This is a genomic window from Streptomyces sp. NRRL B-3229 (assembly GCF_000719505.1).
Lineage (GTDB): Bacteria > Actinomycetota > Actinomycetes > Streptomycetales > Streptomycetaceae > Streptomyces > Streptomyces griseorubiginosus.
Map to the genome: position 1 here is coordinate 165517 of NZ_JOGP01000012.1, position 57671 is coordinate 223187.

41 protein-coding genes and 1 other RNA gene (2 of these 42 only partly in view) are annotated in these 57671 nt (G+C 70.7%); 23 read left to right on the forward strand and 19 right to left on the reverse strand.

What is annotated here, in order from left to right:
• The 5 genes in view from IF54_RS0121650 to IF54_RS0121670 are tightly spaced (at most 13 nt apart) and all read left to right on the forward strand, a layout consistent with a single transcriptional unit that may run on beyond the window.
• Positions 1-759 carry the 3' portion of an ABC transporter substrate-binding protein gene (locus IF54_RS0121650; RefSeq protein WP_030321155.1) on the forward strand. It extends 534 nt beyond the left edge of the window, so the window shows 759 of its 1293 coding nt (coding positions 535-1293); its start codon lies off the left edge, out of view; it ends in the stop codon at positions 757-759.
• On the forward strand, positions 756-1700 hold the full coding sequence (locus IF54_RS0121655) for a carbohydrate ABC transporter permease (protein ID WP_030321156.1): 945 nt from the start codon (positions 756-758) through the stop codon (positions 1698-1700). The genes IF54_RS0121650 and IF54_RS0121655 overlap by 4 nt, the downstream gene beginning before the upstream one ends.
• Positions 1697-2521: a carbohydrate ABC transporter permease gene (locus IF54_RS0121660; RefSeq protein ID WP_030321157.1), complete on the forward strand. Its 825-nt coding sequence runs from the start codon at positions 1697-1699 to the stop codon at positions 2519-2521. Before IF54_RS0121655 ends, IF54_RS0121660 begins: the two co-directional genes overlap by 4 nt.
• A gap of 13 nt (positions 2522-2534) precedes the next feature.
• On the forward strand, positions 2535-4784 hold the full coding sequence (gene yicI, locus IF54_RS0121665) for an alpha-xylosidase (RefSeq protein WP_030321159.1): 2250 nt from the start codon (positions 2535-2537) through the stop codon (positions 4782-4784).
• Positions 4784-5788 carry a LacI family DNA-binding transcriptional regulator gene (locus tag IF54_RS0121670; protein ID WP_030321161.1) on the forward strand — a complete coding sequence of 335 codons (1005 nt, stop codon included), beginning with the start codon at positions 4784-4786 and terminating at the stop codon, positions 5786-5788. The genes yicI and IF54_RS0121670 overlap by 1 nt, the downstream gene beginning before the upstream one ends.
• A 129-nt stretch (positions 5789-5917) precedes the next feature.
• Here the strand turns inward: IF54_RS0121670 and IF54_RS0121675 are convergent, their stop codons facing one another.
• From IF54_RS0121675 to ftsE, 7 genes are all read right to left on the reverse strand, one after another.
• Positions 5918-6664: a hypothetical protein gene (locus tag IF54_RS0121675; protein ID WP_030321163.1), complete on the reverse strand. Its 747-nt coding sequence runs from the start codon at positions 6662-6664 to the stop codon at positions 5918-5920.
• On the reverse strand, positions 6661-11127 hold the full coding sequence (locus IF54_RS0121680) for an RICIN domain-containing protein (protein ID WP_030321165.1): 4467 nt from the start codon (positions 11125-11127) through the stop codon (positions 6661-6663). The genes IF54_RS0121675 and IF54_RS0121680 overlap by 4 nt, the downstream gene beginning before the upstream one ends.
• 257 nt (positions 11128-11384) lie before the next feature.
• Positions 11385-11771: a transfer-messenger RNA gene (gene ssrA, locus IF54_RS40775) on the reverse strand.
• Positions 11772-11872: 101 nt separating this feature from the next.
• Positions 11873-12415 carry an SsrA-binding protein SmpB gene (smpB, locus tag IF54_RS0121685; RefSeq protein ID WP_020139049.1) on the reverse strand — a complete coding sequence of 181 codons (543 nt, stop codon included), beginning with the start codon at positions 12413-12415 and terminating at the stop codon, positions 11873-11875.
• Between the two features lie 96 nt (positions 12416-12511).
• On the reverse strand, positions 12512-13684 hold the full coding sequence (locus tag IF54_RS0121690; protein WP_199821233.1) for a S41 family peptidase: 1173 nt from the start codon (positions 13682-13684) through the stop codon (positions 12512-12514).
• 68 nt (positions 13685-13752) lie between these two features.
• Entirely contained in the window at positions 13753-14670 is a 918-nt protein-coding gene (ftsX, locus tag IF54_RS0121695) for a permease-like cell division protein FtsX (protein ID WP_030321168.1), read from the reverse strand.
• A gap of 40 nt (positions 14671-14710) precedes the next feature.
• Positions 14711-15400, reverse strand: coding sequence for a cell division ATP-binding protein FtsE (gene ftsE, locus IF54_RS0121700; protein ID WP_007382424.1), 690 nt, complete (start codon positions 15398-15400; stop codon positions 14711-14713).
• A 236-nt stretch (positions 15401-15636) separates the two neighbouring features.
• On the opposite strand from ftsE, the gene IF54_RS0121705 reads away from it, so the two are divergent.
• Positions 15637-15828 (forward strand): hypothetical protein, encoded by a 192-nt coding sequence (locus IF54_RS0121705; RefSeq protein ID WP_028809874.1) that lies wholly within the window; start codon positions 15637-15639, stop codon positions 15826-15828.
• Positions 15829-15991: 163 nt separating this feature from the next.
• Here IF54_RS0121705 and IF54_RS0121710 read toward each other — a convergent pair whose 3' ends face one another.
• The 4 genes from IF54_RS0121710 to IF54_RS0121725 form a co-directional block, all read right to left on the reverse strand.
• Positions 15992-16648 carry a hypothetical protein gene (locus IF54_RS0121710; protein ID WP_030321171.1) on the reverse strand — a complete coding sequence of 219 codons (657 nt, stop codon included), beginning with the start codon at positions 16646-16648 and terminating at the stop codon, positions 15992-15994.
• Between the two features lie 292 nt (positions 16649-16940).
• Positions 16941-18044: a peptide chain release factor 2 gene (gene prfB / locus IF54_RS0121715; RefSeq protein WP_030321173.1), complete on the reverse strand. Its 1104-nt coding sequence runs from the start codon at positions 18042-18044 to the stop codon at positions 16941-16943.
• A gap of 135 nt (positions 18045-18179) precedes the next feature.
• Positions 18180-19436 carry a serine/threonine-protein kinase gene (locus IF54_RS0121720; protein ID WP_030321175.1) on the reverse strand — a complete coding sequence of 419 codons (1257 nt, stop codon included), beginning with the start codon at positions 19434-19436 and terminating at the stop codon, positions 18180-18182.
• Positions 19437-19541: 105 nt separating this feature from the next.
• Entirely contained in the window at positions 19542-21281 is a 1740-nt protein-coding gene (locus tag IF54_RS0121725; RefSeq protein ID WP_030321177.1) for a serine/threonine-protein kinase, read from the reverse strand.
• Positions 21282-21622: 341 nt separating this feature from the next.
• Between IF54_RS0121725 and IF54_RS0121730 the strand changes: the two genes are divergently transcribed.
• The 5 genes from IF54_RS0121730 to IF54_RS0121750 all read left to right on the forward strand — a co-directional run bounded on the left by IF54_RS0121730 (position 21623) and on the right by IF54_RS0121750 (position 31923).
• The gene (locus tag IF54_RS0121730) at positions 21623-25657 is read left to right on the forward strand and encodes an FHA domain-containing protein (RefSeq protein WP_030321179.1); all 4035 of its coding nucleotides are present in this window, start codon (positions 21623-21625) and stop codon (positions 25655-25657) included.
• Positions 25658-25832: 175 nt separating this feature from the next.
• Positions 25833-27212, forward strand: a complete 1380-nt coding sequence (locus tag IF54_RS0121735; RefSeq protein WP_030321182.1) for an ABC transporter substrate-binding protein — start codon at positions 25833-25835, stop codon at positions 27210-27212.
• A gap of 4 nt (positions 27213-27216) precedes the next feature.
• Positions 27217-28560 (forward strand): carbohydrate ABC transporter permease, encoded by a 1344-nt coding sequence (locus IF54_RS0121740; RefSeq protein WP_030321183.1) that lies wholly within the window; start codon positions 27217-27219, stop codon positions 28558-28560.
• Positions 28557-29465 (forward strand): carbohydrate ABC transporter permease, encoded by a 909-nt coding sequence (locus IF54_RS0121745; RefSeq protein ID WP_030321185.1) that lies wholly within the window; start codon positions 28557-28559, stop codon positions 29463-29465. The genes IF54_RS0121740 and IF54_RS0121745 overlap by 4 nt, the downstream gene beginning before the upstream one ends.
• A 139-nt stretch (positions 29466-29604) precedes the next feature.
• A complete protein-coding gene (locus IF54_RS0121750; protein ID WP_030321187.1) occupies positions 29605-31923 on the forward strand; it encodes a bifunctional glycosyltransferase/CDP-glycerol:glycerophosphate glycerophosphotransferase in 2319 nt (772 codons plus the stop codon).
• A 120-nt stretch (positions 31924-32043) separates the two neighbouring features.
• Here the strand turns inward: IF54_RS0121750 and IF54_RS0121755 are convergent, their stop codons facing one another.
• Positions 32044-32457, reverse strand: coding sequence for an organic hydroperoxide resistance protein (locus IF54_RS0121755; protein ID WP_030321191.1), 414 nt, complete (start codon positions 32455-32457; stop codon positions 32044-32046).
• A 102-nt stretch (positions 32458-32559) separates the two neighbouring features.
• Here IF54_RS0121755 and IF54_RS0121760 point away from each other — a divergent pair, with 102 nt between their 5' ends.
• The 3 genes from IF54_RS0121760 (at position 32560) to galE (ending at position 35368) form a co-directional block, all read left to right on the forward strand.
• Positions 32560-33030, forward strand: a complete 471-nt coding sequence (locus IF54_RS0121760; protein WP_030321193.1) for a MarR family winged helix-turn-helix transcriptional regulator — start codon at positions 32560-32562, stop codon at positions 33028-33030.
• Positions 33031-33112: 82 nt separating this feature from the next.
• The gene (locus tag IF54_RS0121765) at positions 33113-34324 is read left to right on the forward strand and encodes a glycosyltransferase 87 family protein (RefSeq protein WP_030321194.1); all 1212 of its coding nucleotides are present in this window, start codon (positions 33113-33115) and stop codon (positions 34322-34324) included.
• Positions 34325-34363: 39 nt separating this feature from the next.
• The gene (gene galE / locus IF54_RS0121770) at positions 34364-35368 is read left to right on the forward strand and encodes a UDP-glucose 4-epimerase GalE (protein WP_030321196.1); all 1005 of its coding nucleotides are present in this window, start codon (positions 34364-34366) and stop codon (positions 35366-35368) included.
• Here galE and IF54_RS0121775 read toward each other — a convergent pair.
• A complete protein-coding gene (locus IF54_RS0121775) occupies positions 35289-36452 on the reverse strand; it encodes a sensor histidine kinase (RefSeq protein ID WP_078852074.1) in 1164 nt (387 codons plus the stop codon). The genes galE and IF54_RS0121775 overlap by 80 nt on opposite strands.
• A gap of 120 nt (positions 36453-36572) precedes the next feature.
• Here IF54_RS0121775 and IF54_RS0121780 point away from each other — a divergent pair, with 120 nt between their 5' ends.
• Positions 36573-37745, forward strand: a complete 1173-nt coding sequence (locus IF54_RS0121780; RefSeq protein WP_234439027.1) for an endonuclease/exonuclease/phosphatase family protein — start codon at positions 36573-36575, stop codon at positions 37743-37745.
• Between the two features lie 168 nt (positions 37746-37913).
• A complete protein-coding gene (locus IF54_RS0121785) occupies positions 37914-39062 on the forward strand; it encodes a lipid II:glycine glycyltransferase FemX (RefSeq protein WP_030321202.1) in 1149 nt (382 codons plus the stop codon).
• Positions 39063-39091: 29 nt separating this feature from the next.
• On the opposite strand, the gene IF54_RS0121790 is transcribed toward IF54_RS0121785, so the two are convergent.
• Positions 39092-40435 carry a UDP-N-acetylmuramoyl-tripeptide--D-alanyl-D-alanine ligase gene (locus IF54_RS0121790; protein ID WP_030321203.1) on the reverse strand — a complete coding sequence of 448 codons (1344 nt, stop codon included), beginning with the start codon at positions 40433-40435 and terminating at the stop codon, positions 39092-39094.
• A 127-nt stretch (positions 40436-40562) separates the two neighbouring features.
• On the opposite strand from IF54_RS0121790, the gene IF54_RS0121795 reads away from it, so the two are divergent.
• Genes IF54_RS0121795 through vanX form a run of 3 tightly spaced genes read left to right on the forward strand, consistent with a single transcriptional unit; the run spans position 40563 to position 43217 of the window.
• Complete coding sequence (locus tag IF54_RS0121795) at positions 40563-41552, forward strand: NAD(P)-dependent oxidoreductase (protein WP_063754947.1); 990 nt, start codon at positions 40563-40565, stop codon at positions 41550-41552.
• Positions 41545-42594 carry a D-alanine--(R)-lactate ligase gene (gene vanA, locus IF54_RS0121800; RefSeq protein WP_030321209.1) on the forward strand — a complete coding sequence of 350 codons (1050 nt, stop codon included), beginning with the start codon at positions 41545-41547 and terminating at the stop codon, positions 42592-42594. The genes IF54_RS0121795 and vanA overlap by 8 nt, the downstream gene beginning before the upstream one ends.
• Positions 42591-43217 (forward strand): D-Ala-D-Ala dipeptidase VanX, encoded by a 627-nt coding sequence (gene vanX, locus IF54_RS0121805; protein WP_030321210.1) that lies wholly within the window; start codon positions 42591-42593, stop codon positions 43215-43217. Before vanA ends, vanX begins: the two co-directional genes overlap by 4 nt.
• Positions 43218-43242: 25 nt before the next feature.
• Here vanX and IF54_RS0121810 read toward each other — a convergent pair whose 3' ends face one another.
• Positions 43243-43881, reverse strand: a complete 639-nt coding sequence (locus tag IF54_RS0121810; protein ID WP_020139067.1) for a TetR/AcrR family transcriptional regulator — start codon at positions 43879-43881, stop codon at positions 43243-43245.
• A 258-nt stretch (positions 43882-44139) separates the two neighbouring features.
• Between IF54_RS0121810 and IF54_RS0121815 the strand changes: the two genes are divergently transcribed.
• Complete coding sequence (locus tag IF54_RS0121815; protein ID WP_030321211.1) at positions 44140-45057, forward strand: ABC transporter permease; 918 nt, start codon at positions 44140-44142, stop codon at positions 45055-45057.
• The gene (locus IF54_RS0121820; protein ID WP_030321212.1) at positions 45050-45877 is read left to right on the forward strand and encodes an ABC transporter ATP-binding protein; all 828 of its coding nucleotides are present in this window, start codon (positions 45050-45052) and stop codon (positions 45875-45877) included. The genes IF54_RS0121815 and IF54_RS0121820 overlap by 8 nt, the downstream gene beginning before the upstream one ends.
• Before the next feature lie 188 nt (positions 45878-46065).
• On the opposite strand, the gene IF54_RS0121825 is transcribed toward IF54_RS0121820, so the two are convergent.
• Complete coding sequence (locus IF54_RS0121825) at positions 46066-51021, reverse strand: NAD-glutamate dehydrogenase (protein ID WP_030321213.1); 4956 nt, start codon at positions 51019-51021, stop codon at positions 46066-46068.
• Between the two features lie 602 nt (positions 51022-51623).
• On the opposite strand from IF54_RS0121825, the gene IF54_RS0121830 reads away from it, so the two are divergent.
• A complete protein-coding gene (locus IF54_RS0121830; RefSeq protein ID WP_030321214.1) occupies positions 51624-52190 on the forward strand; it encodes a DJ-1/PfpI family protein in 567 nt (188 codons plus the stop codon).
• A gap of 75 nt (positions 52191-52265) precedes the next feature.
• Here IF54_RS0121830 and IF54_RS0121835 read toward each other — a convergent pair whose 3' ends face one another.
• Both IF54_RS0121835 and IF54_RS0121840 read right to left on the reverse strand, forming a co-directional pair.
• Positions 52266-52931: an HAD family hydrolase gene (locus IF54_RS0121835; protein WP_030321215.1), complete on the reverse strand. Its 666-nt coding sequence runs from the start codon at positions 52929-52931 to the stop codon at positions 52266-52268.
• A gap of 77 nt (positions 52932-53008) precedes the next feature.
• Positions 53009-53524 (reverse strand): DUF6912 family protein, encoded by a 516-nt coding sequence (locus tag IF54_RS0121840; protein WP_030321219.1) that lies wholly within the window; start codon positions 53522-53524, stop codon positions 53009-53011.
• 321 nt (positions 53525-53845) lie between these two features.
• Between IF54_RS0121840 and IF54_RS0121845 the strand changes: the two genes are divergently transcribed.
• The gene (locus IF54_RS0121845; protein WP_030321221.1) at positions 53846-54652 is read left to right on the forward strand and encodes an Rv3235 family protein; all 807 of its coding nucleotides are present in this window, start codon (positions 53846-53848) and stop codon (positions 54650-54652) included.
• 186 nt (positions 54653-54838) lie between these two features.
• Here the strand turns inward: IF54_RS0121845 and secA are convergent, their stop codons facing one another.
• Positions 54839-57671: the 3' portion of a preprotein translocase subunit SecA gene (secA, locus tag IF54_RS0121850; protein ID WP_030321224.1), read on the reverse strand. 8 nt of this gene lie beyond the right edge of the window; 2833 of the gene's 2841 nt are visible here — the last part of the coding sequence; the start codon falls outside the window, past its right edge — the gene reads right to left on this strand; the stop codon is at positions 54839-54841.

Here is a 57671-nt window from a genome sequence, read left to right on the forward strand (position 1 = left end):
AAGACGTTCGCCGAACTCACCGCCGCGATGGACGAGTTCGTCGACAAGGGGGTCACCCCGCTCGCCAACGGCGGCGCGGCCTACCCGGCCCAGCAGTACCTCTACCAGCTGGCCCTGACGAAGGCCGACCGCGCGTGGGTCGACGCCTACCAGCTCTACAAGGGCAGGACCGACTTCCACGACGCGGCCTGGACCTACGGCGCCGGCACCTTCGCCGACTGGGTCGAGAAGGGCTACTTCAGCAAGAGTTCCAGCGGCCAGAACGACGAGGCCGCCGGTGTCTCCTTCACCTCGGGCAAGGCGCCGATCCTGTTCTCCGGCAGCTGGTGGTACGGCCGCTTCACGGCGGAGAACAAGTTCGACTGGGGCACGTTCCTGTGGCCCGACTCGAAGCTCACCCTCGGTTCGGGCGGCAACCTCTGGGTCGTACCGCAGGGTTCGAAGAACAAGGACCTCGCCTACGACTTCATCGACATCACCATGTCGAAGAAGATCCAGAACCTGCTCGGGAACTCCGGCGGTGTCCCGGTCGCGGCCGACGCCTCCGCCATCACCGACCCGCGGTCCAAGGCCCTGATCGACGACTTCAACACCCTCTCCAGGAACGACGGCCTGGCCTTCTACCCGGACTGGCCGGTCCCCGGCTTCTACGACGTCCTCGTCTCCGCGACCCAGAAGCTGATCACCGGCAGCGACAAGCCGGACGGCTACCTCAGCGATCTCCAGGAGGCCTACGACAAGGGCGCGCCGAAGCAATGACGGTGACCGTCGAACGCGGGGCGCGGGCGGCCGGCAGCAGCAGGACGCCGAAGCCCCCGCGCCGCCCCCGCGACTCCTACGCCCTGTTCCTGCTGCCGGGCGCCCTCGCCTTCCTCGCGATCATCGTCCTGCCGTTCGCGATGAACACGTATGTGAGCTTCACGGACTGGCAGGGTGTGGGCTCGCCGACGTGGTCGGGGCTCGCCAACTACCGCGAGCTGATCGACGATTCCGAGTTCTGGGCGTCCTTCCGGCACAGCCTGTTCATGGTCGTGGCGATGGCGGCGGTCCCCACGGCGCTCGGGCTGGTCCTCGCCGCCGCTCTGTTCGACCACGTCGGCAAGCACTTCGGCCCCCGGATCGCCGCCGTCCTGCGGGCCTGCTTCTACCTCCCCCAGGTGCTGCCGATCGCGGTCGCCGGCATCGTCTGGAGCTGGATCCTCGCCCCGGACGACGGCTCCCTGAACGCCCTGCTCAAGGCGGTCGGCCTCGGTTCCTGGCAGCAGGACTGGCTGGGCGATCCCGACCTCGCCCTCTACAGCGTCATGGGCGTGATGGTCTGGGTCCAACTGGGCTTCCCGCTGGTCGTCTTCATGGCGGGACTGCAACGCGTCGACCCCCAGCTGTACGAGGCGGCCGAGCTGGACGGCGCCGGCTGGTGGCGCCGCTTCTGGCACATCACGCTGCCGCAGATCCGCCCGGAGATCTACGTCGTGCTGACCTGGTGCTCGATCGCCGCGCTCAAGGTGTTCGGCGCGGTGTACGTGCTGACCAAGGGCGGGCCCGGCGGCGCCACGGACGTGCCCTCCTACTTCTCCTTCACCACGTTCTTCGAGAAGACGCAGGTCGGCTATGGCGCCGCGATCTCCACCGTGCTCACGGTGATCATCCTCGCGCTCTCCCTGATCGGTCTGAAGCTCCAGGAGAGGACGGACGCATGACCACCGCCCTGCGCCGCTACCCGGTGCTGATCGCCCTGTGCGTCGCGGCCCTGTTCATGGTCGTGCCGTTCCTGATCGTCACGGTCAACGCCTTCAAGTCCCCTGCGGAGTACGCCCAGAACGGTCCTCTCAGCTTCCCCGACGGCCTCTACACGCAGGGCCTCAGGGACTTCTGGGAGCGGGTCGACTTCGGCCGGAAGCTCGTCAACTCGGTGCTGATCAGCGGTTCGGTGGCGGTGCTCGCCGTGATCCTTTCGGTCCTCAACGCCTACGCGATCGGCATCGGCCGTATCAGGTTCCGGACCTGGGTCCTCGCCTTCTTCGTGCTGGCGAACATGCTGCCGCAGGAGGCGCTGGTCTACCCCGTCTACTACCTGAGCAAGGAAGTCGGCCTCTACGACACGAGGTTGAGCGTGATCATCGTGTTCACGGTGATCCAGGCGGCCTTCGGGACGTATCTGCTCTCCTCGGTGCTCGGCCGGTTCCCGCGCGAGATCCTCGAAGCGGCCCGCATCGACGGAGCGAACAAGTGGCAGGTGCTGTGGCGGATCGTCGTCCCCGTCAGCCGGCCCACCCTCGGTGTGCTGCTGGTCTTCTTCTTCATCTGGACCTGGAACGAGTTCCTGCTCCCCCTGGTCATGCTGATCTCCAACGACAACCAGACGGTCTCCGTGGCCCTCGGTGTCCTCCAGGGCCAGCGCCTGATGGACGCCACGATGACCAACGCGGCCGCCCTGCTCGGCGTGCTCCCCGCGATCGTGTTCTTCCTGGTCTTCCAGCGAACCCTCACCCGCGGCATCGCCGTGGGTGCCGTCAAGTAAGGACCCCCCACCGATGAAGTTCACCGACGGCTACTGGCTGCTGCGCGAGGGCGTCACCGCGGACCATCCGGCCGTGGTCCACGAGGTCACCACCTCCGACGGCGGGCTGGAGATCCACGCGCCGTCCCGGCCCATCCGCCACCGCGGCGACCTGCTGAAGGGACCGGTCGTGACGATCAGCGCCCACGCCCCGATGCCCGACGTCATCGGCATCACCTTCACCCACTTCGAGGGCGAGCAGCCGGACCGTCCTGAATTCGAGCTCAGGAAAGAGGAGTTCACCCCGCACACCGGATCCGACGAGGACACCGCGACCCTGACCTCCGGCACCCTCTCGGTCCGCTTCGCCCGCACCGGGCCCTGGCAGGTCGACTTCCTCGCCGACGGCCGGGTCCTCACCAGCAGCGGCACCAAGAACATGGGCATCCTGCGGGACGCGACCGGCGGCCACTACCTGCGCGAGCAGCTCAACCTGACCGTCGGCACCTCGGTGTACGGCCTCGGCGAACGCTTCGGGCCGCTGGTGAAGAACGGCCAGGTCGTCGACGTCTGGAACGCCGACGGCGGCACCGCCACCGAACAGGCCTACAAGAACGTCCCGTTCTACCTCACGGACGCGGGCTACGGCGTCTTCGTCGACCACCCCGGCAAGGTCTCCTTCGAGGTCGCCTCGGAGGCGGTCTCCAGGGTGCAGTTCAGCGCCGAGACCCAGGAGTTGACGTACTACGTCATCCACGGCCCGAGCCCGAAGGAGATCATCCGCAAGTACACGGCCCTCACCGGCCGTCCGGCGCTGCCGCCCGCCTGGTCCTTCGGCCTGTGGCTGTCGACGTCCTTCACGACGTCGTACGACGAGGAGACGGTGACGTCGTTCATCGACGGCATGAAGGACCGCGAACTGCCCCTGTCCGTCTTCCACTTCGACTGCTTCTGGATGCGCGAGTTCAACTGGTGCGACTTCCAGTGGGACCCGCGGGTCTTCCCGGACCCGGAGGGCATGCTCGCCCGGCTGCACGAGCGGGGCCTGAGGGTCTCCGTGTGGATCAACCCGTACATCGCCCAGAGATCGCCGCTGTTCGCGGAGGGCAAGGCGCTCGGCCACCTCCTGAAGCGGCCCGACGGCAGCGTCTGGCAGTGGGACCTGTGGCAACCCGGCATGGCCCTGGTCGACTTCACCAGCCCGGCTGCCCGCGACTGGTACGCCTCGAAGCTGGAGGCGCTGCTCGCCCAGGGCGTGGACTGCTTCAAGACCGACTTCGGCGAGCGGGTGCCGCTGGACGTGGAGTGGTCCGACGGCTCCGACCCCGAGCGGATGCACAACTACTACACCTACCTCTACAACCGGACCGTCTTCGATGTGCTGCGCAAGCACCGCGGCGAGCAGGAGGCGGTGGTCTTCGCCCGCTCGGCGACGGCGGGCAGCCAGCAGTTCCCGGTGCACTGGGGCGGCGACTGCGAGGCGACGTACGAGTCAATGGCGGAGTCGCTGCGCGGAGGGCTGTCCCTCGGGCTCTCGGGGTTCGGCTTCTGGAGCCACGACATCGGCGGCTTCGAGGGCACCCCGAGTCCCGCCCTCTTCAAACGCTGGCTCGCCTTCGGCCTGCTGTCCTCCCACAGCCGCCTGCACGGCAGTTCGTCGTACCGCGTGCCATGGCTGTTCGACGAGGAGTCCGTGGACGTCCTGCGCCACTTCACCCGCCTCAAGCTGAGCCTCATGCCCTACCTGTACGAGGCGGCGCGCACCGCACACGCCGAGGGTGTGCCGGTGATGCGGGCGATGGTCCTGGAGTTCCCGGACGACCCCGGGTGCGCACACCTCGAACGCCAGTACATGCTCGGCCCGGACCTCCTGGTGGCGCCGGTGTTCAGCGACTCCGGGGAGGTCTCGTACTACGTCCCCGAGGGCACCTGGACCCACTTCGTGACCGGCGAGACGGTGACCGGTCCGCGCTGGGTGCGCGAGCGGCACGACTTCCTGAGCGTGCCGCTGCTGGTCAGGCCGGGTGCGGTGATCCCGGTCGGCGAGGTGACGGACCGCCCCGACTACGACCACGCCGACGGGGTGACCCTGCGGGCGTACGGCCTCGCCCGGGGCGAACAGGTCACGGTACGGGTGGGCGAGGTCGCCTTCACCGTCGTACGTGAGGGAGACACACTGCGGGCGTCCTGCTCCGAGCCCTCGGCGGCCTGGGGCCTGGCGGCCGGGGACAGGGCGGCGCGGGCGCGGGCCGGCACCGGCTTTCTCTCCCTGGAGCTGGCCTGATGGTGAAGATCACGGATGTGGCGCGGCGGGCCGGGGTCTCCCCCAGCACCGTCTCCTACGCCCTCAGCGGCAAGCGCCCGATCTCCGAGGAGACCCGGCTGCGGGTCGAGGAGGCGATCCGTGAGCTGGGCTACCGTCCGCACGCGGGCGCCCGTGCCCTGGCCGGCCGGCGGTCGAACGTGCTGGCGCTGGTGGTGCCCCTGCGGACCGGGATCCACGTCCCGACGGTGATGGGGGTCGCGGTGTCGGTGGTGACGGCGGCCCGCCGCCACGACCACGACGTGCTGCTGCTGACGCAGGAGGAGGGCGAGGAGGGACTGCACCGGGTCGCCGACACGGCTCTGGTGGACGGCCTGGTCATGATGGACGTCCAACTCGACGACCCCCGGCTGCCGTTGCTGCGGTCACTGGAGCTGCCGTCGGTACTGATCGGCTTCCCGGCGGAGGCATCCGGCCTGACCTGCGTCGACCTCGACTTCCGGGCGGCGGGCGAGGTGTGCGTGGAACACCTGGCGCGGCTGGGCCACCGCTCGGTGGCCCTGGTCGGCTCCCCGCCGGAGGTGTACGTCCGCGGGACGGCCTACGCCGGGCGCGTGGTCGAGGGCTTCACGGCTGCCGCCGACCGCGCCGGGATGTCCTCGACGATCCTCCCCTGCGAGCCGGCCGCGGCCCACGAGACCGCCGAACAGCTCCTGCGCGAACAGCCCGCGTTGACGGGGTTGGTCGTCCACAACGAACCCGTGCTGGAACCGCTGGTCGACGCCTTCGCCGCCCTCGGCCTCCGCATCCCGTCCGACCTCTCCGTCACCGCGATCTGCCCCGACGGGGTGGCGGAATCCTCCCGCGTCCCGATCACGTCGGTAGCGCTGCCGTCAGCAGAACTCGGCGAACGGGCCGTGGACCTCCTGATGAAGAAGCTGACGGGAGCGGCGGTACCGGAGGCGACGTTGCTGGCTCCTCGGATGACGGAGAGGGGGAGCACGGGGGTGCGGACGGTGGCGTGAGGGGCTCTTCTGCCCGCGAGCAGTGACCTCCGTCAGCGCCTCGGTGGGCGCCCGAAACGGGAGCGCGGCGAGTCGTGGACGCCCGTTCCCCGGTGTCCTCGGCTCGCCGCTCTCTCGGTGTAGTTCGCGCTACAGCTCCCGGTCTCCCTGCCAGGTGATGGAGGTCAGGGCCTCCAGACCGCCATGGGCCAGGCCCTTGTACGTCACCTTGCGGGCAGGACCCAGCTCATGCGCCACCCGGCGCGCAAGGTTCGCCCCGGCGTGGAACAGCCGCTGCCATGCGGCGTCGTACTTGCCGTCCTCCCGGTCCCGCAGATCCCGGTTCATCGTGTCGTCGATGTCCTTCGCCCAGGTGTACAGAGCGGTGACAAGGCCGTCGGACAGAGCCAGGGCGGCGGCGGGGTCGTCGGGAAAGAAGTCGCCGAACCCCTCGGAGCGCAGAGGCCCGTACTTGAACTCCCCCTCGACCGTGAGGTCGACCGGGTGAGGAGGCGCAGCGTGACGGTCCCGCTCCCAGTGGAGACGGTCACAGCCCCAGCACAGCCACTTCATCGTGCTCTGGTGTGCGTCCCAGTAACGGACTGCCCACGACGGACCCAGATGGCGGGCCAGCCGCCGGGCCACCCCCAGCCCCCGCTCGACGTGCGCAAGCACGTCGGAGCGGGAGGCGGAATCCTCGGAGGGAGAGGACAGCGACCACGAACGCAGGGCCTCGGAGAGGTCCGCAGGAAGGGCGAGAGCGGCATCCTCCAACGGGATGTTGACGGAGAACGACGTGGTGTCCTCCGCCCACCAGCCACCTGCGGGCGGCTCGTACAGCGGGGACGGTTCGCGCCGGGCGTGCACGAGCACGTGGCGCGGTTCTTCCTGGGTCATACGGGGTTGGCTCCTACCACGAATCCGTTGTCGCCCACCGTAACCGCCAGTCGCTGGGTCTTGCCCTGGAAGACGACCTCAAAGATCGGCCTGCCTCCCTTGTCCGTGCCGACCCTCGTGCCCTCGGTCAGGGTGGTCTTCAGCAGGGCTGGGATGTCCTCCACCCGCACTCCCTTGGTGGCGAACTCTCCCGCGTGCCGGAACACGACGTGGATCAGACCCTTGTTGACGTCACCCTTCTCCAGCCAGGCGAGGGGCACGCCAGGCTTGGCGTACTCCGCGACCCAGATCGTGTCCGCCCTGCTGAACTTGACGCCGGCGTCGTTGAGCCGCTCCAGCAGCTTGGGGTCGAGGGTGCCACGGGCGATCTTGGCCCGTTCCGCGACGCCGGCCGCGATGCGCAGTCCCATGCCGGCCGCGCTGGTGGCGTCGCCGACTTGGAGGGCGCCCTTCTCGCCGTAGATCTTCTTCAGGTCCGCAAGGATCTGAGCGGCGTTCTCACCGGTCTTGATGGCCAGTTCGGCACGGGCGGCGAGCTTCGCGGCCTCCGCGAGCTTCGTGGCGACCGACGACGGCACGAACATCGCGGCGGCCCAGGCACAACTGGACTTGTCGCCGTGGTAGCAGCGGGCGACGTCCCCGAGCACGATCTCGTACAGGACGGCTCCGGCCTTCTCGCCGAAGAGGTTCTGCCAGCCGATCCGGGTGATGTCGCCGAAGCTGAAGTGGTGGGTCCACTCCTGCTTCTGGTCCCTGAGCGTGTCCGAGCCGAGGTAGAGGGTGTCCGGATCGGGGCAGCCGGACTGGGTGGCGGGGACGTCGGGGTTGGTGCAGTAGTAGTAGCTGACAGCGACATCAACATGCAGCTCGTAGGTCACCGTGCAGCCCTGGGGCACGTAGTCGCACGTGTTGAGCTGCTTGGCGGGACCCGCCTCGGTGATCTTGTCGACGACGTAGAAGGCGCGGTCGACTCCGGTCACGGCACCCGACGTGACCTGGTTGTTCGCCTCCTTGTTCGCGGCTTCCTCAGCCGCCTGCTGCGCAGACTCCGCATACTTCTGCGCATCCTTCGCCGCCTGCTCCGCCGCGGTCGCCTCCGCGTCCGCGCGGTCGGCGGCGGCTCGGGCGTCCTTCGCGGACTGCTCGGCCTGCGCCGCAGCCGTGCGGGCGGCCTCCGCGTCCAGGGCCGCCTGGTCGGCGGAGGAGCGGGCGTCGGCCGCGTAGGTCTCGGCCTGGTCGGCGGCCTGGTCGGCCGCTGCCGCGTCCACGGTGGCCTGGCGGTCGTACTCCTTCGCGCGGGCCAGGGAGGCCTGCGCGTCCGCCGCGTACTGGGCGGCCTCGGCGGCGTAACCGAGCGCCTCCTTCGCCGACTTGCGGGCGTCGGCCGCGAAACCGGCCGCCTCCGCCGCCAGCGTGTACGCAGCCTTCGCGTCACCGGTCGCCGCCGCCGCGAGGCTCGCCGCCTGGGCCGCGTTCTTCTGCGCGTTGGCCGCGTGCGCCTCGGCGACCGCCTTCTGCTGCTCGGCGATCGTCTTCGACGACTGGCCCGAAAGGACGGCGAGGCCCGCCGCCGAGTCGGTGGTGACGTACGGCGCGCCCAACTGGATCGCGTCGTTGGCCGGAGCGGCGACCTGCTGGGCCGCGTTGCCGGCGTCCTCCGCCGCCTGGGCGGTGGTGTAGGCGTGCCCTGCGGCGTCGGCCGCGCCCGCGACCGCCTTGGCGGCCTCGGCCTTCGACGCGTCCGCCTGTTTCATGGCGTTGGCCGCATGCTCTTCGGCCTCGTCGGCCAGCTCGACCGCATTGCGGGCGGCAGTAGCCGAGGCCTCGGACGCCTTGATGGCGTCGGCGGCGGCGCTGGTTGCCGTACGGACCGCGGCGTCCGCCCGCAGCTTGGCGGCCTGGGCCGCGTCCGCGTCGGAGCGGGCCCGCTTGGCGGCGGCCTCCGCGCGGGTGGCGGCAGCATCCGCGTCGGCCGCGGCCTGGGTTGCCGCGTCCGCCTCGGCGCGAGCCGAACTGGCGGCCGACTCCGCGTCGTCGGCGGCCTTGTCGGCCTGGTCGGCGGCGGCGCGGGACTCCGTGGCGTCGGACTCCGAGTCATGCGCCTCGGCGTAGGCGTCCTTGGCGTCGGCCTTGGCGCGGGCCGCGTTGGCCTGGCTCTCGGCGTCCCACGCGTCGTCCCGCTTGCCCTTTGCCCGGTCCCGGGCGGCCTCGGCGTCCTGCCGCTTGGCGCGGGCCGTGGACTCGGCGCTCTCCGCCCGGCCCTTGGCCTCGTCGGCGGTCCTCGCGTAGCCCTGCGCGTTCTGCTTGTGCTGCGTGGCCTCGGCCTGCTTGGCGGCGGCGGTCTCCTTCTCCGCCTTCGCCGTCGCCGCCTCGGCCTCCGCGGCGAGCCGCTTGGCGTGCGCGTCGGCCGCTGCCGCCTTCGCGTCGGCCTCCGCCTTCTGCGTCTCGGCGAGCTTCGCCTTCGCGAGGTCCCGGGCGGTCTTCGCGGTCTGTGCCTGTACGGCGGCCGCGTCGGCGGCGGACTTCGCCTGGGCGCGGGCCTCGTTCGCGGCCGCGGTACGGAAGGCGGCCTTCGACTGCGCGGCCTGCGTCAGCGCGCGGGACGCGATGGTGGCGCTGTCGCCCGCGGCGGCACGGGTGGCCGCGTAGGCGGTGTCACCGGCCTTGGCGAGCGCGTCCAGCGCGGCCGCCGATGCCTTGGTGACCTGGGCCTTCTGCTGCCCGACGAGCAGGCCGCGACCGCGCGGGGCACCTGCCTTGTCGGCGATGACGTACGCCGCGGTCAGCGCGGTGTCCGACGTGGTGGCAGCGGTCTTGGCCGTCGCGGCCTGGGCCTTGAGCAGGTCGAGCTGCTTCTTCGCCTCGGTCTGGGCGGCCGTGACACCCTGCTTCGCCTTGTCGAACTGCGCCTTGGTCGGGTAGTCGAGCTTGTCCGTGCCGTTGTGACCGGAGGGGACGATGTCGAACTTCTGCGGGTCGGTGCCCTTGCAGTCCCACATCCGCGCGTCGCGGCCCTTGTCGTAGGCAGCGAGATCGAGGCAGTTGGCAGTGACCGGGTTGTACAGGCGCGTAGTCCCGTGGGTGTCGTACTGCCACTGCTGCGCGGGGCTGCCGTTGCACGTCCAGATCCGCAACGCGGTGCCGTTCGCGGAATCGGCCCTGGGCACGTCCAGGCACTTGCCCGAGTTGTCGTGGACCAGGGAACCGTTGTCGCCGATCTGCCACTTCTGCCCGGCGCTGCCGTTGCAGGTGTAGATCTGGACCGGCGTGCCGTTGTCCGTCTTGTTGTTCCCGACTTCGAGGCACATGTTGGTGGCGCCATGCGCATGGATGACCATGGGGCTGTTGCCGATCCAGCCTGGCCCCCCGGCCGACCAGTAGTCCTGCCAGCGGACCAGGTGATCGGCTCGCCAGGACAGCCCGAGGAGTTCGCTCATGGCCTTGGAGCCGCCGGCGAGGGCCTTGGTGGCACCGGAGTTGGCGGTCAGGAGCTGGTTGCGCGGGGTGGTCTGCGCGGTGATCTCCTGCTGCCACTCGGCGGAGGCGGCGGCGACCTCCTTGCCGAGCACCTTGTTCGGGTCGACAGGGGTGCGCCAGGCGCAGGAGGCGAACCGGGACTTCAGGTCCTCCACCGCGATGCGGTACTCCACAGTGCCGGGCTCGGGCGCGGTGCGCGGGAAGCCGCCGTACGACAGGAAGAGGCGGGCGTTGTCGGCGGAAGGCGGCTCCATCGACCAGTTCACCAGGTTGTCGTAGGCCTGGTGCTCTTCGTAGCGCTGCTTCCAGTTGGGCAGATTCGGGTCGAGCTCACCGCCGTACAGCGGGTCTCCGAGGCTCTTGACCGCCTTGACGGTGGCCTCGTCGGCCTGCGGGGTCAGGTCGCGGTAGAAGTCGCTCTCGCTCCTCCAGAACTGCTCCCAGATCCACGTGGAGATGCCGGTCTGCTGGAAGAAGTTCGGTTCGTCACTGCTCGTGCCCGGTGGCCACTCGAAGTCGACCTTCGACTTGAAGCCGCCCGGCTGCGGCAGTCCGGAGATCTGGAAATCCCGGATGTGGTCGTAGAGAGCCGAGCCCTCCTTGTTGGCGGCGTCCCTGTCCTGCTCGAACGCCGTCGACAGCGGAGTGGTCTCCCAGTACGACCGGTTGGCCGCGGTGTGCAGCTTGTCCGGGGTCTGGTTCAGCCCGTCCTGCGCGACGCCGAACATGCCGGGTCCGCCCATTCGCAACGCCTCGCCCAACAGGCACTGGTCCTGGCGGAGTTGCTCGGCGGCCTTGGCGTCGAAACCGTCGTAGCTGTCACCGGCATCGGCCACGGGTGCCATGTCGTCGGCCGCGTACCGGCTGATCAGATCCGGCTGAACGGCCACCGAGCCGATCAGGGCCACAGCGACGGCTGACGTCAACAGCGGTGTCAGGAGCCCGGAGCGCGCTCGGGCATGCGTGAAGAGCCGATATCTCGGCATGGTGGTGTGTCCTCCCCGTGGCGACGGTGTTCCCCCGGTCGCCGTGCGACGTGCCCTGTGGCGGAGTGGTCGGCTCCGTCCGGCGCGGCGTTTACCTTAGACATGCATGTCGGGTGCAGGACAAGAGTTTTCCGGGTCACATGCGGGAAACATGTGAAGCCTGGGGCGGCGCGGACAGTCGGGGACAGACATGACGAAGGCCCCGCAACCGTGAGGTTGCGGGGCCTTCGCCCACATGGGGTTGTCCCCGGAGGGACGAGTGGAGATGGCGGGAATCGAACCCGCGTCCAACGGTGCAGAATCAGGGCTTCTCCGTGTGCAGTTCGCTGAGATTTTCTCGGCCCCGGTGATCACGCGAACAAGTCGCCGACGGGCCCAGTCACTGTTTGATTTCCCATTGAACCCCGTGACCGGGCTCAATGGTTTAGTCCCCTAGATTATGCCAGGGTCCGGGTCGGGAACATCCCCGGGCTGACACCCGTTAGGGCCTTCACTCACTGCTTATTAGGCAGCGAGGGCGAAGGCGCGGGAATCGCTCTTGGAATTGGCGATTATTGGTTGCGACATATGGTTAACGAGATCATTGCCGCTTCCTCGACACGCTTCCCCTGCTTCAACAGCCGCTGTCGAAACCGATCATCCCCATGTTGTGTTTTCAATGCTCACACCGACCGAGGCCGGTGTTGACTCCATCGTACGTGACCAACGCGCGCCGATGCCACCGTATTCCCGGTGACCCGCCGCCCTACTGGCCCCGCTGCTTCCGCTTCGCCGCCGCGATCGCCCGGTCCGACTCCCGCCGGTCCTGCTTCTCCCGCAGCGTCTGCCGCTTGTCGTACTCCTTCTTGCCTCGCGCGAGCGCGATCTCGGCCTTCGCGCGGCCGTCCTTGAAGTAGAGGGCGAGGGGCACGATGGTGTGACCCGTCTCCTGCGCCTTCGACTCCAGCTTGTCGATCTCCTCGCGGTGCAGCAGCAGCTTGCGCTTGCGGCGCGCGGAGTGGTTGGTCCAGCTGCCCTGGTGATACTCCGGGATGTGGGCGTTGTGCAGCCACGCCTCGCCCCCGTCGATCTGGACGAAGCCGTCGGTCAGGGAGGTGCGGCCCTCCCGCAGCGACTTGACCTCGGTACCCATGAGCACCAGGCCGGCCTCATAGGTGTCGATGATCGCGTAGTCGTGCCGGGCCTTCTTGTTCTGGGCGACGATCTTGCGCTTGCCGCCCTTCTCGCCGTCCCTGGCCTTCGCGGCCGCCCCACCCGGCTTGGGCTGGGACTCCTTCGGTACGTACATTCCCTTGCTCATAGTGCTGCCATTTTCGCACTAGTGAGGGGGTGCGGGGCCAGCCCTTAATGACGCGGCCGTCGACCGACAGCCGAACGGCGACCCCTAGTCGCCCAATCCCTCGAGAACCGTCTCGGCCTGCCCCAGGGCCCCTTCGTCGGCCTCCAGGTCGGGCGTGATCCCCCGCCCGTCGACCCCTCGCCCCGACGGAGTCCGGTAGTGCCCCACGGTCAGCTCCGCCACGGACCCGTCCGGCAGCCGGGTGGGCATCTGCACCGATCCCTTGCCGAAGGTGCGGGAGCCGACCACCACGGCCCTCCCCCGGTCCTGGAGCGCCCCCGTCAGCAGCTCCGCCGCGCTCATCGTCCCGCCGTCGACAAGGGCGACCAGCGCCCGGGTCGTGTCCCCACCGGGCTCCGCGTGCAGCGCCTGCTGCGACCCGTCCACGTCATAGGTCGCGACCAGCCCTCCGTCGAGGAAGACGGACGCCGTCGTGACGGCCTCGGTGACCAGGCCGCCGGAATTGCCGCGCAGGTCGAGGACGACCCCGCCGCCGGCCGGAGCGGCCCTCACGGCGTCACGGACCTCGTCCCCGACGCCCTTCGTGAACGAGTCGATCTTGATGAGGGTGATCGAGCCGGCGAGCTCCCGGACGCTGACCGAGTCCGTGGACAGCCGAGCGCGCCGGAGTGTCTCGCTCCACGCGCGTGTGCCGCGCTGAAGGCCCAGCCGGACCATGGTCCCGGCGGCCGCGTCCTTGGCGTCCCCGCGCAGTAAGGAGACCACCTCGGTGACCGGCCGCCCGTCCGCGGAGGTCCCGTCGACGCTGCGCAGCAGATCACCGCGGCGGATGCCGGCGGCGGCCGCGGGCGAGTGGGAACGCACCTTGGTCACTTCGATACGGCCGTCCTGCTCGCGCCGCGCCCACAGCCCGACGCCGGTGTACTGGCCGGCCAGGGCCTCCTCGAACTCCTCGTACTCGCCACGGGAGTAGACGGCGCCCCAGCGGTCCCCGCTGCGGCTGACGGCGCGCTGGGCGGCCTCCGTGGGGGACTTGCCGTCGGCCATGGCCTCTTCGGCCGCCCTGGCCACGTCCTCGTGGTCACCCGCGAGCGCGGTCGAACGGGCCGTGTCGGACGAGGACTTCCGGTCACCGCGGTCGCCCTCAGGGAGCGAGCCGGTGGCCGCGCCGGCCACCAGGACAGTCGCGAAGACCAATGTCAGGGCGGCCCCGCGGCGGATGCGGCGGGGCTGACAGAACAGGTCACGGCCTGACATGCCGGTGAGTCTAGGACAACGCAAGAGGGCCGCACGGCTGGTTGACCGTACGGCCCTCTTGGCGTGCGTCACACCTTCAGGTACTTGCGCAACGCGAAGAACGCGGCCATTGCGGGCATCAGCACACTCGCGGCGAGGATCAGCGGCAGCTTGGTCAGGACGGCGTCCCAGCCGACGAAGTTGATCAGGTTGAGCTTGGTGGACAGGGCCATGCCGTGGTCGATGGTGAAGTACCGGCCGACGACCAGGAAGACACAGGCGAGCGCACCGCCGATCGCGCCGGCGACGGCGGCCTCCATGATGAACGGCGCCTGGATGTAGAAGCCGGACGCGCCCACCAGCCGCATGATCCCGGTCTCCCGCCGACGGCTGAACGCCGAGACACGCACGGTGTTGACGATCAGCAGCAGGGCGACGATCAGCATGAGCGCCATCACACCGAGCGCGGCCCGGTTCATCAGGTTGAGCATGGTGAACAGGTTGTCCAGGATGCCCTTCTGGTCCTGCACGGACTGCACGCCGTCACGCCCGTTGAAGGCGGTCGCGATGACCTGGTACTTCTCCGGGTCCTTGAGCTTGATGCGGTACGACTCCTGCATCTGGTCCGGCGTGAGGGAGGCGGCCAGCGGGGAGTCGCCGAACTGCTCCTTGTAGTGCTTGTACGCCTCGTCCTGGGACTCGTGGACGACCGTCTGGACGACCGACATCTTCTTCAGGTCGGAGAGGATGTCCTTCTTCTGGTCCTCGGTGACCGCGCCCTTGGCGCAGTTGGGGTCCGACTCGGCGTCGCTCTTGTTGCAGAGGAAGATCGAGACGTTGACCTTGTCGTACCAGTAGCCCTTCATGGCGCCGACCTGGTCGCTCATCAGGAGCGAACCGCCGAACAGGGCGAGCGACAGGGCGACGGAGACGATGACGGCGAACGTCATCGTCAGGTTGCGACGGAGACCGACACCGATCTCGGAGAGTACGAACTGGGCGCGCATGGCGTCTTCTTCAGGCCTTTCCGGGGACTCTTCGAGGCGGTCAGTGCTGGTAGCCGTAGACGCCGCGTGCCTGGTCGCGGACGAGGCGGCCCTTCTCCAGCTCGATGACGCGCTTGCGCATCTGGTCCACGATGTTCTGGTCGTGCGTCGCCATCAGCACGGTGGTGCCCGTCCGGTTGATCCGGTCGAGCAGCTTCATGATGCCGACGGAGGTCTGCGGGTCGAGGTTGCCGGTGGGCTCGTCGGCGATCAGCAGCTTGGGCCGGTTCACGAAGGCCCGCGCGATGGCCACGCGCTGCTGCTCACCACCGGAGAGCTCGCCCGGCATCCGGTCCTCCTTGCCGCCGAGCCCGACGAGGTCGAGCACCTGCGGCACGGATTTGCGGATCTCACCGCGGGACTTGCCGATGACCTCCTGCGCGAAGGCCACGTTCTCGGCGACCGTCTTGTTGGGCAGCAGCCGGAAGTCCTGGAACACCGTCCCGAGCTGGCGGCGCATCTGCGGCACCTTCCAGTTGGAGAGGCGCGCGAGGTCCTTGCCCAGGACGTGCACCTGCCCCTGGCTGGTCCGCTCCTCACGGAGCACCAACCGCAGGAAGGTGGACTTTCCGGAGCCGGAGGACCCCACGAGGAACACGAACTCGCCCTTCTCCACTTCGAGGGAGACGTCCCTGAGTGCGGGGCGGGTCTGCTTGGGGTAGACCTTGGATACGTTGTCGAATCGGATCACGGATGCACCACGGTAGGCCGGGGGTAGATGAGCGTGACCATACGCGAACCGGGTGCGCGAGCGCAGGCGCCGGTTCGGGTTGCGTATCGGTTGGACTGTTTTGTACCGACCTGGAATGCCTCTCTTCCGAAGCCCGCAGGCGGCCATCAGGCGAACCTGGCACAGTGGAGAAGGGAACGTTCTGCGATCCGGGAGCGTTCTTGTGTACGGAACAGTCGGCAAGAAGGGTGACGCGCATGACGTACGACCGCCTGGTGTGCGCAAACTGTGCGGCGCCCGTGAGTGAGGGCCGGTGCCCGGTGTGCCGGGCGAACCGTGAGCGGCTTCAGCAGGAGAACCACTTCGCGGGCCTGAACCCGGTGACCCTGATCGCCCTGCTCGCGGTCCTGATCGCGGCGGTGGCGCTGCTGGCCCACCAGACCGCCTAGCCGGATCCCCGTACGAAGAACCGGTACGAAGAACCACGGTACGAAGAACCCCCGGCGAAGACGCAGGCCAAGACACACGAAGGGCCCGGAGCGGATACGCTCCGGGCCCTTCGCCGTTCGGCACACGCACCTCAAGCAGTGGTGCGACTACCGGGAGTCACCCTTAGGCGGCAGCGCCACCGCGGCCGCCGGCGAGGCGCGGCAGGATGCGGAAGCCGATGCCACCGGCGATCATCGTGGCGGCACCGACGAGCAGGAAGGCGGTCTGACCGGCACCCGTCTCGGCGAGTTCCTTGCCGTTGCCCTGGGCCGACGTGTTGGACGTGGTGTCCGCGCCGGTGTCGGTGAGGGCCGAGGAGCCCTCTTCCTGGGTGGAGGTGCCGGAACCACCGTTGGGGTCGGCGTTGTTGCCGCCGCCACCGGCGTTCCCGTTGCCGTTGCCGTTGCCGTTCCCATTGCCGTTCCCGTTGCCCGGGTCGGACGGGGCCTCGGTGGGGTCGTCGGGCTCGGTGGGCTCCTCGGTGGGCGGCTCCTCCGGGTCCGTCGGCTCCTCGGTGACCGGCGGCGTGGTCCCCGGGTCCGTCGGCACGTCGGTGCCGGGGTCCGTGGGGAGCTCGGTGCCCGGGTCGGTCGGGATCTCGGTGCCGGGGTCGGTCGGGTCGTCGTCGCCGGTGTTCACGTTCACGCCGACGCCATCGGCGCCCACGCCCACGTTGATCTCCAGCGCGGAAGCAGCGCCGGCGGCCGTCAGCGAGGCACCGGCCGCGATCACGGCACCGGCGGCTATGCGCGCGATCCGGATCCGCGTCTTCTTCGTCATGTGGTTGCTACCCCCAGTAGCTCATCGTCAATGAGGCGGCGCTCGGGGCCGTGATCGACGGAGGAAGGCAGCTTTGCTCGCATCCCCCGGTTCACATGCGCCCCAGAGATACGCATGCCACGCTTTACCCTTCCCATTTTTCAAAGCATCGTCAAGGCCGTTGCGCGCGCGATGTCCAGGTAAGGGCTCTTTGCCGGGGAAAGCGGTCTGTGAGTGTGATGTAAAACCCAGACATAAAGCAAACTGCCGCCCGGTGGGCGGCAGTTGGGGAGCGGTGGTCAAGTCGACAAAGTTACTTCTCCTGCTGCTTGCGCCAGCGAATTCCGGCTTCGATGAAGCCGTCGATCTCGCCGTTGAACACAGCCTCGGGATTGCCGACCTCGAACTCGGTGCGCAGGTCCTTGACCATCTGGTACGGGTGCAGGACGTACGAACGCATCTGGTTGCCCCAGGAGCTGCCGCCGTCCTTGAGGGCGTCCATCTTGGCCCGCTCCTCCTGGCGCTTGCGCTCCAGGAGTTTCGCCTGGAGGACGTTCATGGCGGTCGCCTTGTTCTGGATCTGCGAGCGCTCGTTCTGGCAGGAGACGACGATGCCGGTGGGCAGGTGGGTCAGCCGCACCGCGGAGTCGGTGGTGTTGACACCCTGGCCGCCGGGCCCGGACGAGCGGTACACGTCCACGCGCAGGTCCGACTCGTCGATCTCGATGTGGTCGGTCTGCTCGACCACGGGGAGGATCTCGACGCCCGCGAAGGAGGTCTGCCGGCGGCCCTGGTTGTCGAAGGGCGAGATGCGCACGAGCCGGTGGGTGCCCTGCTCGACGGAGAGCGTGCCGTAGGCGTACGGCGCCTGCACGGCGAAGGTGGTCGACTTGATGCCGGCCTCTTCCGCGTACGACGTCTCGATGAGCTCGGTCTTGTAGCCCTTCTGCTCCGCCCAGCGCAGGTACATCCGCTGGAGCTTCTCCGCGAAGTCGGCGGCGTCGACGCCACCGGCCTCGGCGCGGATGTTGACGAGCGCCTCACGGGAGTCGTACTCGCCGGACAGGAGGGTGCGCACCTCCATCTCGTCGAGCGCCTTCTTGACGGAGGTGAGCTCCGACTCGGCCTCGGCGAGGGTGTCCGGGTCGTCCTCCTCCTGGGCCATCTCGAACAGCACAGCGAGATCGTCGATCCGGCTGCGCAGCGTGTCGGCCTTCCTGACCTCGGCCTGGAGGTGGGACAGCTTGCTGGTGATCTTCTGCGCCTCGTCCGGGTTGTCCCACAGGGACGGCGCGGCTGCCTGCTCCTCGAGCACGGCGATGTCTGCCCTCAGCTTGTCGAGGTCCAGAACGGCCTCGATCGACTCCATGGTCGAGGAGAGGGACTTGAGCTCTTCGGATACATCGACGACTGCCACGCCCTCCAGCCTAACGGCTGTGGCAACCGACGTCGGTCGTCCCCCGGGACGCGACCCCGGCCCCTTCAGGGCAAGGCTGACGCCGCCCAGGCCCCGACCCCCGCCACCGCAACCAATCTCGGTCGCGCCCGCCGCTCAGGGCGAGACCGGTGCCGAGTTCTTCGTGTCCTGTGGTGACGCCCCCGCGTCGTCGCCCGACGTGGCCGCCCAGATTCCGATCCCGGCCGCGGCCACCAGCACCACCGCGGCGGCGCCGACGGCCAGTCGGCGGCGGCGTGTGGTGGCCCGGTGGCGGGCGGAGCCCGGTCGTGGTGCGCCGGCGGGCCGCGGAACCCGGGCGGTGCCCAGGGCGCCGCCGGCGAGCTCGTCGGGGGCAGGGACCCGCATCGACGTGTGCGTGTCCCGGTTGGAGTCGGTGGGCCTCGCGCCCGGCACCAGGGGGACGGCACCGCGCCGCGCGGGCCGCCCGGAGGACGCCGGCTCGCCGGCCGGCGCGGGGGCGGCCGTCTCGCCGTCCTGCTCGTCCTCCGGTTCCGCGTCCGGCTCGTCCACGTCCAGCGGCGGCATCCCCGCCAGCAGCGGCAGCAGCTCCCGCAGCCGGGCGCCCAGCTCGGAGGCGCGCAGCCGGGAGGCCGGGGCCTTCGCCAGGCACTGCACGATCAGCTGCCACAGCTCGTCGGGGATCCCGGGCAGCGGCACCACCGTCTCGGTCACATGGCGCCGCAGCACCGCGCCCGGATGCCCGCCCCCGAACGGGGTGAACCCGGCGAGGAGTTCGTACAGCACGGTGGCGAGGGCGTAGATGTCCACGGAGGCGCGCGGCGGCAGCCCCTCGACGATCTCCGGCGCCAGGTAGTCGGGCGTCCCGATGATCTTCGTGGCCCGGGTCCGGCGCGGCGAGTCGATGAGCTTGGCCACGCCGAAGTCGGTCAGCAGGGCCGGGTGCGCGCCGCCGGGGCCGAGGGGGCCCTGCATGTCCAGCAGGATGTTCTCCGGCTTCACGTCCCGGTGCACGACCCCCTTGGCGTGCGCGGCGGCCAGCCCGTCGGCCACGTCCGCGACGATCGCCACCGCCGCCTCGGGTGCGAGCCGTTTCTCACGGTCGAGCCGGGTGCGCAGATCGGTGCCCCGGACCAGGTCCATGACGAGTGCGAGGTCGTTGCCGTCGACCACCAGGTCGCGTACGGAGACGACGTGCGGATGCTCCAGACCGAGCAGCGCCGTGCGCTCCTGCACGAACCGGCCGACGAGCTCCTGGTCGGACGCGAGGTCCTCGCGCAGGAGCTTGACGGCGACGGACCCCTCGGGTCCCTCGCCCAGCCACACCGTGCCGGCGCTGCCCCGCCCCAGGATCTGGTTGGCGGTGTACCGGCTGCCGATCTTCCGTGCCAAGACTGCTCCTACAGACGCGTGTTGTCGCTAAAGCTACGCGTCGCAGGAGCCAACCTTCACCGCGGAGACGGAAATCACCCGCTGGATGTCGACAAATCCCCAGTACTACTGCTGACCTGAGGAGTTTCCGCCCAGATCTCCGATCCACTTGCTCACGGTGTCGACGATGTCGCCGAGCTGCTGCCAGTAGCTCTTGCCGGTGCCGATCCACTCCTGGAGCGGGCTCAGCTCCCAGATCAGCCAGCTCGCCACGAACAGGATGAGGATCGTGAACAGACAGCCCTTGAGGCAGCCCAGACCGGGGATCTTCATCGGGTTGGCGCTGCGCTGCCGCGGCTGCCGGGGCTCGCGCGCGGGGCGCTCGGGCTGCGGCGGGGGCGCGTAGCGCTGCGGCTGCTGCTGTTGCGGGGCGTACTGCTGGCGCTGCTGCGGCTGACGGCCGTAACCGCCCTGGTCGTAGCCGCCTTGGTCGTAGCCGCCCTGCGGCGGGCGCTGCTGGGGCCGCTGCTGCCGTTGCGGAGGCTGCTGCGGTTGCGGCCTGGCGACCTGCCGCTGGGGGCGGCGGCGCAGCGGGTCCTCGTTGGGGTCGAGGTACTGCTGGACCTGGGTCTGTTCGTTGCGGTCCCGGGCCGCGCGCAGCTGGTTCTGCCAGGGGTGCGGCTCCTCGGGCCCGCCGGACTGGTGCCCCTGCTGGCCGTACTGCCCCTGCTGCCCGTACTGCCCGGGCGGCACCGGTGGCATGACGGCGGTCGGGTCGGCCGCGCCGCCCCGGTTGGTCGGGAGTACGGCGGTGGGGTCGGCGGCGCCGACCGGGTTCCCGGCGCCGGTGTGCGGCAGGAAGCTGGTCGCGGCGTTCGGGTCGACGGCACCGGCACCGTGCGGCAGCACCTGCGTCGGGTCGGCGGCACCGGGCGTGTCAGGGACGGCCGCCGGGTCGGGGTCGGGCAGCAGCAGCGCGCCGACGTTGTCCGCCGCCGCGATCTGCGCGGAGTTCGCGTGCACCCCGATGCCCTCGGCGACGACCCGGAGCCCGCGCGCGAGGTTCTCCGCACTGGGGCGGCGGTCCGGGTTCTTGCTCAGACAGCGCTCTATGACGGTCCACAGCGGGTCGGGGACCGTGGAGGGGCGGCGCGGTTCGGCGCTGAGGTGCTGGTGCAGGACCTCCAGGGCGGAGCCACCGGCGAACGGCGGACGCCCGGTGACCAGCTCGTACAGCAGGATACCGGCGCCGTAGATGTCGACCGCGGAGGTCTGCGGACGGCCCTCGGCGGACTCGGGGGCGACGTACGCGGGCGTGCCGACGAACTCCTGGGTCCGGGTCAGACCCGGGGAGTCGGCGAGGCGCGCGATGCCGAAGTCGGTCAGCAGGGGGTGCATCTGGCCGCCGTACTGGCGCAGCAGCACGTTGGCCGGCTTGAGGTCGCGGTGGACCACCCCGTCGGCGTGGCTCGCGGCGAGCGCGTCGGCGATCTGGGCGGTCAGCAGGGCGGCGCCGACGGGGCTGAAGGGGCCGTTCTCGCGCAGGTAGCGGTGCAGGTCGGGGCCCTCGACGAGGTCCATGACCAGGGCGAGCAGATCGCCCTCGACGACCAGGTCGCGCACCCGCACGATGTTCGGGTGGGTCAGCCTGAGCAGCACGGAGCGCTCGCGCAGGAACCGCATCACGATGTCCGGGTCGCTCGCGAGCTCCTCCTTGAGGACCTTGATCGCGACGGTCTCTCCCGGCTGTCCCGCCACGGCGGCCTCGGCGCCGGCGGTCTCCCGCTGGCGTGCTCGCCAGACGGTCCCCGTGGCACCGCGTCCGAGCGGCTCCTCGAGGAAGTACTTGCTGCCCACCGGCCGCACGTCATGCACTCCCTGCTGCTTGCTGTCGTTCCGACCCACTTCCGACCCACTGTAGTGCCGCTCGTCCAAGCACTACGTGAGCGATGCCAAGCACGTTCGAAACAAGGACGCTCCGTCCGGGTCTCCCGGTTGCCGGGCGTTGACGTGACCGATCTCAAGTGATCGCCGGCGCTGCACTGGTCAGGCACTTTTGGGGGCAGAGCTGACCAATCAAGATCACTTGCCCTCGGGCGGCGGGCGTGTTGTCAGTGGCAGGTGCGAGGATGCGTGCAGTACTGGCCGATGGTGCTCGTGCGGGGTGGGGGATGTCCGCGTCCGAGCAGAAGGGACCGCTGACGGCGATGCAGATCCGGCTGACCGTCGTAGACCCGCTGGGCCCGCCCGACCGGGCCCGCGGCCGCGCCGCGAGCTGCGACGTCCTGGTCACCGCTCCCGTCGGCACCGCCCTGGCCGCGGTGGCCGCCGCACTGGCCTCGGCGGTTCCCGGGGAGGCGGGTGTCCGCTCGGGCGAGGCGGAGCGCGGCGGCGGCACTGTCGTGCTGTACGCGGACGGCGAGCGTCTCGACGTCCAGCGCGCCACCCTCGGCGAGCCGCCGCTGATCGACGGCGCCGTGCTGTCCCTGGGCGCCCCCGCGGCCCCGGAGCCCCACCCCGAGCTCGACGAGGCGCCGACCCAGCTCCATGTGGTCGCGGGTCCGGACGCGGGCGGTGTCCACCTGCTGCACGGCGGCCAGATCCACATCGGCCGCTCCGTCGACGCCGATGTCCCGCTGGACGACCCCGACGTCTCCCGCCTCCACTGCGCGATCACCGTCGCCGCCGACGGCCGCGTCTCGGTGGCCGACCTCGACTCCACGAACGGCACGGTCCTGGACGGCACCCGCGTGGGCACCCGTCCGGTCCGGTTCCCCCCGGGGGCGCTCCTGAGGATCGGCGAGTCGGTCCTGCGCCTCGCCCCGAGCGGGGGCCGCCGTCTGGGGACGGAACCGGACGGGGAAGGCCATGTGCGGGTGGCCCCCGGGGAGCGCGGGCGGGCGGACGGCGGAAGCGGTCCGGGACGGGCGGTGCCCGAGAGTGCCCCCGGGGCGGGCGAGGCCGGGTACGACCGGCCCGGCGAGCGTCGCGGACGCAGGGTGTCGGCGGCTGCCGCGGGCTCAGCGTCCGGGGCGGGGGCCGCGGTCGCAGGAACGGGGGTGTCAGGGACCGGAGTCTCCGGGGCCGGGGACGGCACAAGGGCGCCGCACGCGCGTGAGGGCGGGGCCGGCGGCGCCGGCACCCCGTCCCGGCAGCCCGCCGACCGCACCCACCACACCTACGGTTCGGCCGGCTGGGGCGCGTCCGGCGGAAACCCCGGGGTCGCGGAGGCACAGGGGCACAGCCCTGTCGAGCCGCCGGTCGTCGTGCCCGGGCAGGGCGGGGCACCGCGGATCGAGAGCGGGGGTACGAGCGGGACGGTTCCCGACGGGCGCCCGTACGGCCGCGCGGGGGCGGCCCCCGGCACCGGTTCCTCGCGTCCCACCAGCTCTGCCGACCCCGTCGGCACCCGTTCCGGCGGCCCCGTCGGTGCGGTCGGGGACACCCACGGCGGCCGGACCGGGATCGGTTCCTTCACGGAGGCGGCTGCCGCTTCCGCACCCACCCCGGCGCCCGGCACCGGCCAGGAGCCCGCCGCCACCCCCGACCCCGCCGAACCAGGCACCGGCCGCCGCAAAGGCACCCCGCTGCGCGGCACCGACGTCCCGCAGAGCGGGCGCCGGCGCGGCGGGCTCGGCAAGTGGGCGCGGCGGCTGGCCGGCGGGCGGGGCGAGCCGGAAACCACCGAGCAGGACGAGCCGTACACCGAGGAACCGGCCCCCGTCGCCGACGCCGCGCCGGCCGTGGCCGCCCAGCTGCCCGAGGTCTGGCCGGACCCCGCCGCCCTGCTGCTGACGGCGCTGGGCCCGGGTGCCCGGCTGTGGGAGCGCGGGCCGGGGCACCCCGAGGCGCTCACCGTCCGGCTCGGCACCGCGGACCGGACCGCTCCCGACGGGACGGGACTGCTGCCCGCCGTCCCGGTCACCGCGGATCTGCGCGAGGTGGGCGCACTGGGTCTCGCCGGACCGCGCGCGCGGCTGGCCGGGCTGGCCCGCGCGGTGGTGGCCCAACTGGCCGCCCTGCACGCGCCCGAGTCCCTGGAGATCGTCCTGATCAGCGCGGACCGTTCCCGGCCCGCGCAGGAGCGCGTCACCGAGTGGTCCTGGCTCGGCTGGCTCCCCCATGTCCGCCCGGGCCACGGCCAGGACTGCCGTCTCCTCCTGGCGCACGACCGCGAACAGGCCGCGGCCCGCGCCGACGAACTGCTCCGGCGCCTGGACGACCACCTGGCCGACGCGGAGCCGGCCCCGCCCCGCGGCGTGATCCCGGCGGCCCGCTCCGCCGGCTCCCAGGACCCCCTGCGGGGCGCCGCCCGACGCCCCTCCTGGGCCCGCGACGACGCCGAGGGCGAGGGGACCGGCGGCTTCCCCGGGCCGTACACCGTGGTCGTCGTGGACGGCGATCCCGGTGGCGCGGATCTGCGCGAGGCGGTGGCCCGGCTGGCCTCGCAGGGCCCGCTGGCCGGTATCCATGTCGTCTGCCTGGCCGAGACGGCCCCCGCCTCTCCGGCCTCGCCCGTGACGGACACCTACGAGGCGGCCTGTGCGGCGGCCCCGACGTTCCGTGAGTGCGGCGCGGTCGGCCTGCTCAGCGGCGACGTGGCGACGGCCCTGCGGCTGATGCGGGTGGCGCGGGCGGGGCTCCCGGCCGCGGCGGCCGCTTCCTCCGCCCCGCGCACGAGTGCGGGCGTGCCCACCGGCGCTCGGGACGATCAGGAGACGTACACCGCGCCCGAGAAGCCCGAGACCGAACCCGAGCCCGAGAAGGAGGGCGACCGCACCCGCCCGGGACCCCGCCGGCTCGGCTCCGACACCACCCACACCGTGCCCCGGCCCACCGACGGCACCTCCCGGACCCCGGCCCTCGATGGCCACGGCACCGACACCCTCCGCCTCACCTCGGCCCCCACCCCCGTGGGCCACGGCACGGTCGCCGCGGTGGACGCCGTCTCCGCCGCCTGGGCCGAGCGGTTCGCCCGGGCGCTGGCCCCGCTGCGCACGGACGGGACCGCCGACGGGCGGCACACGCGGGTGTCCTCGCCGCTGCCTCAGTCAGCGCGGCTGCTGGACGAGCTGGGGCTGGCCCGGGCCACCCCGCCGTCGCTGATGACGCGCTGGGCGGACGCGGCCGACGACCCGGAGTCGCTCGGCGGACGTGCCTGGGCCGTGCTCGGGGCCGGCCCGCGCGGGCCGGTCTGCGCCGACCTCGTGGCCGAGGGCCCGCATCTGCTGATCGAGGGACCCGCGGGCAGCGGCCGTACGGAACTGCTGCGGGCCGTCGTCGCCTCACTGGCCGCCGCGGAACGCCCCGACCGGCTCGGTGTCGTCCTGATGGACGGCCGGGACAGCGTGGGTGCGGGCGGCGGCCACGGCGAGGGACTGCGCGTGTGCACCGACGTGCCGCATGTGACCACCCACCTCACCGCCAACGACCCGGTCCGCATGCGGGAGTTCGCGCAGTCCCTGAGCGCCGAGCTGAAGCGGCGCGCGGAGCTGCTCGGCCGTTCCGACTTCGCCGGGTGGCACACCGGACGCGAGCTGTCCGGCCGTATGGTCTCCCAGCGCTCGGTGGCGACCCGCGGCCCGTCCGCCGCCAAGGGCGCCCCCACCGCGCTCGGCGCCACCGGTGAGGCCCCCGCCGACCCGGCCGCCGCCGACCTCGACTCCCCGCCCAGTTCCACCATCCGGCTGCGCCCCGCAGCGGCCCGCCGCCAGGCCGAGGCGGTGCCCCCGCTCCCCCGTCTGGTCGTGGTCGTGGACGATCTCGACGCCCTGGTGTCGCCGCCCCTCGGCTCGCCGGGCCGGCCCGCCGCCGGGTCGGTGATACGCGCGCTGGAGGCGGTGGCCCGCGAGGGCGAGCGGCTGGGCGTCCACCTGGTGGCCGCGACCGGCCCGGGCGGCCGTACGGCGGAGTCGGAACCGGCCCGCCGGGCCACCCTGCGCGTCACCCTGGACCCCCCGGCCACCGGGCCGGAGGAGCCGGCCCCCGGACGCGGCCGCCTGACCTGGTCCGACGGCCGGGTGACCGGCTTCCAGGCGGGCCGGGTCACCGGCCGCATCCCGCGTACGGCCACCCAGCGCCCCACGGTCGTGCCCCTGGAGTGGGAGCGCATGGGCGATCCCCCGGCCCGTCGTCAGGTCCGGGAACTGGGCAACGGTCCGACGGACCTCGCTCTGCTCGCCAGTGCATTGGAACGGGCAGCGAGGGAAGTCGCAGCAGCAGAGGTGCCGTCACTGCTTTAGGCGAACGGAGCTGCCTCTCTGCGTCGTATGCCCGCACGCAGCCGTACCGGTCACGAGGCCGCAACGATCGCCTGCTTGACAGCGGACGCGCCCTTGCCGACCCCGTTCTCCCGGCGTAGACCAGTTCGCACGGGACACCCTCAACGTTCGACGAGGAACGAGGAACGGGGACGTGATGCGCAGCACGAGCAGCACAAGCCGAACGCCCAGGGCCGCGAAGACCGCGGCCGCCGCGCTCGCGGCGGCCCTCGCCCTCTCGCTCAGCGCCTGCGGCGGGGACGACGACAAGAGCAGTGACAGCGGTCCGACCGGCGGCACGGCGACCGGCACCGGTGTCACCCTCCCCAAGCTGAACGGCCAGAGCCTCCAGGTCGCCGCCGTGTGGAGCGGCGAGGAGCAGGCCAACTTCAAGAAGGTCCTCGCGGAGTTCGAGAAGCGCACCGGCGCCAAGGTGACCTTCGTGCCCGCGCAGGACCCGATCGTGAACTTCCTGGGCTCGAAGGTGGCGGGCGGTCAGCCGCCGGACGTGGCGATGCTGCCGCAGCCCGGCGCGATCAAGCAGGCCGTCGACAAGAAGTGGGCCAAACCGCTGGGCGCGGAGGCCAAGGCGGAGCTCGCGAAGAACTACTCGCAGGGCTGGCAGGACATCGGCAAGGTCGGCGGCACCCAGTACGGCGTCTACTACAAGGCCGCCAACAAGTCCCTGATCTGGTACAACGCCAAGGTCTTCGAGAACGCGGGCGCCTCCGAGCCGAAGACCTGGGCCGAGCTGCTGACCACCGCGCAGACGGTCTACGACTCGGGCGTGACCCCGTTCTCCGTCGGCGGTGCCGAGGGCTGGACCCTCACCGACTGGTTCGAGAACGTCTACCTCTCCCAGGCGGGCCCCGAGAAGTACGACCAGCTGGCCAAGCACGAGATCAAGTGGACGGACCCGTCCGTGAAGGACGCGCTGACCACGCTGGGCCAGGTCTGGGGCAAGAAGGACTATGTCGCGGGCGGCGCGAAGGGCGCGCTCCAGACCGACTTCCCGGCCTCGGTGACGCAGGTCTTCACCGGCGGCGACCAGCCCAAGGCGGCCATGGTCTACGAGGGCGACTTCGCGCAGGTCAACATCCAGACCGCCAAGGCGAAGGTCGGCACCGACGCGAAGGTGTTCCCGTTCCCGAAGGTCGGCGACACCGCTCCTGTGGTCTCCGGCGGCGACGCGGCCGTGATCCTGAAGGACTCCAAGGCCGCGCAGGCCCTGGCGACCTTCCTGGCCTCCCCGGACGCGGCGACCATCCAGGCCAAGCTCGGCGGCTACCTCTCGCCGAACAAGAACGTGGACATCTCGTCGTATCCGAACCCGGTGCAGCAGAAGATCGCCAAGGCGCTGATCCAGTCCGGTGACGACTTCCGCTTCGACATGTCCGACCAGGCCCCGCAGGCCTTCGGCGGCACGCCCGGCAAGGGCGAGTGGAAGGCGCTCCAGGACTTCCTGGCCAACCCGAAGGACATCGCGGGCACCCAGGCGAAGCTGGAGGCCGACGCGGCGGCCGCCTACGGGAACTGAGGCGATGACATCGGCCACGGAGGCAGGGGCCCCACCGGCCCCTGCCTCTCCCGAGTCGCACAAGAGCGTGACCGGCACACGGAAGACCGTGGCAGTGCTGTTCCTGCTGCCTGCCCTCGTGCTGCTGGGCGCGCTCGTGGTCTACCCCATCGGGTACTCGCTCGTCCGCAGCTTCTACAACCAGTCCGGCGACGGCTTCGCCGGGTTCGACAACTACAAGGCGCTGTTCACCGACGACGGCATCCGCACCGCCCTGAAGAACAACGTCATCTGGGTGGTGTTCGCGCCGACGATCTCCACCGCGCTCGGTCTGATCTTCGCGGTGCTGACCGAGCGGATCCGCTGGGGAACGGCGTTCAAGCTGCTCGTCTTCATGCCGATGGCGATCTCGATGCTGGCGGCAGGCATCATCTTCCGCCTCGTCTACGACCAGGACCCGGACAAGGGGTTCGCCAACGCGGTGTGGGTGGGTGTGCACGACACGTTCGCACAGTCCTCGTCGTTTCCGAAGGCGCACCCGGGCCGGAACTCCCCGCTGGTGGCCCAGGGCGGCAGCTTCATCACCAAGGCCACGGTCCACACCGGCGGCACGGTCACGCTGCCTCTCGTGGGCGTCGCCCCCGACCAGATGCCCGGTGACGCCAAGAAGGCCGTCGCTCCCCAGGCGGACCCGGGCCGGATCACCGGCACCACCTGGCAGGACTTCACCCGCGGCAAGGGCGTCGGCACGCTCGGCGGGGTCGACCCGAGCGAGCTCGGCTACCCGGGCATGAAGATCGAGGCGGTCAAGGACGGCAAGGTCGTCGAGACGGTGAAGGCGGGCGACGACGGCACGTTCTCCTTCTCGGAGAAGGCGAACGGCGCCCAACTCCGCCTGCCCGCGAGCAACTTCAGGGAGGCCTACAACGGGGTCGACTGGCTCGGCCCGTCGCTGGTGACCCCGTCCATCATCGGGTCGTACATCTGGATGTGGGCCGGTTTCGCGATGGTGCTGATCGCGGCCGGGCTCGCGGGCATCCCCCGGGAACTCCTGGAGGCGGCCCGGGTCGACGGGGCGAGCGAGTGGCAGGTGTTCCGCAGGGTCACGGTGCCGCTGCTCGCGCCGGTCCTCGCGGTGGTCACCGTGACCCTGATGATCAACGTCCTGAAGATCTTCGACCTGGTCTACATCATCGCCCCGGGCTCCTCGCAGGACGACGCGAACGTCCTCGCACTGGAGCTGTACCGCAAGGGCTTCTCCGAGGACCAGCCGGGCATCGCGAGCGCCATCTCGGTGTTCCTGCTGCTGCTCGTCATCCCGGTGATCTGGTTCAACATCCGGCGGCTCAGGCGGGAGGTACGGCGATGACGACCCATGCCGAGAGGCTTCCGGAGACGGCGTCGGCGGGAGACACGAAGGCGAAGCGGTCCCTCGGCTCACGGCTGGTCGAGCGGGTCAGCGGGGGTGTGATCAGCGTCCTGCTCGTGCTGGTCGGCCTGTTCTGGCTGGTGCCGACGCTCGGTCTGCTGATCTCCTCGCTGCGCAGCCCGGGGGACATGGCCACGAGCGGCTGGTGGACGGTGTTCACCAAGCCGTCCCAACTCACCCTGGACAGCTACGACAAGCTCCTGCACAACAGCGACATCACCAACTCCATCGTCAACACCATCCTGATCACGGTGCCGGCGACGCTCCTGGTGATCGTCATCGGCGCGCTCGCGGGCTACGCGTTCGCGTGGATGGACTTCCCGGGCCGCGACTGGTGGTTCATGGCCGTGGTCGGTCTGCTGGTGGTGCCGGTGCAGGTGGCGCTTATCCCGATCGCCGAACTCTTCGGCAAGATCGGCCTGTTCGGCAACATCTTCGGCGTGGTCCTCTTCCACACGGGCTTCGGACTGCCGTTCGCGGTGTTCCTGCTGCGGAACTTCTTCGCCGAGATCCCGCGCGAACTCCTGGAGGCGGCCCGGCTCGACGGGGCGGGCGAACTGCGCCTGTTCGTACGGGTGGTGCTGCCGCTCGGCGCGCCCGCGATCGCGAGCCTCGGCATCTTCCAGTTCCTGTGGGTGTGGAACGACATGCTGATCGCCCTGGTGTTCACGGACGCCGACAGCCAGCCGATCACGGTCGCGCTCCAGACCCAGGTGCGCGCCTTCGCCGCCAATGTCGACATCCTGGCGCCGGGCGCGTTCATCTCGATGGTGGTTCCGCTGATCGTGTTCTTCGCGTTCCAGCGGCAGTTCGTGTCCGGAGTCATGGCAGGTGCGGTCAAGTAGCGCGTACGACAGCCGAGTTGGGGGCGGGCCGACACCGGCCCGCCCCCTTCGCGTTCGCCCGAATGCCGTACGGACCGTAACCAAGGGCGCGCACGGTGCGTTCCCGGGCAGAACTCCCGCGCCGACTCTTGGATGTGCCGTGCCCAGGTTCAGTGTCATCGTCCCCGCGTACCAGGTGCAGGCGTACCTGCCCGTCTGCCTGGAGTCGGTGCTGTCGCAGTCGTACGACGATCTGGAGCTGATCGTGGTCGACGACCGCTCCCCGGACGCGTGCGGTGAGATCGCCGAGGAGTTCGCGGCCCGCGACCCACGCGTGCGGACCGTCCACACCGCGCGCCACGAGAGCCCCAGGGGTGCCCGCAAGGACGGACCTGGGCTCGCCCGCAACGCGGGCATCTCCGAGGCCACGGGCGACTACCTGGTCTTCCTCGACGGCGACGACACCCTCACCCCGCACGCGCTGCGGTCGATCGCCGACCGGCTGAAGGAGACGGGCGAGCCGGACGTCCTGGTCCACGGCCACGCGCTCGTGCCGTGGACGGGCGAGATCGTCCGCGACCCGTTCGCGGGCCTGCTCACCGAGCAGGGCCCGGCGCCGTTCCGTCTGGAGGACCGGCCGGGGCTGCTGCGGGTGCGGGCCTCGGCCTGGAACAAGGTGTGCCGCAGGGAGTTCGTCGGTGACGGCGGCTTCGCCTTCCCGCCCGGGCGGCACTCGGACCTGCCCTGGACCTACCCGGTCCTGATGGCGGCCGAGTCGATCGCGACCCTGGAACGGGTCTGCGTCCACCACCGGCAGCGGAGCGTCCCCACGGTGTCCGGGCGGGCGGACTTCGACGTCCTCGACGCGGCGGCAGGGCGGGCGGACTTCGACGTCCTCGACGCGGCGGCAGGGCGGGCGGACTTCGACGTCTTCGACCAGTACGACAGGGTCTTCGGGTACGTCGACGCGCGCCCCGAACTCGCCCAGTGGCGGCTGGTGTTGTTCCGCCGCATGGTGGACGACCTGTGGGCGGTGTTCAGCGGGCGGGACCGGCTGCCGCGGGACACCCGCGCCGAGTTCCTGCGGCGGGCCCGCGACCATTACCGCGCCCACCGCACCCCGGGCCACCCGGCTCCGGTGGGCTCCCGGCTGCGTCACACCACGATCCGTCGGAACCTGTACCGCACCCACCGGGCCCTGGAACTGGGCCAGTTGCCCGGCCGGCGGATCGCCCGGCCCGCCGTACGGCTCGCGACGGCCCTGCGTGCGGCGGCCCTGCGGTTGCACTACCGCGTTCAGCTGCGCCTGCCCGTCCGTGCGGACCGTGCCCTGTTCGCCGCGTACGGGGGCCGCGGCCACGGCTGCAACCCCGGTGCGCTGGAGGAGGCGTTCCGCGCCCTCGCCCCGCACATCCGGACCGCGTGGGTCGCCGCCCCCGAGCACGACCGCACGATCCCGACGGCGACCCGGCGCATCACCCCGGACACGGCCGCCTACTGGACGGCGCTCGCCCGCTCCAAGTACCTGGTGAACAACACCGACTTCGACCGCCGCCTGGTCAAGCGCCCGGGCCAGGTCCTCGTGCAGACCCACCACGGCACCCCGCTCAAGCACATGGGCCTGGACCTCCAGGAACGCCCGGCGGCATCGGCCGACTTGGACTTTGCCGCCCTGCTGAGGGGCGTCGACCAGTGGGACTACGTGCTGTCCCCCAACCGTCACGCCACCCTCACCTGGCAGCGGGTCCACCCCGGCCGCTACACGGTGCTCCCCTACGGCCAGCCCCGCAACGACGTGTTCCAGCGGGCGACTTCGGAGGACGTACGGCGGCTTCGTGAGTCGCTCGGCGTGCCCGAGGGCACGGTCGCGATCCTGTACGCGCCCACCCACCGCGACTACCTGCGCACCCAGCACCTCCGGCTGGACCTGGAGCGGCTCCTGCGCCGCCTGGGTCCCGGCTACGTCGTGCTGGCCCGTGCCCACCACCGGCACGGCGGCCCGCTCGTCCCGGTCCCGACGCCCCGTGTCATCGACGTCAGCGACCATCCGAGCGTGGAGTCCCTGTGCCTGGCCTCGGACGCCCTGGTGACCGACTACTCGTCCCTGATGTTCGACTACGCAGGACTGGACCGCCCGATCGTGATCCACGCCGACGACCGGGAGGCCTTCGAGGCGGCCCGGGGCACCTACGTCGACCTGCGGTCCTTCGCGCCGGGCGCGATCGCGCGCAGTGAGGACGAGCTGATCGACATCTTCGCCTCAGGCCACTGGCGCGGCTCCCGCTCCACCCAGCTGCGCTCGGCGTTCCGCGAGCGGTTCTGCCCGTACGACGACGGCCGCGCCGCCGAACGGGTCGTACGCCATGTGGTGCTGGGCGAGCCGCAGTCGCCGCCGGTGATCCCGCCGGCGGAGCGTCATCCGGTGCCGTCGGCGGCGGCCGCGGCGGGGCGTGCGCCCCTGACCAGCGAGACCCTTTAGGAGGGCCCATGCCGTTCAGCGCGACTCGACCCACGCCGAGCCGGCCGACGACGTGGCGCCCGGCCGGACGGCCGGGCGCCTGAGACACGCCGTTCATCCACCCGATCAGTCGGTCACCGATTACTCGATGACGAGGTCGACCTCGATGTTGCCGCGGGTGGCGTTGGAGTAGGGGCAGACCTGGTGGGCGGTCTCGACGAGCTTGCGGCCGGTCTCCGCGTCCACGGTGTCGGGCAGTTCGACGCGCAGCGCGACCTTGAGGCCGAAGCCCTCGCCCTGCTTGCCTATGCCGACCTCGGCGGTGACGGCGGCGTCGCTGACGTCCACCTTGGCCTGGCGGCCGACGAGACCGAGGGCGCTGCCGAAGCAGGCGGCGTAACCGGCGGCGAACAGCTGCTCGGGGTTGGTGCCCTCTCCGTTGCCGCCCAGTTCCACCGGCGGGGCCAGCTTGAGGTCGATCTTGCCGTCGCTGGAGACGGCACGACCGTCACGGCCGTGGGTGGCGGTGGCGACTGCGGTGTAGAGCGCGTCCATGGAAATCCGTCCCTTGGGGGTGAGTCCTTGTCGTTGCCACAAGTAGAGCACACAATTCAGTTGTGCACAACTAAATCGCGGGTAAGAGCTACCCTGGAGGACATGACCACGCCCGCCACCGACTGGCTCCGGCTCGACCAGCAGATCTGCTTCTCCCTGCACGCCGCCTCCCGCGCCTTCAACGGCGTCTACCGCGTGATCCTCAAGGACCTGGGGCTCACCTACCCCCAGTACCTCGTGATGCTCGTCCTGTGGGAGCACGGCGACCTGCCGGTGAAGGCGCTCGGCGAACACCTGCGCCTGGACTCCGGCACCCTGTCCCCCCTGCTCAAGCGGCTGGAGGCGGCCGGCCTGGTGCGCCGGGAGCGCAGCACGCGCGACGAACGCTCCGTCGAGGTGCGCCTCACCGGCGAGGGCACGGCCCTGCGGGAGCACGCGCTCCAGGTGCCCCGCCGGATCGCCGCCGCGACCGGCTGCGACGTCGACGAGATCCGCGACCTGCGGACCCGGCTGGACCAGCTCACCTCGATGCTGGACGCGGCGGCACAGAGCGAGGCCGCCGAGAGCCGTTGACACCTGCCGAAAACTGACACTTACCGAAAACCAGCGGCGCTTCAGGGCCGGCGCGGCATATGCCCGCCTACGATCCGCCCTGATGAGACATCCCCGTGCCGCCCTGGCCGCCGTCTGGCTCGCCACCCGGGCCCTCATGCTGTGGCTGCTCACCCTGCGCGCGTGGGACGCCGTGGGACGCGAGGTGTGGCAGCTCTACCACCACTGGTACGGCGTCCTCGCGCACGGCGCCTACCCCGTGCGCGACACGCTCTGGCAGTACCCGCCGGGCGCGGGACCGCTCCTCCTCTCGCCCGCGCTGCTGCCGGGCCTGACGTACTTCCAGGCCTTCGTCACCCTCACCCTCGCCGCCGACGCGGCCGTCGCCGTCGCGCTCACCCGCGCGGGCACCCGCCCCGGCCGCACCCTGCTCGGCGCCTGCGTCTGGATCGGCGGCCTGCCGCTCCTCCTGCACCTCCCGCTCGCCCGCTACGACGTCCAGGTCACCGCCCTCGCGGTGCTCGCCCTGCTGGCGTCGACGCGCTCCACGCGCGCGTGCGGAGCGCTCGCGGCACTCGGCGCCCTGGTCAAGGTGTGGCCGGTCCTGCTGCTCACGGGCCTCCCCCGGGGGCGGGCGACCCGGTCGGCCTGGACCGCGGCCGCGGTGACCGGCACGACGGTGCTCGCGCTCCTCGTGACCCTCTTCGACCACCCCTTCGCGTTCCTGCTCCAGCAGGGCGGCCGGGGCGTGCAGATCGAGTCCTTCGGCGGCACCCTCCTCGCCCTGGCACGGCACGCGGGCTGGCCGGGGGCGGTGCGGTACCGGTACGGGGCGCTGGAGTACACCGGGCCGTACGTCTCCACGGTCGCGCACGCCTCGCTCGCGCTGACGGTCGTGGCGCTCGGTCTGGTGCTGCTGTGGCGGGCCAGGGCCCGGCACTGGGGCGAGGCCACGCCGTACGACGCGGCCCTGTCGGCCGTACTGCTGTTCACCGTCACCAGCCGGGTGATCAGCCCGCAGTACATGATCTGGCTGCTGGGCCTGGCCGCCGTGTGCCTGACGTCCCGGCACACCACCCAGCGCCCGGTCGCCGCGCTGGTCGTGGCGGCGACGGCGGTCAGCGCCGTGGTGTTCCCGGTCCTGTACGACGAGGTCGCGGCCGCCACCTGGACGGGCTGCGCGCTGATGGTCCTGCGCAACGGACTCCTGGGCGCTGCCGCCGTGCTGTCCTTCACCCGCGTGTGGCGCTCGGCGACGGCCCCCCGGCCCGTCGCCGGCGTGCGTACGCCCGAGCCCGAGCGCCTGCTTCACTGATACGCGGACACGGGGCAACCGACGAGGGGACGGCCGTACATGACCTGGCTGATCACCGGCGGCGCCGGCTACATCGGGGTGCACGTCGTGAGGGCGATGACCGGGGCGGGCGAGCAGGCGGTCGTGTACGACGACCTGTCCACCGGCATCGCCGAGCGGGTGCCGGACGGCGTGCCGCTGGTGGTGGGCTCCACGCTGGACGCCGAACGGGTCGCGCACACCCTCGCCGACCACGAGGTCACGGGGGTGGTCCACCTCGCGGCGAAGAAACAGGTGGGCGAGTCCGTGGACCGGCCCCTGCACTACTACCGGGAGAACGTCGAGGGCCTGCGCGTCCTCCTGGAGGCGGTGACGACCGCGCGGGTCCCCTCCTTCGTCTTCTCGTCCTCGGCGGCCGTCTACGGCACGCCCGACGTCCCGCTGGTGACCGAGCTGACCCCGTGCGCGCCGATGTCCCCGTACGGCGAGACCAAGCTGGCCGGGGAGTGGCTGGTCCGTGCCACGGGCCGCGCGACGGGCCTGTCCACGGCGTCCCTGCGCTACTTCAACGTGGCGGGCGCCGCGGCCCCCGAGCTGGCCGACACGGGCGTCTTCAACCTGATCCCGATGGTCTTCGAGAAGCTCACGGAGAACGCCGCCCCCCGCATCTTCGGCGACGACTACGACACCCCCGACGGCACCTGCGTGCGTGACTACATCCACGTCAGCGACCTCGCCGAGGCCCATGTGGCCGCCGCGCGCGCCCTCCAGGCCTCCCCCGGCCGTGACCTCACCGTCAACATCGGGCGCGGCGAGGGCGTCTCCGTGCGCGAGATGATCGACCGCATCAACGCCCTCACCGGGTACGACCGCCCCCCGGCCGTCGCCCCCCGCCGCCCCGGTGACCCGGCCCTGGTCGTGGCCTCCTGCGAGCTGGCGGCGACCGAACTCGGCTGGAAGGCCAAGCACGACGTCCAGGACATGATCACTTCGGCCTGGGACGGCTGGGTTCGGCTGCATCCGGGGGCGGGGCGGACACCGTCCGGGCGGGGACCGGCTCACTGAAAGGGGCGGCCGCCGCGGGCAGTCGGACGGTGACGCGGAGGCCGCCGGTCCGGAGTGGGGCGAGCGTGAGCGTGCCGTCGTGCGCCTCGGTGATGGTCCTGGCGATGGCCAGGCCCAGGCCGACGCCCGCCTGGTCGGTGTGGACGCGTTCGGTACCGCGCCGGAAGGGCTCGGTGAGCGTCGCGACCAGGTGGGGGGCGAGCTGGTCACCGGTGTTTTCGACGGTGAGCAGCGTGGTCCCGTCACGGACGCGGGTGTGGATCCGGACCGTGCCCTGTTCCGGCAGGTTGTGGACGATCGCGTTGTGCACCAGGTTGGTCGTGAGTTGCAGCAGGAGCGCGGGTGAACCGTTCGCGAGGGCTAGGTCGCCGCCGGTCTCCAGGGTGACACCGCGTCTCTCCGCGAGCGGGTGGAGCGTTTCGGCCGCCTCCTCCGCGACGAGGGACAGGTCGACGTGCTCCCGGGCGAAGGACCGCTGGTTGGCCCGGCTGAGCAGGAGCAGCGCCTCGGTGAGGTCGATGGCCCGGGTGTTGACGGTGTGGAGGCGGTCGACGAGCTCGCCGGGGTCGTGGTGCGGATCGGCGCGGGCCACGTCGATGAGCGTCTTCGAGATCGCCAGCGGGGTGCGCAGCTCGTGCGAGGCGTTGGCGGCGAACCTCTGCTGCTCCTCCACGTGCGCTTCCAGGCGGCCGAGCATCGTGTCGAAGGCGTCGGCGAGCTCGCTGAACTCGTCCTTGCGGCCCGGCAGCCTGACCCGGTGGGACAGCGATCCTTCCGCGGCCGTGCGGGTGGCGTGGGTGATGCGGTCCAAGGGGGCCAGCATGCGTCCGGCGAGCACCCACCCTCCCAGCAGGCCGAACACCAGGAGGAACACCATGACCCCGCCCGCGACGGGGGCGAACCCCTCCACGAAGAGGGTGCCCGGAGTCTCGCGCACCGCCCCCGCCTCATTGGTCTGCAACCACCCCTGCCGCAGGAGGAAGACCCCCACGGCGACGAGCAGCAGAACACCGGCGAGCATCAGGAACCCGGCGTAGCTGAGGGTGAGTCTGAACCGGACGCTGAGGCCGGGCGGCCTATCCACGGTCACCACCACGCTCGACCACCACGACACGCATGCCTCGACGCTAAGAGCCGGCACATGTCGTCCGCGTATCGAAAATCGCATACGCGCCGGCAACACCCGGCCGTCTTCACTTCCGGTATGTCTCGAACCCAGCCCTCAGCACCCGCAACGCCCGGTCGGGTTCGCCGACTCCTCGACGAGGTCCGGCCGGCCGTCGTACCGGCGAAGCAGCGGCGGCCCGCGGGCGGATCCCGGCTGCCCGAGGAAGACTCTGGGCTGACCGAGGGAAACTCCGGGCTGTCCGAGGGAGACTCCCGGCAGCCCGAGGGCGGCTCCCGGCCCGGTCCGTGGCGGCGCGGCCGTGTCCTCACGGGGTGCGCGCTGCTGCTCGGGCTGCTGCTGGCGCTGCACGGGACGCTCACGGACCGCGCCGGTCTCGGCAGTCTGGTGGAGACCTTCCTGCCGTGGTTCGGCCTGTTCGTGCCGGTACTGCTGGCCGGAGCCCTGCTGCGCCGCTCCGCCGCCGCACTCGTCGCGCTGCTGCTGCCGGTCACGATGTGGCTGCACCTCTTCGGCGGGCTGCTCGGCGACCGGTCCCAGGCGGGCGGTGACCTCACCGTGGTCAGCCACAACGTCGCCGCGGAGAACCGCGATCCGGCCGGCACCGCCCGCGAACTGGCCGCCTCCGGCGCGGATCTGCTGGCGTTGGAGGAGCTCACCGACCGGGCCAGGGGGACGTACGAGAAGGCGCTCGCGAAGGCGTACCCGCACCACGTCGTGCGGGGCACGGTCGGGCTGTGGAGCAGGCTGCCGCTGTCGGACACCCGGTCGGTCGACGTCCTGCGGGGCATGGCCGGACCGCTGGCCGAGACCCTGCGGCCCGAGGACATGCCGGTGGAACCGCCCCGTGCGCTGCGCACCACGGTGGCCACCGAGAAGGGGCCCCTGGCGGTGTACGTGGCGCATCTGGGGTCCGTGCGGGTAACGGCCGGGTCCGGTTTCTGGACGGACTCACGGGACGCGGGCGTGACCAAGCTCGCCGCGGCCGTCGCCGCCGGGCACGACAAGCGGGTCCTGGTGCTCGGTGACTTCAACGGCACCACGGACGACCGGGCCTTCGACGGCCTCACCTCCCGGCTGCGCTCGGCTCAGGACGTGGCCGGGGCCGGGTTCGGCTTCAGCTGGCCCGCGAGCTTCCCGGTCGCGCGGATCGACCAGATCCTGGTCCGCGGGGTGGAGCCGAGGAGCGCGTGGCTGCTGCCGGCGACGGGGAGCGACCATCTGCCGGTGGCGGCGCGGATCAGCTGGTGACGCAGTTGGTGACTTGTGGGGGCGGGTCGGCGGTGCTGGCGCGGGGCGGCGGTGCGGGAGTGGGGCGCCGGGGCGGGAGTGGGGCGCCGGGGCGGCGGTGCTGACATATCGTCGGCGTATCAGGAACCCCATACGCCCGGGCAACACACCGCCGCCTTGACTGGTCGTATGTCGATCGAACCAGCACCGGGACCAGTCGGGAACCTCGTCGTCAGGCCGATCAGCGCGGCCGATCATCTGGCGTTCGTGCGGGCCCAGCGGTCGGTGAGCTTCTTGCAGACCCCCGCGTGGGGCCGCGTCAAGACGGAGTGGCGCAGCGAGTCCCTGGGCTGGTTCGACGGCCCGCGCCTGGTCGGAGCGGGGCTCGTCCTGTACCGGCCGGTGCCGCGGCTCGACCGGTTCACCCTGGCGTATCTGCCGGAGGGCCCGGTCATCGACTGGGGCGGCGAGCTCGGCGGGTGGCTCGACCCGCTGGCGGCCCGGCTCAGGTCACGGGGCGCGTTCGCGATCCGGCTGGGCCCGCCGGTGGTGACCGACACGTGGAGCGCCGCACAGGTCAAGGAGGGGCTCGCCGATCCGGGCGCAGGGCGGCTGACCGACCTGCCCGGCCGGCGCGATCCGGTCGGCACCCGCGTGAGCAGCGGGCTCGAGGCCGCGGGCTGGCTGCCGCAGAGCCCGCAGGACGGATTCGGGGTGGGGCATCCGCAGTTCAAGTACGAGGTGCCGCTGGCCGGCCGGACCGAGGACGAGCTGCTCGGGGCCATGAACCAGCAGTGGCGCCGCAACATCAAGAAGGCGGCCAAGGAGGGCGTCGAGGTCTCGGTCGGCACAAGTGCCGACGACCTCAAGTCGTTTCACGACCTGTACGTCCACACCGCCGGGCGCGACGCCTTCACGCCCCGGCCGCTGCCCTACTTCGAGACCATGTTCGCGGTGCTGGGTGCCGAGGATCCCGGGCGGATCACGCTCTATCTGGCTCACCACCAGGGCGACTTGGTCGCCGCCACGGTCATGGTCCGCGTCGGCGCGCACGCGGTGTACGCCTACGGCGCCTCCGCCACCGCCAAGCGCGAGGTGCGCGGCTCCAACGCCTGTCAGTGGGCGATGATCCGCGCCGCGCTCGGCGCAGGCTGCGACGTCTACGACCTGCGCGGCATCACCTCCACCCTCGACGCCGACGACCCGCATGTGGGCCTGGTCCGCTTCAAGTCCGGCCTCGGCGGGCGGGCGGTCCGGTACGCCGGCGAGTGGGACCTGCCGCTGCGCCCGATGGTGTACCGGGCCTTCGACCTCTACATGCGGCGGCGCGGGCGCTGAGCCGTACCGGGCCCTTCAGTGCGTGGCGCCTACGGAAGCGCGGTGGCGACTTCGTCGAGACGGGCCCCGCGGGACGCCTTGACCAGGACCACGTCGCCTGTCGTGAGCCGACCCCGCAGCCACTCCACGGCCACGTCACGGTCGGCCAGGACCACCGCCCGCTCTCCCGCCCCGTCGGCGATCGGCCGGGCCGCCTCCCCCACGACGGCCACCACGTCGGCCCGGGCGGCGGCGTAGGCCCCGACAGCGCGGTGCTCGGCGTCGCTGTCGTCGCCGAGTTCGAGCATCGCGCCGAGTACGGCGATGCGGCGCCCGCCCTCGACGGCCGCCAGCGCGTCCAGGGCGGCGCGGACCGAGTCGGGATTGGCGTTGTAGGAGTCGTTGAGCAGCGTCGCCCCGCACACGAGGTCACGCGGCTCCATCCGCCAGGGCGACAGCGGGGCGGTTTCCAGTGCCGCCGCGGTGACGTCGAGGGGAACTCCGGCCGCGAGCGCCGCCGCCACGGCCGCAGACGCGTTGCTCACCTGGTGGGCGCCGATGTGCGGCAGCGTGACCTGCGCCGAGGCAGTACGGGTCCGCAGCGTGCAGGACGGCCGGCCGTACCGGTCGAGGACCAGGTCGAGAGCCCGTACGTCGGCGCGGGCCGCCCGGCCGAACGTCGACACCGGTCCGTCGGTGAGGGCGTGCATCGCGGCCACCCGGGGGTCGTCGGCGTTGAGGACGGCGGTGCCGCCGGGCGCGAGCCCCTGCACCAGTTCGCCCTTGGCGCGGGCGATGGCCGCGCGGGAACCGAACGCGCCGAGGTGGGCCACGCCGACGTGCAGGACGACACCGATGTCGGGCGCGACCAGGGCGGTGAGCGCGGCGATGTCGCCGACATGGCGGGCTCCCATCTCCAGGACGAGGAAACGGGTGTCGGCCCGGGTGCGCAGCATGGTGAGCGGCACACCGAGTTCGTTGTTGAGCGAGCCGGTGGTGGCGACCGTCGGCCCCGCGGCCGACAGCGCGGCCCCCAGCAGGTCCTTGGTGCCGGTCTTGCCCTGCGAGCCGGTCACACCGACGACGGTCAGCCCGTCGCGCAACCGGTCGACCACGTGGGCGGCGAGCCTCCGAAGCGCGCTGCGGACGTCCTCGACGACGACGGTGGGCAGCGGTGTGGGCCGGGAGCCGAGCACGGCCACCGCCCCGGACCGCCCGGCCTGTTCCGCGTAGTCATGGCCGTCGGCGTGCTCACCGGCGAAGGCGACGAAGAGGCCTCCTGGCTCGGCCCGCCGGCTGTCGAGCACGGCCGGCGCGGTGACGTTGACGAAGGTGTCGCCCTCCGCTTTCCCGCCGACGATTTCGGCGATCTCGCCGAGACCGAGGGGAATCACGCCGATTCCCTGGACATCACGCCTTGAGCAGTACGAGTCATAACTCCAGTGAAAGCAGGGGGACTTATCGCGGGCATATCGAAAACCCCATACGCTGCGGCAACGGCACACGGCGTTGGCTTAGGGCATGACCCACAGCAAAACGACCCGCATCACCGCGTACGGGTGCGGCCCGGAAGAAGCCGTTCTGTTCCGCGAGTTGGCGCCCGGCCTCGGTGTTCGCCCGGTGGTCACCGACGCACCGGTGACCGGTACCAATGCCGAACTGGCCGTCGGCAGCCGGTGCGTCAGTGTCGGCCACAAGTCGTCCGTCACACACGCCGCTTTGCGTTTCCTCGGCCGGGCCGGTGTGCGGTACGTCTCCACGCGGAGCATCGGCTGCAATCACATCGACGTGGAATACGCGGAGAGCATCGGGATCTCCGTCGGGAACGTCTCGTATTCGCCGGACAGTGTCGCCGACCACACGCTGATGCTCATGCTGATGGCGTTGCGGGACGCGAAATCCATCGTCCGCCGCACCGATGTGCACGATTACCGGCTGAGTGACATGCCCGGCAGGGAACTGCGCGATCTGACGGTCGGGGTGGTCGGGGCAGGCCGTATCGGCACGGCGGTCATGGACCGGTTGCGAGGGTTCGGGTCCCGCGTCCTGGTCCACGACCCGCGTCCCGTGGACCGCCCCGGCGCCGCCGTCGAGCACGTCCCGCTCGACGAACTGCTCCGGCGGAGCGACCTGGTCACGCTGCACGCGCCGCTCACCGCGGCCACGCGCCACCTGCTGGACCGGCGGCGCCTGGCACGACTGAAGGACGGGGCACTGATCGTCAACACCGGACGGGGCGCGCTCATCGACACCGAGGCCCTCGTCCGGGAGCTGGAGAGCGGCAGGCTGGGCGGCGCCGCGCTGGATGTCGTCGAGGGCGAGGAAGGCGTCTTCTACGCCGACCGCCGGTACCGGCCCATGCAGAGCAAAACGCTGTTGCGGTTGCAGGAGCTGCCGAACGCGCTCATCACCCCGCACACCGCCTACTACACGGATCACGCCCTGCGCGACACCGTGCGGAACTCCCTCACCAACTGCCTGTCATTCGAAAGCGGGAACCAGCATGCCTGAGCTGAAGGTCGGCATCATTTTCGGAGGCCGTTCCGAGGAACACCCCGTCTCCGTCAAGTCCGCGCGCGAGGTGGCCCGGAACCTCGATCCCGAGAAATACGAACCCGTCTGGATCGGGGTGACGAAGAACGGTTCCTGGAGGCTCTGCGACGGTCCCGGAGAAGGCTGGGAGAACGGCGACAGTCGCCCCGTCGCACTGTCGCCGGACGGCGGCACACACGGACTGCTCGTCCTCGATGACGGCGAGCAGGGGCGCTACGGCACGGTCCGACTGGACGTGGTGCTGCCCGTGCTGCACGGCCCGTTCGGCGAGGACGGCGCGGTGCAGGGTCTGCTGGAGCTCTCCGGAATTCCCTACGTCGGCTGCGACATCCAGAGTTCCGCCCTGTGCATGGACAAATCCCTTGCCTATGTCGTCGCCAGGAGCGCGGGAATCGCCACGCCGAATTTCTGGACCGTCAGCGCGGACGAGGCCGTCGATCCCGCCCGGCTCACCTATCCGGTCTTCGTGAAACCGGCCCGGTCGGGGTCCTCGTTCGGCGTCACCAAGGTGTCCCGGGAGGAGGAACTGCCGGACGCGATCCGGGCGGCCCGGCAGTACGACGCGAAGGTGCTGGTCGAAGAGGCCGTCGCCGGAAGCGAGATCGGCTGCGCGGTCCTCGGAGACGAGTCCGACCTGATCACCGGTGAGGTGGACCGCATCGCCCTCTCGCACGGATTCTTCCGGATCCATCAGGAGGACGCCCCGGAGACCGGTTCCGACAACTCGACGGCGATCGTCCCCGCCGACATACCGGAGGATGCGCGGGACCTCGTACGGGACACGGCCAAGGCCGTCTACCGCGCCCTCGGGTGCAGCGGTCTCGCACGGGTGGACCTGTTCCTCACAGAGGACGGCGACGTGGTCCTCAACGAGGTCAACACCTTCCCCGGCATGACCTCGTACAGCCGCTATCCGAGGATGATGGCGGCGGCGGGTCTGCCGCTCTCCGAAGTGATCGACCGCACGATCTCCCTCGCACTGACGAGGAAGACGCGATGAAGCCGTTGGCACCGGCGGAGGACGACTTCTTCTACGTGGACGAATGGGCGTCAGGAATTCGCTGGGACGCCAAGTACGCCACCTGGGACAACTTCACCGGCAAACCCGTGGACGGATACCTGGCCAATCGGATCGTCGGCACGAGAGCGCTGTGCGCGGCCCTGGAAAGGGCGCAGGAGAAAGCCGCGTCGGTGGGGTTCGGGCTGCTGCTCTGGGACGGCTATCGCCCTCAGCACGCCGTCGACTGCTTCGTGCGCTGGTCGCGACAGCCCGAGGACGGCCGTACGAAGTCGCGGCACTACCCCCGTATGGGACGGGCCGAGATGTTCGAGCAGGGATACGTGGCCGCCAGGTCGGGCCACAGCCGGGGCGGCACAGTCGACCTCACGCTCTACGACCTGGCCACGAACGAACTCGTCCCCATGGGCAGCGGCCACGACCTGATGGACCCGGTATCGCACCACGGCGCCCCGGGCATCGCGCCCGACGCGACACGGCACCGCCGGCACCTGCGCTCCCTCATGGAGGCCTGCGGATTCACCGCGTACGAGCGCGAGTGGTGGCATTACACCCTCGCCGACGAGCCGTACCCAGACACCTACTTCGACTTCCCGATCGCGTAGGGACACGGGAGGCCCGGCACAGCGCTCAGAGCGCCTTCAACGCCTCCGTGGTCGCGTGCGCCAGCGCCGCGAGGTAGCCCTTGGGCAGCTTGGGGCTGCGGATCACCACGGAACGCCAGTACAGCGGGCCCGAGATCAGGTCGAGGGCCAGTTCGTCGTTGAGGCCGGGCCGGATCTCACCGCGCTGCTCCGCCGCCACGATGATCTTGCTGGCGACGCCCTCCTGACCCTTCTGCAAGGCGTTCTGGAGGGCTTCGGCGATCTCGGGGTTACGGGCCGCCTCGGCCTGGAGGTCCGGGAGGATCTGCGAGGCCACGGGGTGCCGCAACGCCCTCGACGTGACCTCGTACAACATCCGCAGGTCGTCCTGGAGCGAGCCCGTGTCCGGCACCGGCAGGCCCATCACCGCGATCTCCGAGACGACGTCGAGGACCAGGTGCAGCTTGGAACGCCAGCGGCGGTAGACCGCGGTCTTGCCGACGCCCGCGCGGCGCGCGATGCCCTCGATCGACATCCGCGCGTACCCGACGGCCGCGAGCTCCTCGAAGACGGCCGCCCGAATGGCTTCCGTCACATCCTCGCGGAGAACGGCGGCTCCGGCCGGGGCGCGGCGGCGCGGACGGGTCTGCGGCGCGTCGGCGTTGGTCGTCATGCGGACCAGCATAGGGCGTAGCGACGAAACGGTCTCGTTCCGACGCGTACGGTTACGACGAAACGGTCGCGTTCCAACGTGTGAGGTCACGACGAAACGGTTGCGTTCCGACGCTCACTCGTCCTACGCTCACGTTGCGACGATACGGTCCCGTTCCGACGTAAGAGAACGTAAAGAGTCACGTAAGAAAACTTCGGGTGCCGGACCCACTCGCCGCACAAGCGCCACGCACCGACGCACCACCCCACCCCCCGAGTGAAAGCAGCGGATGTGAGCCAGGTCCTCGACACACCGCCCCCCACAGCGGCCCCGGCCGACGGCGACCTCGCGGCCCTTGCCGCCCGTCACGGCCTCGCCGTCAGCGGTGCCCGTCCCTCCCTGCCCGTGTACGTCCGAGAGCTGTGGGCGCGACGGCACTTCATCGCCGCGTTCGCCACCGCCAAGCTCACCGCGCAGTACAGCCAGGCGAAGCTGGGCCAGGTCTGGCAGGTGATGAACCCCCTGCTGAACGCGGCGGTCTACTTCTTCATCTTCGGCGTGCTGCTGGGCACCAAGAAGGGCGTGCCGGACTACATCCCGTTCCTGGTGACGGGCGTGTTCATCTGGACGTTCACCCAGAGCTCGATCCTGGCGGGCACCCGCGCCATCTCGGGCAACCTGGGCCTGGTGCGGGCGCTGCACTTCCCGCGGGCCGCGCTGCCGATCTCGTTCTGCCTCCAGCAGCTTCAGCAGCTGCTGTTCTCGATGGGCGCACTGGTCGTCATCCTGCTCTGCTTCGGCGTGGCGGTCAGCGCGTCCTGGCTGCTGGCGATCCCGGCGCTGGTCCTCCAGTTCACCTTCAACGCCGGCGTCTCCATGGTCATGGCGCGGATGGGCGCCAAGACCCCCGACATCGCCCAGCTGATGCCGTTCATCCTGCGCACGTGGATGTACGTCTCCGGCGTGATGTGGAGCATCGACAAGCTGGCCAAGGGCCATCACGGCTGGCCGCACTGGGTGGTCCCGGTCCTCCAGGCCAACCCGGCCGCCGTCTACATCGACCTGATGCGCTACGCCCTGATCGACAGCTTCCACTCCAGCCAGCTGCCGCACCACGTGTGGCCGATCGCGACGGGCTGGGCGCTGGTCGCCGGCATCGGCGGCTTCATCTACTTCTGGAAGGCTGAGGAGACGTACGGCCGTGGCTGACATCGAGAACGAGCTGATCCCCACCGTCGTCGTCGACGGCGTCGACATCGTCTACCGCGTCAACGGCACCGGCGCCGGCAAGGGCTCCGCCACCGCCGCCCTCAACCGCATGCTGCGCAAGGGCCAGGCCGAGAAGGCGGCGGGCGTCCGCAAGGTGCACGCCGTCAAGAACGTCTCCTTCGTCGCCTACAAGGGCGAGGCCATCGGCCTGATCGGCACCAACGGCTCCGGCAAGTCGACCCTGCTCAAGGCGGTCGCGGGCCTGCTCCCGGTGGAGAACGGCCGCATCTACACCGACGGCCAGCCCTCCCTGCTCGGCGTCAACGCGGCCCTGATGAACGACCTCACCGGCGAGCGCAACGTCTACCTCGGCGGCCTCGCCATGGGCATGTCCCGCGAGCAGGTCAGGGACCGCTACCAGGAGATCGTCGACTTCTCCGGCATCAACGAGAAGGGCGACTTCATCACCCTCCCGATGCGCACCTACTCCTCCGGCATGGCGGCCCGTCTGCGCTTCTCCATCGCCGCCGCCAAGGACCACGACGTGCTGCTGATCGACGAGGCGCTCGCGACCGGCGACCGCTCCTTCCAGAAGCGTTCTGAGGACCGGATCCGCGAACTGCGCAAGCACGCGGGCACGGTGTTCCTGGTCAGCCACAGCAACAAGTCCATCCGCGACACCTGCGATCGCGTCCTGTGGCTGGAGCGCGGTGAACTGCGCATGGACGGCCCGACCGACGAGGTCCTGGCCGCCTACGAGGACTTCACGGGCGGCCCGGACAAGGACAGGGCCAAGCCGCAGCCGAAGGTCGCGGCCTGACGTCACGGCCGAAGGTCGCGGCCTGACGTCACAGCCGAAGGTCGCGGCCTGACGTCACAGCCGAAGGTCGCGGCCTGACGTCACAGCCGAAGGGCGCGGACGAGGGCGCCCGGGACTCGACGGTCCCGGGCGCCCTCATCGTCGTAGGCCCGAAGAAGGGGCCGTAGGCCTTACGAGTGCCGCATGTCTTACGAGTGCTGGCGCAGCAGCGTCCTCATCGTGCGCATCGCCACCGAGAGGTTGGCGAGGTCGAAGGAGTCCGAGCTCTGGATCTCCTCCAGGGTGACGCGCGCCCGGCCGAGGATGGGGGCGTTCTTCTCCTCCCAGGCCTTGAAGCGCTGGTCGGGGGTCGAGGTGCCGTTGCCCACCGCGAGCACGTCGGCCGTCAGCGCGGAGTGGGCCGCGTAAAGGTCCTCGCGGATCGACGCGCGGGCCATGGACTGCCAGCGGTCGGCACGCGGGAGCTCGATGATGCGGTCCATGAGCTGGGTGATGTGGAGGCGGTCGGCGAGGTCGTAGTACACCTCGGCGACATCCATCGGGTCGCGGCCCATGCGGTCGGCCACCGAGACGATGTCCAGCGCCGGGAAGGCGGAGGAGAACCCGGCCACGCGCGTGGCGAGTTCGTCCGGGACACCGGCGCCGCTCAGCTCGTCGTAGATCTTCTGGTACCACTCCAGATCCGCGCCCCGCAGCAGCTTCGGCAGCTGCGACCACACCAGTTCGACGCGGTCGCCGAAGAACTCGACGGTCTCGGCGAGCTGGAGCGGCTGCGGCCGGTTGTTGAGCAGCCAGCGCGTACCGCGTTCGACCAGGCGCCGCGAGTGCAGCCGGATCCGGGTCAGTACGGCGGCCTCGACCCGGTTGTCGAGCGCCTCGACGCCGTCCCACACCACGCCGGAGCGGAAGATGGCGCGGGCCACGGTCTGCGCCCGGACGATCTCCTCCAGGGAGGCGCCGGTCTCCTCGCGCAGGCGGTGCAGATAGGTCGTACCGCCGGTGTTGACGGTGTCGTTGACCAGGACGGTCGTGGTGATCTCGCGGTGCAGCGGGTGGCTGTCGATGTGCTCGGAGAACTTCTCGTGCAGCGCGGTCGGGAAGTACGCGTGCAGCAGGGTGCGCAGGTACGGGTCGTCCGGCAGGCCGGTGTGCAGGAGCTCGTCGGCGACCGTGATCTTCGTGTACGCCAGCAGGACGGCGGTCTCCGGGCCGGTCAGGCCCTGTCCCTGGGCGAGGCGTTCGCGGATCTGGCGGTCGGTGGGCAGGAACTCCAGGGCCCGGTCGAGGTGGCCCTCGCGCACCAGGTGCTTCATGAAGCGCTGCTGGGCGTGGAGCATGTCCTTGGACTGGGCGAGCGCGTTGGCGATGGCGGTGTTCTGCGCGTAGTTGTTGCGCAGCACCAGGCGGCCGACCTCGTCGGTCATCTCGGCGAGCAGCTTGTTGCGCTGCTTGACGGTCATGTCGCCTTCGGTGACCAGGCCGTTGAGCAGGATCTTGATGTTCACCTCGTGGTCGGAGGTGTCCACGCCGGCGCTGTTGTCGATGGCGTCGGTGTTGATCTTGCCGCCGTGCAGCGCGAACTCGATGCGGCCGAGCTGGGTCAGGCCCAGGTTGCCGCCCTCTCCGACGACCTTGACGCGCAGGTCGGCGCCGTCGACGCGGATCGGGTCGTTGGCCTTGTCGCCGACGTCCGCGTGGGTCTCGGTGGAGGCCTTCACATAGGTGCCGATGCCGCCGTTCCACAGCAGGTCCACCGGCGCCTGGAGGATCGCCCTCATCAGGTCGGCCGGGGTCATCTTGGTGACCTTGTCCTCGATGCCGAGGGCCTCGCGGATGTGGGCGTTGACCGGGATGGACTTGGCGGTACGGGGGAAGACGCCGCCGCCGGTCGAGATCAGGTCGGCGTTGTAGTCCTCCCAGCTCGACCTCGGCAGCTCGAAGATGCGGCGGCGCTCGGCGTAGGAGGTGGCCGCGTCGGGCTTCGGGTCGATGAAGATGTGCCGGTGGTCGAAGGCGGCGACCAGCCGGATGTGCTCACTCAGCAGCATGCCGTTGCCGAACACGTCACCGGACATGTCACCGATGCCGACCACGGTGAAGTCCTCGGACTGGGTGTCGAGGTCCAGCTCGCGGAAGTGCCGCTTGACGGACTCCCAGGCACCGCGGGCGGTGATGCCCATGCCCTTGTGGTCGTAGCCGGCCGAGCCACCGGAGGCGAAGGCGTCGCCGAGCCAGAAGTTGTACGACTCCGCGACCCCGTTGGCGATGTCGGAGAAGGTGGCGGTGCCCTTGTCGGCGGCGACGACCAGGTAGGTGTCGTCCTCGTCGTGCCGGACGACGTCCGCCGGGGGCACGACCTCGCCGGCGACCATGTTGTCGGTGATGTCGAGGAGCGCCGAGATGAACGTCTTGTAGCTGCCGATGCCCTCGGCCAGCCACGCGTCCCGGTCCACGCTCGGGTCCGGCAGCTGCTTGGCGACGAAGCCGCCCTTGGCGCCGACCGGCACGATGACGGTGTTCTTCACCATCTGCGCCTTGACGAGGCCGAGGATCTCGGTGCGGAAGTCCTCACGGCGGTCGGACCAGCGCAGGCCACCGCGCGCGACCTTGCCGAAGCGCAGGTGCACACCCTCGACACGCGGCGAGTAGACCCAGATCTCGAACGCCGGGCGCGGAGCCGGCAGGTCCGGGATGGCCTGCGGGTCGAACTTCATGGAGACGTAGTCGTGCGGCTTGCCGCCCGCGGCCTCCTGGAAGAAGTTGGTGCGCAGGGTCGCCTTGATGACGGTCAGGAAGGACCTGAGGATCCGGTCCTCGTCCAGGCTCGCGACCTGGTCGAGCGCCGCGTCGAGCTCCTCCAGGAGAGCGTCGACCAGTTCGTGGCCCGCGCGCTGGCGGTCCGGCGACATCCGCGCCTCGAACAGGGAGACGAGCAGCCGGGTGGTGTGGACGTTGTGGCGGAGGGTGTCCTCCATGTAGTCCTGCGAGAAGGTCGAGCCCGCCTGGCGCAGGTACTTGGCGTACGCCCGCAGGACCATCGCCTGACGCCAGCCGAGCCCGGCGCTCAGCACCAGGGCGTTGAAGCCGTCGTTCTCCGCCTTGCCGGTCCAGGTGGCGGCGAACGCCTCCTGGAAGCGCTCGCGGCCGTCGTCGCCGTGGTAGTCGCCGCCGTTCTGCGACGTGGGCATGCGCAGGCCGAAGTCGTAGATCCAGGCGACACTGCGGTCCGCGCACCGCAGTTCGTACGGCCGCTCGTCCGTGACCTCGACACCGAGCCGGGTCAGCACCGGAAGCACCGCGGACAGGGAGATCGCGTCGCCCTTGCGGTAGATCTTGAAGCGGCGCTCCTCGGGGGCGGCGCCGACCGGCTCGTACAGGCTCAGGGCGAAGTCGTGGTCCTCGTCCTCGGAGAGCTTCTCGATGTGGACGAGGTCGGCGACCGCGGAGCGCGGGGTGTGGTCGGCCTTGTAGCCCTCGGGGAAGGCGTTGCCGTAGTGGCGGATCAGCTCCGCGGCACGCTCCTCGCCGAGCTCGGCGTTGAGCGCCTCGGCGAAACCGTCGGCCCAGGAGCGGGCGGCCTCGACCAGGCGGGCCTCGATGCGCTCCTTGTCGCTGTCGCTGAGCTGCGGCAGCTCGGTGCCCTGCGGGACACGGACCACGAAGTGCAGCCGGGACAGGATCGACTCGGTGTTCCAGGCGGTGAAGTCGACGCTGATGCCGTCGAGTTCCTCCTTGAGGATGTCGATGATCCGCAGGCGCACACCGGTGGTGTAGCGGTCGCGGGGCAGGTAGACGAGGGCCGAGTAGTAGCGGCCGTACTCGTCCTGCCGCAGGTACAGGCGCAGCCGGCGCCGCTCCTGGAGGTACAGGACGGAGGTCGCGATGGACTCCAGCTCGTCGGCGGGGGTCTGGAAGAGCTCGTCGCGCGGGTAGGTCTCCAGGATCTGGAGCAGGTCACGGCCGTCGTGGCTGTGGGGCGAGAACCCGGCCCGCTCCAGCACTTCGTCCACCTTGCGCCGGATGACCGGAACCCGGCGCACCGATTCGGTGTACGCGGCGGAGGAGAACAGACCGAGGAAACGCCGCTCGCCGATGACATTGCCGTCCGCGTCGAACTTCTTGACGCCGATGTAGTCGAGGTACGACGGCCGGTGCACGGTCGCCCGGCTGTTGGCCTTGGTCAGCACGAGCAGGTTGTGCTCACGGGCCTTGGCGCGGGCGTCGGCGGGCAGCCGCTCGAAGGACGGGCTGACCGGGTGGCCCTCCTCCCCGGCGTGGTGCGGGTCGGAGCGCAGGATGCCGAGGCCGGTGCCGGGGACGGCCGCGAGGGAGTCGTCCTCGCGCAGCTGGTACTCGCGGTAGCCGAGGAAGGTGAAGTGGTCGGCGGCCAGCCAGCGCAGCAGCTCGCGGGCCTCCTCGATCTCGCTGTCGCGCAGATCGGTGGCGACGGGCTCGGCGGGCAGCTCGTCTGCCATCCGCAGGGCCGCGTCCCGCATCTTCTCCCAGTCCTCGACGGCCTCACGGACGTCGGACAGCACACGCAGCAGGTCGTTGGTGATCTGCTTCAGGTCGGAGCGGTCGGTCTCGCGGTCGATCTCGACATGGATCCAGGACTCGGTGTGCGCGTCGTGCGGGAGATCCCGGGCGGCCGGCGGAACGGTGAGGATCTCGATCAGCTTGCCGGTGACGTCGCGGCGGACGACGACCTGGGGGTGGATCACGACATGGATGCCGCGTCCCTGCCGGGTCAGCTCGTTGGTGACGGAGTCGACGAGGAAGGGCATGTCGTCGGTGACGACCTCGACGACGGAGTGGGTGCACGTCCACCCGTTCTCCTCCACCGTCGGCGTGTGGACCCGCACATTGGCCGTACCCTGCGGGCGCGTCTCGCCCAGCCGGTAGTGGGAGAGCGCGGCGCCGTAGACGTCGATCGGGTCGCGGCCGGTGAGGTCTTCCGGGGCGGTGTGCAGGTAGTAGCGCTGGAGGAACGAGAGCACGGTCTCGCTGTCCGGGGTGTCCGGGGTGCGGGGAGTGTCCTCGTCGGTCGTCCCAGTCGGTAGGTGCCCCCCGACCGGGCTGTTCTCAGCTACCCGTGCAGCCCTTTCGAGCAGCTCGGCCTTTGCTTCGTCCAGCTTGGTCTGCATTGTCCTCTGACTCCTGTCGCGCGCCGTTGCGTGACGTAGAAGGAAGTACGGTCTCTTCTCCTGCGGCTCGACGCCACGGCCCGGGGTCTCCGGTCTGCTCCGACGCTATGCCGCAGGGTGAGATGAGCGGGGGGATATCAGCCATTCCCGACACGCTCGACGGGTGTGACGCTGCTCTCTGCCGCGTCGCTGACGAGGGTGTAAGCGGCGTCATGAGGGTCCTTGCGACCCCGTCCCGCCCGCGCGGACCAGCGGCCGCCGCCCGGCCACGGAGATGTTCCGTGCACACCGGGCGCAGGGCGGGAGCCACAGCGCCCCCGCGAACTATCGCGCTGATCACGCCACCAAGGCTATCGCTCCTTACAGGGGGGTCGTCATGAGCCGTATGTGTACAAAACCGGGGGTGGAAGTTTGACAGTCTGCACAGGGGCGGAACGGGCGAAGCCGTCGTAACAGGACACGCCGTCCGACGGGCCGTCCGCCGTCCAGCCGACCGTCCGCCCCTCCCCCGGAACGGGTCGCGAGCCCGTCCTCCGCTCCGCGCGGTCCCCGTTGATGCACACCCCCTTGGCAAGCCGGTCTCCTGGATGCACGTTGCCGACATGACAGCCAAAATCCTGATCGTCACCGGCGACGCGGCGGAGTCACTGGAAGTCCTGTACCCCTACCAGCGGCTCCGTGAGGAGGGCTACGACGTCCACATCGCGGCCCCCGCCCGCAAACAGCTCCGGTTCGTCGTCCACGACTTCGAGCCCGGCTTCGACACCTACACCGAGAAGCCCGGGTACACCTGGCCCGCCGACCTGGCTTTCGCCGAGGTCGACGCCGGCCAGTACGCCGCCCTCGTCATCCCCGGCGGCCGTGCCCCCGAGTACCTCCGCAACGACCCCGAACTCCGCAAGATCCTCAAGTCCTTCTTCGACGCGGACAAGCCGGTCGCCCAGATCTGCCACGGCCCCCTGCTCACCGCCGCGGTCGACGGCCTCCGCGGCCGCCGCGTCACGGCGTACCCGGCCCTGGAACCCGACATGCAGTCCGCCGGCGCGGCTTTCCAGGACGCCGAGGTGGTGGTCGACGGCACCCTGATCTCCTCCCGAGCCTGGCCGGACCACTCGGCGTGGATGAGGGAGTTCCTACGAGTACTCAGGGCGAAGGCACCGGTGACATAGGGGAGTCGAGGTCAGCGAAGGGCACAGCGGCACCGGCACCACATCACCCGGCACCCAACCCCCGGCACTCACCCGTCACGCCGCTATTCGCTCCGCCTCCGTTACCGCCTCAGCCAGGGTGTCCACCACCGGCACCCCCACGCCCTCAAGACTGGCCCTGCTGTGCGACCCGCCGGTGTACAGCACGGCCTGCGCCCCCACCCGCATCGCCGCCACAGCATCATCCGCGGCGTCCCCGATCACCACGGTCCGAGCCGCCTCCACCCCCACCAGCGCGGCGAGGTGCCGCTCCATGTGCTCCGCCTTGCTGCCCCCCGAAGGCCCGGTCCGCCCGTCCACCCGCAAAAAGTGCGCCTCGATCCCGAACCCGCGCACCAACGGCACCAGTTCGTCGTGCACGTACATGCTGAGGATCGACTGGCTGCGCCCGGCCGCTCCCCACCCCGTCAGCAGCTCCACCGCCCCGTCGGCCAGCCGGCACGCCACCCGGTGCTCGGCGTAGTACCGATGGAAGGTCTCGTCCATGACCTCCCACTCGGCATCGGTGGGCAGCCGCCCCAGCAACCGCTCGTAGAACTTCGGCACCGGCACGCAGTACAGCGCCCGGTACTGCTCCATCGTGATCGGCGCCAGCCCCAGCTCGCCGAACGCCGCGTTCGTCGCCCCGATGATCGCGTCATTGTCGTGGAACAGCGTGCCGTTCCAGTCCCAGACGATGTGCGCCCCTGTCAGCTTCCCCATGCCAAAAACGTACCCGCCCCCACTGACAATCAAGAGACCAGCAGGTCACAGCGGGGAGAACCGGCCGGAGAACGGGCTCAGCCGCCCCATCCGACCAGGTGGGGAATCTCCTGCGTCGCGTACCAGAGCAGCTCGTGGTCCTCGGCCCCGTCCACGACGAACTGCGCGTCGTCGTCCCCGCCGTCCGCCGCCGGCAGCGCGTCCACGGCGGCGGTGACGTCCTCCTCCGCGTCGTCCGAGTCGACATGGACCGCGGCGGCCTTGGCGAGCTTCACCGTCCCGGCGACCCGCACCTCTCCGAGCGCCGTGGGGTCCAGCGCCCGGTCGGGGTCAGCGACCGCCGCCCCGTCGGCCACGTCGACGGCCACCACGACCCGGCGCCGCACGGCCCCGGCGTCCGCCGCGAGCAGCCGCAGCGAGGCGAGCGCGGCCCGGTTCAGTGCCGCGTACTCCAGTTCCTCGATGTCGTCGGAGAGGTACCACTCACGCAGGGCGGGCGTGACGGCGTAGGCGAGGAGCGGCTCGGCCCCCAGCTCACCCGTCTTGTACGCCTCGGCGAGACCGGGGAGGGTCAGGGGGACGTAGACGCGCATGGCTGGCCGCTTTCGTGGTCGGGGAACGTGGTCGAAGGACGCGGGCGGAGGGGCTCCGCGAAGGCCTTCAGGATACGTGCGGGCGTCCCCTTTCGAGTCCCTGCCCGGGCTCCGTGAAGCGTCCACCCCCGTCCCGGAATTCACCCGGCCCGCTCCCGGGATCATGGGCCTCCACCCCCTCGCATCACCCTGATAGGTGAAGATTCCGGCCGTCCGACCCGGCTCTCGGCTTCCTTGCCGTCGTGACCCGCGGCCCCGTACAAGATCCCCAAGCACGAAGTTACCGCCCGGTACTTTCCGGGCTCGCAGAACGGGGATCCCATGAACAAGGTCATGACCAGGGCCCAGCACCGCCCCGGCACCCGCCCGCCGGCCCGCCACGACTCCCGCCGCCCCGCCGGCGGCCCACCGCGCACACCCGGCGGCAGCACCCCCCGTACGTCCCCCGGCGACGGCCGCCCACCGGGCTCCCCCGGCCACGGCACCCGCCCCCGCACGAGGCCCACGGACAGCCGCCCCCAGGGCACCCCCACCCGAACCGGCACGCCGCCCACCACCCGCCTCACCGCCACTCCGGACACCACCCGCCTCACGGCTACTCCGGACACCACCCGCCTCGCGGCCACTCCGGACACCACCCGCCTCGCGGCCACTCCGGACACCACCTCCGACGCCGGCCCGGACGTCCCCACGGACCTCATCCCTCTCGTTCCGCCCCAGACCCCCCGCCGACCCCACGTCCCCGTTTCCCAACCCCGTCTCGTCCCTCAACCCCGTCTCGTCCCCCAACCCCGTCCCACCGATCTCTTCGCCGACCTCCTCCTCGCCGTCCTGAGCGGTCAGCGCCCCGTCCACTCGATGCTCCGGCACACCGCGGGCCGCGCCTACGACGAACTGGCCTGGCTGGCCGAACGCGGCCCCCTGCGCACCCGCGGCTCCCGCCCCGTCGTCCGCGACATCGGCTACTACGTCCCCCGCCAGGGCGCCGTGGAGGCCTTCGCCCGCATCGGCGCCGGCGACCAGTTGCGCGCCATGGCCTTCCGCCTGGAACAGGGCCAGGACCTCCGCTGGCGCTGCACCGCGGTCGAACTGGGCGGCCCCCGAGCTCCCCGCCCGGACGACGACTGACGGCCGCGGAGAGACCCCGAGAAGCCCTTGAAAGCACCCAGGGGCCTCCGATCGCCCCCGATGGGCCCCGGCAGCCGCCCCCTCACGCCTACCGCGCGCCCCATCGCACGCCGAAGGGCCGGGCACCCTCAGGTGACCCGGCCCTTCCACCGCCACAGCGCCCAGGCGCCGCGGCGTCAGACAGATCTACTTCTTGCGCCGCCCCCGGCCGCGGGACTGCTTCCTGCGCTCCGCGCGCGTGAGGCCGTCCGCCTCGGAGCGCACCGGCTCGTCGTCGTCGGCGAACTCGCCCTCGACGACACCGCCCTCGCCGTCCACGGTCGGCGCGGAGAAGTGCAGGTCCCGGCGCTGCGGAGCGTCGAGTCCCTTGGCCCGGATCTCCGGACGCGCACCGGCCTGCGCGGGCACCGCGTCCTTCTTGTCGAGCGATGGCGCGGCGTCCTCGACGGGGACCTCCTCGACCTGCTGCTCGACCTGGACCTCCAGGTTGAACAGGTAGCCGACGGACTCCTCCTTGATGCCCTCCATCATGGCGGTGAACATGTCGAAGCCCTCGCGCTGGTACTCGACCAGCGGGTCCTTCTGGGCCATCGCGCGCAGGCCGATGCCCTCCTGGAGGTAGTCCATCTCGTAGAGGTGCTCGCGCCACTTGCGGTCCAGGACCGACAGCACGACCCGGCGCTCCAGCTCACGCATGATCTCGGAGCCGAGCTGCGCCTCGCGCGCCTCGTACTGCTCGTGGATGTCGTCCTTGATGGACTCGGAGATGTACTCGGCGGTCAGACCCGCGCGGTCGCCCGCCGCGTCCTCCAGCTCCTCGACGGTGATCTTCACCGGGTAGAGCTGCTTGAAGGCGCCCCACAGCCGGTCGAGGTCCCAGTCCTCGGCGAAGCCCTCGGCGGTCTCCGCCGCGACGTACGCGTCGATGGTGTCGTCCATGAAGTGGACGATCTGCTCCTGGAGGTCCTCGCCCTCCAGGACGCGGCGGCGCTCGCCGTAGATGACCTCGCGCTGCCGGTTGAGGACCTCGTCGTACTTCAGGACGTTCTTGCGGGTCTCGAAGTTCTGCTGCTCGACCTGCGACTGGGCGGACGCGATCGCGCGCGTGACCATCTTGTTCTCGATCGGCACGTCGTCGGGGACGTTCGCCATCGACATCACGCGCTCGACCATCTGGGCCTTGAACAGGCGCATCAGGTCGTCGCCGAGCGACAGGTAGAAGCGGGACTCGCCCGGGTCGCCCTGACGGCCGGAACGACCGCGCAGCTGGTTGTCGATACGGCGCGACTCGTGCCGCTCGGTGCCGAGCACGTAGAGGCCGCCGAGCGCCTCGACCTCTTCCTTCTCGGCCTTGACGGCCTGCTCGGCCTTCTCCAGGGCGGCGGGCAGGGCCTGCGCCCACTCCTCGATGTGCTCCTCGGGGTCGAGGCCGCGCTGGCGCAGCTCCGCGTCGGCGAGGTCCTCGGGGTTGCCGCCGAGCTTGATGTCGGTACCGCGGCCGGCCATGTTCGTGGCGACGGTGACGGCGCCCCTGCGGCCGGCCTGGGCGACGATCGTCGCCTCCCGGTCGTGCTGCTTCGCGTTCAGCACCTCGTGCTGGACGCCGCGCTTGGACAGCTGCTGCGAGAGGTACTCGGACTTCTCGACCGAGGTGGTGCCGACGAGGATCGGCTGGCCCTTCTCGTGCTTCTCGACGATGTCGTCGACGACCGCCTCGAACTTCGCGACCTCGGTGCGGTAGATCAGGTCCGACTGGTCCTTGCGGATCATCGGCCGGTTCGTCGGGATCGGCACCACGCCGAGCTTGTAGATCTGGTGGAACTCGGCGGCCTCGGTCATCGCCGTACCGGTCATGCCGCACAGACCGGGCTGTTCCTTGCCGTTGTGGTCGTGACGCTTGTACAGGCGGAAGAAGTTCTGGAGGGTGATCGTGGCAAGGGTCTGGTTCTCGTCCTTGATGTCCACCCCCTCCTTCGCCTCGATCGCCTGGTGCATGCCCTCGTTGTAACGGCGGCCGGCGAGGATACGGCCGGTGTGCTCGTCGACGATCATGACTTCGCCGTCCATGACGACGTAGTCCTTGTCCTTCTTGAAGAGCTCCTTCGCCTTGATGGCGTTGTTCAGGTAGCCCACCAGAGGGGTGTTCACCGACTCGTAGAGGTTGTCGATGCCCAGCCAGTCCTCGACCTTGCTGACGCCGGACTCGTGGATGGCGACCGTGCGCTTCTTCTCGTCGACCTCGTAGTCGCCGGTCTCCTCGATGCCCTTGAGGGGGTTGCCCGCCTCGCCCTTCTTCAGGCGCAGGACCAGCTTGGCGAAGTCGCCGTACCACTTGGTGGCCTGGTCGGCCGGGCCGGAGATGATCAGCGGCGTACGGGCCTCGTCGACCAGGATGGAGTCGACCTCGTCGACGATGGCGAAGTTGTGGCCGCGCTGGACGAGTTCGTCCTGGGACCACGCCATGTTGTCGCGCAGGTAGTCGAAGCCGAACTCGTTGTTCGTGCCGTAGGTGATGTCGCACGCGTACTGCTCACGGCGCTGGGCCGGCGTCATGTTGGCGAGGATGCAACCGACGCTCAGGCCCAGGAACTTGTGGACGCGGCCCATCATCTCGGAGTCGCGCTCGGCCAGGTAGTCGTTGACCGTGATGAGGTGAACGCCCTTGCCGGAGATCGCGTTCAGGTACGCCGGCAGGGTGCCGACGAGGGTCTTGCCCTCACCGGTCTTCATCTCGGCGACGTAGCCGAGGTGCAGGGCCGCGCCGCCCATGATCTGCACGTCGTAGTGACGCTGACCGAGGGCGCGCTTGGCACCTTCGCGCACGGTGGCGAACGCCTCGGGCATCAGGTCGTCCAGGCTCTCACCGTCGGCGTACCGCTGCTTGTACTCCTCGGTGAGGGCACGCAGCTCGGCGTCGGAGAGGTCGACGAAGTCCTCTTCGATGGAGTTGACCTGGTCCGCGATGCGGTGCAGCTTGCGCAGGATCTTGCCTTCGCCTGCACGCATGATCTTCGAGAGG

What these genes read in the sequence shown, in the direction of transcription:
- yicI (WP_030321159.1), top strand. Translation starts at nt 2,535, where the DNA reads ATGAAGTTCACCGACGGCTACTGGCTGCTGCGCGAGGGCGTCACCGCG.
- vanX (WP_030321210.1), top strand. Translation starts at nt 42,591, where the DNA reads ATGAAGCCGTTGGCACCGGCGGAGGACGACTTCTTCTACGTGGACGAA.
- IF54_RS0121755 (WP_030321191.1), bottom strand. Translation starts at nt 32,457, where the DNA reads ATGGACGCGCTCTACACCGCAGTCGCCACCGCCACCCACGGCCGTGAC.
- IF54_RS0121740 (WP_030321183.1), top strand. Translation starts at nt 27,217, where the DNA reads ATGACATCGGCCACGGAGGCAGGGGCCCCACCGGCCCCTGCCTCTCCC.
- IF54_RS0121655 (WP_030321156.1), top strand. Translation starts at nt 756, where the DNA reads ATGACGGTGACCGTCGAACGCGGGGCGCGGGCGGCCGGCAGCAGCAGG.
- IF54_RS0121660 (WP_030321157.1), top strand. Translation starts at nt 1,697, where the DNA reads ATGACCACCGCCCTGCGCCGCTACCCGGTGCTGATCGCCCTGTGCGTC.
- IF54_RS0121710 (WP_030321171.1), bottom strand. Translation starts at nt 16,648, where the DNA reads ATGACGAAGAAGACGCGGATCCGGATCGCGCGCATAGCCGCCGGTGCC.
- IF54_RS0121675 (WP_030321163.1), bottom strand. Translation starts at nt 6,664, where the DNA reads ATGACCCAGGAAGAACCGCGCCACGTGCTCGTGCACGCCCGGCGCGAA.
- IF54_RS0121680 (WP_030321165.1), bottom strand. Translation starts at nt 11,127, where the DNA reads ATGCCGAGATATCGGCTCTTCACGCATGCCCGAGCGCGCTCCGGGCTC.
- ftsX (WP_030321168.1), bottom strand. Translation starts at nt 14,670, where the DNA reads ATGCGCGCCCAGTTCGTACTCTCCGAGATCGGTGTCGGTCTCCGTCGC.
- IF54_RS0121825 (WP_030321213.1), bottom strand. Translation starts at nt 51,021, where the DNA reads ATGCAGACCAAGCTGGACGAAGCAAAGGCCGAGCTGCTCGAAAGGGCT.
- IF54_RS0121830 (WP_030321214.1), top strand. Translation starts at nt 51,624, where the DNA reads ATGACAGCCAAAATCCTGATCGTCACCGGCGACGCGGCGGAGTCACTG.
- IF54_RS0121690 (WP_199821233.1), bottom strand. Translation starts at nt 13,684, where the DNA reads ATGTCAGGCCGTGACCTGTTCTGTCAGCCCCGCCGCATCCGCCGCGGG.
- IF54_RS0121835 (WP_030321215.1), bottom strand. Translation starts at nt 52,931, where the DNA reads ATGGGGAAGCTGACAGGGGCGCACATCGTCTGGGACTGGAACGGCACG.
- IF54_RS0121795 (WP_063754947.1), top strand. Translation starts at nt 40,563, where the DNA reads ATGACCCACAGCAAAACGACCCGCATCACCGCGTACGGGTGCGGCCCG.
- vanA (WP_030321209.1), top strand. Translation starts at nt 41,545, where the DNA reads ATGCCTGAGCTGAAGGTCGGCATCATTTTCGGAGGCCGTTCCGAGGAA.
- galE (WP_030321196.1), top strand. Translation starts at nt 34,364, where the DNA reads ATGACCTGGCTGATCACCGGCGGCGCCGGCTACATCGGGGTGCACGTC.
- IF54_RS0121780 (WP_234439027.1), top strand. Translation starts at nt 36,573, where the DNA reads ATGTCTCGAACCCAGCCCTCAGCACCCGCAACGCCCGGTCGGGTTCGC.
- smpB (WP_020139049.1), bottom strand. Translation starts at nt 12,415, where the DNA reads ATGTACGTACCGAAGGAGTCCCAGCCCAAGCCGGGTGGGGCGGCCGCG.
- IF54_RS0121705 (WP_028809874.1), top strand. Translation starts at nt 15,637, where the DNA reads ATGACGTACGACCGCCTGGTGTGCGCAAACTGTGCGGCGCCCGTGAGT.
- IF54_RS0121730 (WP_030321179.1), top strand. Translation starts at nt 21,623, where the DNA reads ATGCAGATCCGGCTGACCGTCGTAGACCCGCTGGGCCCGCCCGACCGG.
- IF54_RS0121735 (WP_030321182.1), top strand. Translation starts at nt 25,833, where the DNA reads ATGCGCAGCACGAGCAGCACAAGCCGAACGCCCAGGGCCGCGAAGACC.
- IF54_RS0121845 (WP_030321221.1), top strand. Translation starts at nt 53,846, where the DNA reads ATGAACAAGGTCATGACCAGGGCCCAGCACCGCCCCGGCACCCGCCCG.
- IF54_RS0121745 (WP_030321185.1), top strand. Translation starts at nt 28,557, where the DNA reads ATGACGACCCATGCCGAGAGGCTTCCGGAGACGGCGTCGGCGGGAGAC.
- IF54_RS0121760 (WP_030321193.1), top strand. Translation starts at nt 32,560, where the DNA reads ATGACCACGCCCGCCACCGACTGGCTCCGGCTCGACCAGCAGATCTGC.
- IF54_RS0121810 (WP_020139067.1), bottom strand. Translation starts at nt 43,881, where the DNA reads ATGCTGGTCCGCATGACGACCAACGCCGACGCGCCGCAGACCCGTCCG.
- IF54_RS0121785 (WP_030321202.1), top strand. Translation starts at nt 37,914, where the DNA reads ATGTCGATCGAACCAGCACCGGGACCAGTCGGGAACCTCGTCGTCAGG.
- IF54_RS0121670 (WP_030321161.1), top strand. Translation starts at nt 4,784, where the DNA reads ATGGTGAAGATCACGGATGTGGCGCGGCGGGCCGGGGTCTCCCCCAGC.
- IF54_RS0121840 (WP_030321219.1), bottom strand. Translation starts at nt 53,524, where the DNA reads ATGCGCGTCTACGTCCCCCTGACCCTCCCCGGTCTCGCCGAGGCGTAC.
- IF54_RS0121765 (WP_030321194.1), top strand. Translation starts at nt 33,113, where the DNA reads ATGAGACATCCCCGTGCCGCCCTGGCCGCCGTCTGGCTCGCCACCCGG.